46 protein-coding genes and 2 pseudogenes (1 of these 48 running past the window's edge) are annotated in these 56,594 nt (G+C 71.5%); 18 read left to right on the top strand and 30 right to left on the bottom strand.

The window, feature by feature from the left end:
* Nucleotides 1-830: the 5' portion of a hypothetical protein gene (locus ACFWWR_RS05605; protein ID WP_384302092.1), read on the bottom strand. The gene continues 598 nt to the left of window position 1, outside the view; 830 of the gene's 1,428 nt are visible here — the first part of the coding sequence; its start codon is at nt 828-830; its stop codon lies off the left edge, out of view.
* A 258-nt stretch (nt 831-1,088) separates the two neighbouring features.
* Here ACFWWR_RS05605 and ACFWWR_RS05600 point away from each other — a divergent pair, with 258 nt between their 5' ends.
* Complete coding sequence (locus ACFWWR_RS05600; protein ID WP_384302090.1) at nt 1,089-1,706, top strand: AAA family ATPase; 618 nt, start codon at nt 1,089-1,091, stop codon at nt 1,704-1,706.
* Here the strand turns inward: ACFWWR_RS05600 and ACFWWR_RS05595 are convergent.
* The 7 genes from ACFWWR_RS05595 to ACFWWR_RS05565 all read right to left on the bottom strand — a co-directional run bounded on the left by ACFWWR_RS05595 (nt 1,691) and on the right by ACFWWR_RS05565 (nt 9,775).
* Nucleotides 1,691-2,662, bottom strand: a complete 972-nt coding sequence (locus ACFWWR_RS05595; protein ID WP_383874410.1) for an N-acetylglucosamine kinase — start codon at nt 2,660-2,662, stop codon at nt 1,691-1,693. The genes ACFWWR_RS05600 and ACFWWR_RS05595 overlap by 16 nt on opposite strands.
* Nucleotides 2,653-3,918 (bottom strand): 6-phospho-beta-glucosidase, encoded by a 1,266-nt coding sequence (locus ACFWWR_RS05590; RefSeq protein ID WP_383874408.1) that lies wholly within the window; start codon nt 3,916-3,918, stop codon nt 2,653-2,655. The genes ACFWWR_RS05595 and ACFWWR_RS05590 overlap by 10 nt, the downstream gene beginning before the upstream one ends.
* A 7-nt stretch (nt 3,919-3,925) precedes the next feature.
* On the bottom strand, nt 3,926-4,819 hold the full coding sequence (locus tag ACFWWR_RS05585) for a carbohydrate ABC transporter permease (RefSeq protein WP_383874407.1): 894 nt from the start codon (nt 4,817-4,819) through the stop codon (nt 3,926-3,928).
* 2 nt (nt 4,820-4,821) lie between these two features.
* Nucleotides 4,822-5,790: a carbohydrate ABC transporter permease gene (locus ACFWWR_RS05580; RefSeq protein WP_384302087.1), complete on the bottom strand. Its 969-nt coding sequence runs from the start codon at nt 5,788-5,790 to the stop codon at nt 4,822-4,824.
* A complete protein-coding gene (locus tag ACFWWR_RS05575; protein ID WP_383874403.1) occupies nt 5,790-7,121 on the bottom strand; it encodes an ABC transporter substrate-binding protein in 1,332 nt (443 codons plus the stop codon). Before ACFWWR_RS05575 ends, ACFWWR_RS05580 begins: the two co-directional genes overlap by 1 nt.
* 81 nt (nt 7,122-7,202) lie before the next feature.
* Nucleotides 7,203-8,414, bottom strand: a complete 1,212-nt coding sequence (locus tag ACFWWR_RS05570) for an ROK family protein (RefSeq protein ID WP_383874401.1) — start codon at nt 8,412-8,414, stop codon at nt 7,203-7,205.
* A gap of 266 nt (nt 8,415-8,680) precedes the next feature.
* Nucleotides 8,681-9,775: a mechanosensitive ion channel family protein gene (locus ACFWWR_RS05565; protein WP_383874399.1), complete on the bottom strand. Its 1,095-nt coding sequence runs from the start codon at nt 9,773-9,775 to the stop codon at nt 8,681-8,683.
* Nucleotides 9,776-10,114: 339 nt separating this feature from the next.
* On the opposite strand from ACFWWR_RS05565, the gene ACFWWR_RS05560 reads away from it, so the two are divergent.
* A complete protein-coding gene (locus ACFWWR_RS05560) occupies nt 10,115-10,651 on the top strand; it encodes an HNH endonuclease (RefSeq protein WP_053750340.1) in 537 nt (178 codons plus the stop codon).
* 64 nt (nt 10,652-10,715) lie between these two features.
* On the opposite strand, the gene ACFWWR_RS05555 is transcribed toward ACFWWR_RS05560, so the two are convergent.
* The 5 genes from ACFWWR_RS05555 to ACFWWR_RS05535 are packed head-to-tail and all read right to left on the bottom strand — an operon-like array spanning nt 10,716 to nt 15,505.
* On the bottom strand, nt 10,716-11,354 hold the full coding sequence (locus ACFWWR_RS05555) for a hypothetical protein (protein WP_383874397.1): 639 nt from the start codon (nt 11,352-11,354) through the stop codon (nt 10,716-10,718).
* Nucleotides 11,351-12,679, bottom strand: coding sequence for a hypothetical protein (locus ACFWWR_RS05550; protein WP_384302085.1), 1,329 nt, complete (start codon nt 12,677-12,679; stop codon nt 11,351-11,353). The genes ACFWWR_RS05555 and ACFWWR_RS05550 overlap by 4 nt, the downstream gene beginning before the upstream one ends.
* Entirely contained in the window at nt 12,676-13,464 is a 789-nt protein-coding gene (locus tag ACFWWR_RS05545; protein WP_384302083.1) for an ABC transporter ATP-binding protein, read from the bottom strand. The genes ACFWWR_RS05550 and ACFWWR_RS05545 overlap by 4 nt, the downstream gene beginning before the upstream one ends.
* A gap of 41 nt (nt 13,465-13,505) precedes the next feature.
* Nucleotides 13,506-14,882: a zf-HC2 domain-containing protein gene (locus ACFWWR_RS05540; RefSeq protein WP_384302081.1), complete on the bottom strand. Its 1,377-nt coding sequence runs from the start codon at nt 14,880-14,882 to the stop codon at nt 13,506-13,508.
* Nucleotides 14,879-15,505, bottom strand: coding sequence for an RNA polymerase sigma factor (locus tag ACFWWR_RS05535; RefSeq protein WP_383874391.1), 627 nt, complete (start codon nt 15,503-15,505; stop codon nt 14,879-14,881). Before ACFWWR_RS05535 ends, ACFWWR_RS05540 begins: the two co-directional genes overlap by 4 nt.
* A gap of 234 nt (nt 15,506-15,739) precedes the next feature.
* Between ACFWWR_RS05535 and ACFWWR_RS05530 the strand changes: the two genes are divergently transcribed.
* From ACFWWR_RS05530 to ACFWWR_RS05520, 3 genes are all read left to right on the top strand, one after another.
* The gene (locus tag ACFWWR_RS05530) at nt 15,740-15,976 is read left to right on the top strand and encodes a hypothetical protein (RefSeq protein WP_383874389.1); all 237 of its coding nucleotides are present in this window, start codon (nt 15,740-15,742) and stop codon (nt 15,974-15,976) included.
* Nucleotides 15,977-18,064, top strand: coding sequence for a 4-alpha-glucanotransferase (gene malQ, locus ACFWWR_RS05525; RefSeq protein WP_383874387.1), 2,088 nt, complete (start codon nt 15,977-15,979; stop codon nt 18,062-18,064).
* Nucleotides 18,065-18,436: 372 nt separating this feature from the next.
* Nucleotides 18,437-18,664 carry a hypothetical protein gene (locus tag ACFWWR_RS05520; protein WP_383874530.1) on the top strand — a complete coding sequence of 76 codons (228 nt, stop codon included), beginning with the start codon at nt 18,437-18,439 and terminating at the stop codon, nt 18,662-18,664.
* A 603-nt stretch (nt 18,665-19,267) separates the two neighbouring features.
* Here the strand turns inward: ACFWWR_RS05520 and ACFWWR_RS05515 are convergent.
* A complete protein-coding gene (locus ACFWWR_RS05515; protein ID WP_383874460.1) occupies nt 19,268-19,774 on the bottom strand; it encodes a MarR family winged helix-turn-helix transcriptional regulator in 507 nt (168 codons plus the stop codon).
* Between the two features lie 110 nt (nt 19,775-19,884).
* Between ACFWWR_RS05515 and ACFWWR_RS05510 the strand changes: the two genes are divergently transcribed.
* Entirely contained in the window at nt 19,885-20,841 is a 957-nt protein-coding gene (locus ACFWWR_RS05510) for an EamA family transporter (protein WP_383874462.1), read from the top strand.
* Nucleotides 20,842-20,920: 79 nt separating this feature from the next.
* On the opposite strand, the gene pepN (ACFWWR_RS05505) is transcribed toward ACFWWR_RS05510, so the two are convergent.
* Entirely contained in the window at nt 20,921-23,497 is a 2,577-nt protein-coding gene (gene pepN / locus ACFWWR_RS05505; protein WP_383874464.1) for an aminopeptidase N, read from the bottom strand.
* A 111-nt stretch (nt 23,498-23,608) separates the two neighbouring features.
* On the opposite strand from pepN (ACFWWR_RS05505), the gene ACFWWR_RS05500 reads away from it, so the two are divergent.
* The 3 genes from ACFWWR_RS05500 (at nt 23,609) to ACFWWR_RS05490 (ending at nt 25,059) form a co-directional block, all read left to right on the top strand.
* Nucleotides 23,609-24,091 carry a DUF1203 domain-containing protein gene (locus ACFWWR_RS05500; RefSeq protein WP_384302079.1) on the top strand — a complete coding sequence of 161 codons (483 nt, stop codon included), beginning with the start codon at nt 23,609-23,611 and terminating at the stop codon, nt 24,089-24,091.
* A gap of 208 nt (nt 24,092-24,299) precedes the next feature.
* Nucleotides 24,300-24,758 carry a hypothetical protein gene (locus ACFWWR_RS05495; protein WP_384302077.1) on the top strand — a complete coding sequence of 153 codons (459 nt, stop codon included), beginning with the start codon at nt 24,300-24,302 and terminating at the stop codon, nt 24,756-24,758.
* A gap of 88 nt (nt 24,759-24,846) precedes the next feature.
* Nucleotides 24,847-25,059 (top strand): hypothetical protein, encoded by a 213-nt coding sequence (locus ACFWWR_RS05490; RefSeq protein WP_384302075.1) that lies wholly within the window; start codon nt 24,847-24,849, stop codon nt 25,057-25,059.
* On the opposite strand, the gene ACFWWR_RS05485 is transcribed toward ACFWWR_RS05490, so the two are convergent.
* The gene (locus ACFWWR_RS05485; RefSeq protein WP_383874469.1) at nt 25,049-26,065 is read right to left on the bottom strand and encodes an aspartate-semialdehyde dehydrogenase; all 1,017 of its coding nucleotides are present in this window, start codon (nt 26,063-26,065) and stop codon (nt 25,049-25,051) included. The genes ACFWWR_RS05490 and ACFWWR_RS05485 overlap by 11 nt on opposite strands.
* Before the next feature lie 358 nt (nt 26,066-26,423).
* Here ACFWWR_RS05485 and ACFWWR_RS05480 point away from each other — a divergent pair, with 358 nt between their 5' ends.
* Together ACFWWR_RS05480 and ACFWWR_RS05475 are read left to right on the top strand one after the other, a co-directional pair.
* Nucleotides 26,424-26,963: a sigma-70 family RNA polymerase sigma factor gene (locus ACFWWR_RS05480; protein WP_383874471.1), complete on the top strand. Its 540-nt coding sequence runs from the start codon at nt 26,424-26,426 to the stop codon at nt 26,961-26,963.
* Nucleotide 26,964: 1 nt separating this feature from the next.
* A complete protein-coding gene (locus tag ACFWWR_RS05475; protein WP_383874473.1) occupies nt 26,965-27,705 on the top strand; it encodes a hypothetical protein in 741 nt (246 codons plus the stop codon).
* 78 nt (nt 27,706-27,783) lie between these two features.
* Here the strand turns inward: ACFWWR_RS05475 and ACFWWR_RS05470 are convergent, their stop codons facing one another.
* On the bottom strand, nt 27,784-31,089 hold the full coding sequence (locus ACFWWR_RS05470) for a S8 family serine peptidase (RefSeq protein ID WP_383874475.1): 3,306 nt from the start codon (nt 31,087-31,089) through the stop codon (nt 27,784-27,786).
* Nucleotides 31,090-31,351: 262 nt separating this feature from the next.
* Here ACFWWR_RS05470 and ACFWWR_RS05465 point away from each other — a divergent pair, with 262 nt between their 5' ends.
* The 3 genes from ACFWWR_RS05465 (at nt 31,352) to ACFWWR_RS05455 (ending at nt 35,100) form a co-directional block, all read left to right on the top strand.
* Entirely contained in the window at nt 31,352-31,825 is a 474-nt protein-coding gene (locus ACFWWR_RS05465) for an NUDIX hydrolase (RefSeq protein WP_383874476.1), read from the top strand.
* Nucleotides 31,826-32,067: 242 nt separating this feature from the next.
* On the top strand, nt 32,068-33,831 hold the full coding sequence (locus ACFWWR_RS05460) for a TIGR03767 family metallophosphoesterase (protein ID WP_383874478.1): 1,764 nt from the start codon (nt 32,068-32,070) through the stop codon (nt 33,829-33,831).
* Between the two features lie 123 nt (nt 33,832-33,954).
* The gene (locus tag ACFWWR_RS05455) at nt 33,955-35,100 is read left to right on the top strand and encodes a serine hydrolase domain-containing protein (protein WP_383874480.1); all 1,146 of its coding nucleotides are present in this window, start codon (nt 33,955-33,957) and stop codon (nt 35,098-35,100) included.
* Nucleotides 35,101-35,195: 95 nt separating this feature from the next.
* Here ACFWWR_RS05455 and ACFWWR_RS05450 read toward each other — a convergent pair whose 3' ends face one another.
* A complete protein-coding gene (locus ACFWWR_RS05450; protein ID WP_384302073.1) occupies nt 35,196-36,263 on the bottom strand; it encodes a hypothetical protein in 1,068 nt (355 codons plus the stop codon).
* A 209-nt stretch (nt 36,264-36,472) separates the two neighbouring features.
* Nucleotides 36,473-39,052 carry an aminopeptidase N gene (gene pepN / locus ACFWWR_RS05445; protein WP_384302071.1) on the bottom strand — a complete coding sequence of 860 codons (2,580 nt, stop codon included), beginning with the start codon at nt 39,050-39,052 and terminating at the stop codon, nt 36,473-36,475.
* Nucleotides 39,053-39,185: 133 nt separating this feature from the next.
* Here pepN (ACFWWR_RS05445) and ACFWWR_RS05440 point away from each other — a divergent pair, with 133 nt between their 5' ends.
* Nucleotides 39,186-39,848, top strand: coding sequence for a DsbA family protein (locus tag ACFWWR_RS05440; RefSeq protein ID WP_383874485.1), 663 nt, complete (start codon nt 39,186-39,188; stop codon nt 39,846-39,848).
* 13 nt (nt 39,849-39,861) lie between these two features.
* Here the strand turns inward: ACFWWR_RS05440 and ACFWWR_RS05435 are convergent, their stop codons facing one another.
* The gene (locus tag ACFWWR_RS05435) at nt 39,862-40,095 is read right to left on the bottom strand and encodes a hypothetical protein (protein ID WP_383874486.1); all 234 of its coding nucleotides are present in this window, start codon (nt 40,093-40,095) and stop codon (nt 39,862-39,864) included.
* A 192-nt stretch (nt 40,096-40,287) separates the two neighbouring features.
* Here ACFWWR_RS05435 and ACFWWR_RS05430 point away from each other — a divergent pair, with 192 nt between their 5' ends.
* Nucleotides 40,288-41,067 (top strand): SAM-dependent methyltransferase, encoded by a 780-nt coding sequence (locus ACFWWR_RS05430; protein ID WP_383874488.1) that lies wholly within the window; start codon nt 40,288-40,290, stop codon nt 41,065-41,067.
* A gap of 70 nt (nt 41,068-41,137) precedes the next feature.
* On the opposite strand, the gene ACFWWR_RS05425 is transcribed toward ACFWWR_RS05430, so the two are convergent.
* From ACFWWR_RS05425 to ACFWWR_RS05395, 7 genes are all read right to left on the bottom strand, one after another.
* A complete protein-coding gene (locus tag ACFWWR_RS05425) occupies nt 41,138-42,517 on the bottom strand; it encodes an amino acid permease (RefSeq protein WP_384302069.1) in 1,380 nt (459 codons plus the stop codon).
* A 113-nt stretch (nt 42,518-42,630) separates the two neighbouring features.
* Nucleotides 42,631-43,527 carry a TauD/TfdA dioxygenase family protein gene (locus ACFWWR_RS05420; protein WP_383874492.1) on the bottom strand — a complete coding sequence of 299 codons (897 nt, stop codon included), beginning with the start codon at nt 43,525-43,527 and terminating at the stop codon, nt 42,631-42,633.
* Between the two features lie 12 nt (nt 43,528-43,539).
* Nucleotides 43,540-44,889 carry an LLM class flavin-dependent oxidoreductase gene (locus ACFWWR_RS05415; protein ID WP_384302067.1) on the bottom strand — a complete coding sequence of 450 codons (1,350 nt, stop codon included), beginning with the start codon at nt 44,887-44,889 and terminating at the stop codon, nt 43,540-43,542.
* Nucleotides 44,886-45,626 (bottom strand): ABC transporter ATP-binding protein, encoded by a 741-nt coding sequence (locus tag ACFWWR_RS05410; protein ID WP_383874495.1) that lies wholly within the window; start codon nt 45,624-45,626, stop codon nt 44,886-44,888. The genes ACFWWR_RS05415 and ACFWWR_RS05410 overlap by 4 nt, the downstream gene beginning before the upstream one ends.
* Nucleotides 45,602-46,450, bottom strand: coding sequence for an ABC transporter permease (locus ACFWWR_RS05405; RefSeq protein ID WP_384302065.1), 849 nt, complete (start codon nt 46,448-46,450; stop codon nt 45,602-45,604). Before ACFWWR_RS05405 ends, ACFWWR_RS05410 begins: the two co-directional genes overlap by 25 nt.
* A gap of 8 nt (nt 46,451-46,458) precedes the next feature.
* Complete coding sequence (locus ACFWWR_RS05400) at nt 46,459-47,523, bottom strand: ABC transporter substrate-binding protein (RefSeq protein ID WP_384302063.1); 1,065 nt, start codon at nt 47,521-47,523, stop codon at nt 46,459-46,461.
* A 220-nt stretch (nt 47,524-47,743) separates the two neighbouring features.
* On the bottom strand, nt 47,744-48,985 hold the full coding sequence (locus ACFWWR_RS05395; RefSeq protein WP_383874500.1) for an ROK family protein: 1,242 nt from the start codon (nt 48,983-48,985) through the stop codon (nt 47,744-47,746).
* A 469-nt stretch (nt 48,986-49,454) separates the two neighbouring features.
* On the opposite strand from ACFWWR_RS05395, the gene ACFWWR_RS05390 reads away from it, so the two are divergent.
* Complete coding sequence (locus ACFWWR_RS05390; RefSeq protein WP_383874502.1) at nt 49,455-50,033, top strand: biotin transporter BioY; 579 nt, start codon at nt 49,455-49,457, stop codon at nt 50,031-50,033.
* Here ACFWWR_RS05390 and ACFWWR_RS05385 read toward each other — a convergent pair.
* A pseudogene (locus tag ACFWWR_RS05385) lies at nt 50,023-51,395 on the bottom strand (FAD-binding oxidoreductase). The gene ACFWWR_RS05390 and the pseudogene ACFWWR_RS05385 overlap by 11 nt on opposite strands.
* A gap of 73 nt (nt 51,396-51,468) precedes the next feature.
* Complete coding sequence (locus tag ACFWWR_RS05380) at nt 51,469-52,191, bottom strand: LPXTG cell wall anchor domain-containing protein (protein WP_383874504.1); 723 nt, start codon at nt 52,189-52,191, stop codon at nt 51,469-51,471.
* Nucleotides 52,192-52,376: 185 nt separating this feature from the next.
* Between ACFWWR_RS05380 and ACFWWR_RS05375 the strand changes: the two are divergent.
* A pseudogene (locus ACFWWR_RS05375) lies at nt 52,377-53,189 on the top strand (serine/threonine-protein kinase); the annotation flags it as partial.
* Between the two features lie 1,751 nt (nt 53,190-54,940).
* On the opposite strand, the gene ACFWWR_RS05370 reads toward ACFWWR_RS05375, so the two are convergent.
* Nucleotides 54,941-56,380, bottom strand: coding sequence for an amino acid permease (locus ACFWWR_RS05370; RefSeq protein ID WP_384302061.1), 1,440 nt, complete (start codon nt 56,378-56,380; stop codon nt 54,941-54,943).
* Between the last annotated feature and the right edge of the window lie 214 nt (nt 56,381-56,594).

Here is a 56,594-nt window from a genome sequence, read left to right as displayed (position 1 = left end):
AGGACCACCGTGGAGGTGGCGGTGGCGGCGACCAGGCCGTGGTTCAGGACGCGGTTGGTGCGCCGGTAGCTGCGGTGCTGGGCCCCGCCGAGCGCGGCGAGCGCGAGGACGCCGAGGCCGATCGCCGCCCAGGGGTAGGGCGTGGCGTCGGAGTAGTCGGCGCGCAGGCGCTCGTTCTCCTTCTTGTACAGATCCTCGGCCGCCGGGAGCATCTGCCCCTGCATCTTCTCGTTGGCGTACCGCAGATAGGCGCCGCCGACCGGGAAGCCCTGGCGGTTGTACGTCCGCGCCCGCTCGACCAGGCCCTTGTACTCCGGCAGCAGCCGGTTCAGCTTGGTCACCGTCGCCGCGGCCGGTGAGTCGGGGTCGGAGTTGGCGGCGGCCTGGACCAGCCCCTCGGCGGCGGCGTCGATGTCCTTCTCGTACGTGTCGCGAGAGGCGGCCGTCTCCTGGCCGCCGGCCAGGAAGCCGCTGGAGGCGGCGGTGTTGGCGTCGGCGAGCGAGCGGTAGATGTCGGCCGCCGCCGAGCTGAGCGGCTGGCTCTTGTTCAGCACGTCGTCGGCGGCGGTCGACCGGTCGGCCATCTGCCAGGCGGTGACGGCACCGAACGTGACGACGAGCAGGGCCAGGACGGCGCCGATGATGCGCAGCCGGCCGGGCTCGGTGGTGGCGGCGGCCCGCAGCTGGTCGACGCCCTCCGCGAAGGCGGTACGGCGGGGCTGCTCGGGCGGGGCGGAAGGAACGGGTCGGCCCGGACTTCCGGTCCGGGCGGGGTCGCCGTGGCGCACCGACGGCACCGGCCCGCCCGGCTGCGGCGGAACCGCCGGCATCGTGGGCACACCGGAGCCCGGTGGTGGCGCCGCGCTGCTTTTCGGCGGGTGTGTCACTGTTGACCTCCCCCATGGTCATCCGTCGCGGCAAGTATCGCTGCCGGGACCGACATCCGCATCGGCCTTGGCTGGATCTTGATCGGATCGCAGCGTGGGCCTCCGGCGGTGCGACCGCTTCCCCGCACCACCCCCTGCCCATGAATACGCCGGCAGAATCGGTTCGGTTCCCTCGTGGGGCGCCCGCGTAATGTCGCCGGCATGGGTGGTGCGCGGGTGGTACTGATCGGCGGGACGTCGCACGTGGGCAAGTCGACCGCCGCCCGGGCACTGGCGGCCCGGCTCGGGTTCGCGCACGTCTCGACGGACGGCCTGGCACGGCATCCGGGACGGCCCTGGCGGACACCGGAGCGGGAGGTCCCGGCCCACGTCGCCGACCACTACTCCTCCCTCACGGTCGACGAGCTGATCGCGTCGGTTCTCGGCCACTACGAGCGGCTGTGGCCGCGGGTGGAGGAGCTGATCCGCACCAGCGCCGCCGACAGCACCCCCGGCGCGGGCCTGGTGCTCGAAGGCTCTGCCCTCTGGCCCGCCCTCGTCGCGCGGCTGGAGGCCCCGTACACGGCTGCCGTGTGGCTCACCGCGGACGAGGCCGTCCTCCGCACGCGCGTGCACGCGTCCGGTGGCCACGACCGGGCGAGTGAGAGCGAACGCCTGCTCATGGACACGTTCCTGGCGCGGACCGTCCGCTACCAGACGCTCATGGTGGAGGCGGTCGACGACCTGGGCCTGACGCGCCTCGACGTCGGCGACGGCACGCCCGTCGCCGGCCTGGTCGGCGCCCTGCTCGCGGCCGTCCGGGCTCAGGCCTCGAAGTAGGCCCGCACCCGGGCCTGCACCTCCGGGGGCGACCCCACCCGGTCCAGACCCAGCAGGGCCGCGCCCAGTACCGGACTCGCGGTCACCACCTGGGGTACGGCCTTCGGAGCGCGGGCCGCCAGCAGGTCACGTACGCCGTCGTCCAGTTGGGGATGGCGGGCGGCCAGGACACCGCCGCCCAGCAGCACCGGTGTCTCCTCCTCCAGCAGGTCGAGCCGCGTCAGTGCCACCGTCGCCATGGTCACCACCTCGTCGGCGAGGCGGTCGACGAGGCCTCGGGCCGCGGCGTCGCCGGAGGCGGCCGTGGCGAACAGGACCGGTGTCAGCTCGTGGCGGCGGGCCGGGGCGATGTGCTCCAGGTGGAGCGCCTCGACGAGGGCGTACACGGAGGGCAGGCCGAAGTGGGCCGGGAGGGTGTGGGCGAGGGCGGTGGCAGGCCCGCGGCCGTCCTCCGCGCGGGAGGCGTGCCACAGGGCCTCCTCGGCGAGGCCCCAGCCACCGCCCCAGTCCCCGGAGACGCGGCCCAGGGCGGGGAAGCGGGCGGTGCGGCCGTCGGGGCGCATGCCGACGCAGTTGATGCCGGCGCCGCAGACGACGGCCACCCCGCGCGGCTCGGTGACGCCCGCCCGCAGCACGGCGAACGTGTCGTTGCGGACCTCCGTACCCGCTCCCCACGCGCGCGCGTGCAGCGCGGCCGCCAACTGCTCCTCCTCGACGGGGAAGTCGGCGTTGGCCAGGCACGCGGAGACGTGGTCGACCGCCACGACCCCGGCGGTGGTGAACGCCCGCGTCACCGCCTCCGCCACCTTGTCCACCGCCGCCTCCACGCCCACCGCGGGCGGCCGGAACCCGCCGCCGCGGGCCGTGGCGAGGACGGTTCCGTCGGCCGCCACGACCGCGACGTCGGTCTTGCTGTTGCCCGCGTCGACGGCGAGGACACTTGCGGTCAGGCCCACGCGAGATGCTCCCGGTTGTGTGCGATCAGCTGGTCGGTCAGGGTCTCGGCGTACTCGTACTGGCCGATGAGGGGGTGAGCGAGCAGCGCCCGGAACACCCGGTCGCGGCCACCCCGCAGCGCGGCTTCCAGCGCCAGCTCCTCGTAGGCCGTCACCTGCGCCATCAGGCCCGCGTAGAGCGGGTCCACGGCCGGCACGGGCAGCGGCGTCGCGCCCTTGTGGCCGACCGCGGCCTGTACCTCGATGACGGCGTCGTCCGGGAGGAACGGCAGCGTGCCCCGGTTGTACGTGTTCACCACCTGGTAGGGGCTGCCTCCCCCGCCGAGGAGCCCGGCCGCCAGGTCGACGGCCGCCTCCGAGTAGTAGGCGCCGCCCCGCTTGGCGAGGAGTGCCGGCTTCTCGTCCAGGGCCGGATCGGCGTACATCTCCAGCAACTGCCGCTCCATGGCCGCCACTTCGGCCGCCCGGGACGGTTTGGTGCGCAGTTCCCGTACGACCTCGTCGTGCGCGTAGTAGTAGCGCAGGTAGTACGACGGGACCACGCCGAGGCGGTCCAGGAGCGGGCGGGGCAGGTGCAGGTCGGCGGCGATCGGGTCGCCGTACTCGGACAGCAGCCCGGGCAGGACGTCCTCGCCCTCCGGGCCGCCCAGGCGTACGCCGGTCTCCCAGGTGAGGTGGTTCAACCCCACGTGGTCCAGGTGGACCTCCCCGGGTGTGACGCCGAGCATCCCCGCGAACTTCCGCTGGAAGCCGATCGCCACGTTGCACAGGCCGACCGCCTTGTGGCCGGCCTCGAGCAGGGCGCGGGTCACGATCCCGACCGGGTTGGTGAAGTCGATGATCCACGCGTCGGGGTTCGTACGACGGACCCGTTCCGCGATGTCGAGGACCACCGGGACCGTGCGCAGCGCTTTGGCGAGGCCGCCCGCGCCGGTCGTCTCCTGGCCGACGCAGCCGCAGTCCAGGGGCCACGTCTCGTCCTGCTGTCGGGCGGCCTGGCCGCCGACGCGGAGTTGCAGCAGCACGGCGTCGGCGCCTTCGACGCCCGCGTCGAGGTCGGCGGTCGTCACGATCCGGCCGTCGTGGCCCTGCCGGGCGAAGATCCGCCGGGCCAGACCGCCCACCAGCTCCAGACGGTCCGCCGCCGGGTCCACGAGGACCAGTTCCTCGATGGGCAGGGTGTCCCGCAGACGGGCGAAGCCGTCGATGAGTTCGGGTGTGTAGGTCGAGCCTCCGCCGACCACGGTGAGTTTCATGTCTGGGTCAACCCTTTACTCCGGTGAGGGTGACGCCCTCGACGAACGCCTTCTGGGCGAAGAAGAAGACGAGGATCACGGGGGCCATGACCAGCACGGTCGCGGCCATGGTGAGGTTCCAGTCGGTGTGGTGGGCGCCCTTGAACGACTCCAGGCCGTAACTCAGGGTCCAGGCGCCCGGGTTCTCGGACGCGTAGATCTGCGGGCCGAAGTAGTCGTTCCACGCGTAGAAGAACTGGAAGAGGGCGACCGCGGCGATGCCCGGCCTGGCCATCGGCAGGACCACCTTCAGCAGCGTGCGCAGTTCCCCGCAGCCGTCCACCTTCGCCGCGTCCAGGTACTCGTTCGGGATGGTCGTCAGGAACTGCCGCAGCAGGAAGATGGAGAACGCGTCACCGAACGCCATCGGGATGATCAGCGGCCACAGCGTGCCCGACAGGTCCAGCTGCTTCGCCCAGAACAGGTACATCGGGATGACGACCACCTGGGGCGGCAGCATCATCATCGAGATCACCAGCATCAGGGACAGATTGCGGCCCCGGAAGCGGAACTTGGCCAGGGCGTACGCCACGGGGATCGACGACACCACGGTGAGAACGGTGCCCGCGCCCGCGTACAGCAGGGTGTTCTTCCACCAGGTCAGGAAGCCGGGCGTGTCGAAGACCTTGGCGTAGTTGCCCCACTCCCAGGTGTGCGGGACCAGATCGCGGCTGAGGGCCTGGGAGTCGCTCATCAGCGAGGTCAGGAAGACGAACACGAAGGGGAGGGTGAAGAACAGGGCCGCGGCGACGCCGAGGGAGTGGATCGCGACCCATTCCAGTGCGGACCTGCGGCGGGCCGTGCGCTCGGCGGGCGAGGTCGGGGCCTTCGACTCCACGGGCCTGTCGAGTACTTGGGTCATGGTCAGTCACCTGCCTGGATGAGACCGCCCCGGCGCCGCATCAGCAACGCGGTGAACGCCATCGACAGGGCGAAGAGCACCAGGGCCACCACACAGGCGGAGCCGTAGTCGAAGCGCTGGAAGCCGAGGTTGTAGACGAGCTGGGGGAGGGTGAGTGTCGACTTGTCCGGATAGCCGGGCTCGAACTGGGTGCCGGCGCCCTGGATCACGCCCGAGGCGACCTTTCCGGCGATGAGCGGCTGCGCGTAGTACTGCATCGCCTGGATCACACCGGTGACCACGGCGAACATCACGATCGGCGAGATGTTCGGCAGGGTGACGAACCGGAACCGCTGCCAGGCCGACGCGCCGTCCAGCTCGGCGGCCTCGTACTGCTCCCGTGGCACGTCGAGCAGCGCGGCCATGAAGATGACCATCAGGTCGCCGATGCCCCACAGGGCGAGCAGGGTGAGGGCCGGCTTGGACCACGAGGGGTCGTTGAACCAGCCGGGGGCCGGGAGGCCGATGCCTTCGAGGATCGAGTTGACCGGTCCGGTCCCGGGGTTGAGCAGGAAGGCGAAGGCCATGGTGGCCGCCACCGGCGGGGCCAGGTACGGCAGGTAGAAGAGGGTGCGGAAGACACCCGTGCCCGTCTTGATCTTCGTGATCAGGAGGCCGACGCCGAGACCGAAGGCGACCCGGAGGGTGACCATGATCAGGACTAGCCACAGGGTGTTGCGCAGGGCGGGCCAGAAGAGGGGATAGTGCTCGAAGACGTACGTCCAGTTCTTCGTCCCGCTCCACGTCGGCGGCTTGAAGCCGTCGTAGTGCATGAACGAGAAGTAGACCGTCGAGATCAGCGGGTACGCGAAGAAGACCGCGAAGCCGATCAGCCAGGGCGACATGAAGGCGAGGGTGCGAAGTGCCTGCTTCCGCTGCTTCGCTGCGAGGCCGGACGGGCGGCGCTTCGACGACAGGGTGAGCGTGCTCATCACTTGGCCTGTGCGATGTCCGTGTCGATCTGCTCTGCCGTGCTCGCAAGGCCCGCCTTGAGGTCCTTGGCCTTGCCGCTCTCGTACTCGTACCCGAAGTTCTGGATCGTCGCGAGGTACACGCCGCCGTTGACGGAGGCCGGGGACGTCGTGGAGTTCGGGTTCGCGGCGATGTCCAGGAACGTCTTGAAGCGCGGGTCGTACTTCAGGTCCGGCGACTTGAGGGCAGCCAGTGTGGACGGCACGTTGTGGATGGCGTTGGAGAAGTTCACCACCGCGTCGGTGTCCGTGGTGATGTACTTGACCAGCTCCCAGGCCGCGTTCTGCTTCTTGCTGGTGGCGGCGATTCCGGCGATGGTGCCGGTGATGTAGCCCTTGCCGTACTGGTCGGCCTGGTCGTCGGGGACCGGCAGCGGGGCCACACCGACCTCGAAGTCCGGCTTGGCGTCCAGGGCCATGCCCAGGCGCCACTCGCCGTCTAGCTGCATGGCGACCTGACCGGTCTGGAAGGGGTGCTTGGGGCCCCACTCGTCGCCGAGGGTGGAGCGGTACTTCTCCAGCCGCTTATAACCGCCGAGTTCGTCGACGAGCTTCTTCTGGAGGGTGAATCCGGCCTCGAAGGCGGGGTCCTTGGCGAGGTTCGACTTGCCGCTGGAGTCGAAGTACGTGGGGGAGAACTGCCCGAGATAGTGCTCGGTCGTGGTCTCCCAGCCGTGGTAGTTCGGCATGAAACCGAGCTGCTTGTAGCTGTCGCCGTCGTCGATCGTCAACTTCTTGGCGTCGGTCTCGAATTCGGACCAGGTCTTCGGCGGGCTGTCGATGCCCGCCTTCTCGAAGGCGGTCTTGTTGTAGTAGAGGCCGTAGGCGTCGCCCAGCAGCGGGACACTGCACCGGTTCCCGTCGAACTGGGTGTACTCGTTCATCGCCTTCGGGAAGGTCTTCTCCGGGTCGATCCCCGACTTCTCGAAGAGGGGGTTGAGATCGACCAGCGCCCCCGACGAGCAGAACTTGCCCACGTTGTTGGTGGTGAACGACGAGATCACGTCGGGCGCCTTGTCGCCGCCCGTCCGGAGCGCCTGGTTCATCTTGTCGTCGGTCATGTTGCCGACGACGTTGACGTGGATGGCGGGGTGCGCCTTCTCGAAGCCGGCGACCAGCGCCTTCACGGCCTTCACCTCGGCGGGCGCGCTCCAGGCGTGCCAGAAGTTGAGGGTCGTCTCCTTGGCGGCGTCGTCGCTCGCGTCGGAGCCGGACCGGCCGGTGCAGGCGGTGGCGAGGAGGGCCACGGAGGCGGCGGCAGCGAGCGCGACGTTTCTTGACATTCCGGGCATGACGGGGTCTCCCTAGGGCAGGGCGGGGCAAGGGTGGTGGGTGTCCGAGCGTGCGGGGCTTTTGGCGAGGGGGCTTGGAACTCAGCGCGAGGTGTCGAAGACCTCGTCGCGGGTGGCGGCGAGCGCGCTCTCCAGCGCGCCGCGCAGCACGGGGTGTTCCCGGACGTCGCCGACGACGAGCCGGGGCCGGGCCGCGGCCAGCTCCTCCAGTTCGGCCTGGACGAGGGCGCGCAGCGGTTCCCCGCCACAGGTGAGCGAGGCGCCGCTGAGGACGACGAGTTCGGGGTCGAGGACCGAGACGAGGGAGGCGAGACCGGTGGCGAGGTGCGTCGCGTACGCCTCCAGCAGCCGCCGGTGCGGACCGTCGTCGGCCTCGGCGGCGCGGGCGACGAGGGCGGCGGCGACCTCGGCGTACGGGCCCGACGGGATGTTCCGGACGCCGAGTTCGCGGGCCAGCTTGGGGATCGCCTGCGAGCCGGCCAGCTCCTGGTAGCCGCCACTGCCGGCCTTGCTGACCTGCCGGACCAGGGGGGTGCCCGGCACCGGAAGGAAGCCGACCTCGCCGGCGCCGCCGGTCCAGCCGCGGTGCAGCCGGCCGCCGAGGACCAGGGCGGCGCCGAGGCCGCCCTCGTTCCACAGCAGGACGAAGTCGGCGTGGCCGCGGGCCGCGCCGAGCCGTTGCTCGGCCACCGCCACGAGGTTCACGTCGTTCTCGTACTCGACCGGCATCAGCAGGGCGGCGGCGAGTTCGTCGAGCAGCGTGGGGGAGTGCCAGCCCGGCAGGTGGGAGGCGTAGCGCAGTCGGCCGGTGTTGGGGTCGAAGGCGCCGGGGGTGCCGATGACGAGCCGGTGCACGTCACCACGGGCGAGCCCGGCCGCCTTGACCGCGCCGTCCAGGGCGTCGGTGACCTGTCGGACGACGGGCTGTGTGGGACGCCGCCCCGGGGTCGGGAGCTCGTACGTCCCCACTGTGCGGCCGGTGATGTCGGCGACGGCGGCGCGGACGCGCTCGGGGGTGACATCGAGCCCGGCGGCGTACGCGGCGGCCGCGTTGACCTCGTACAGCTGGGCGTTGGGCCCCGGGCGGCCCTCGCTGGTGCCGGTGGCAAGGACCAGCCCGGATGCCTCCAGGCGGGCCAGGAGCTGGGACGCGGTCGGCTTCGACAGGCCGGTGAGCTTGCCGATCCGGGTGCGGGACAGCGGCCCGTGCTCCAGCAGGAGGTCCAGGGCGGCACGGTCGTTCATGGCGCGCAGGACGCGCGGGGTGCCCGGCGTACCGGCGGTTCCTGCCATGGGTCGACACCTGCCTTTCCGTCGTCCAGGTTCCCAGTGATCACGCCGGGAAGTCCATCTCGGGGTGATTGTTAGGAAGGTTTCCTGTCTGGTGGTCTGGACCATAGGACTGGCGTGAAGCAGTCGTCAAGAGACCGCCGCCGAGGCAACACAGTCGTTACCTGCCGGGGTGTCGCGGTGATGGGGCGGCTGCCGGGCGTGGCCGGAATGCGACAAGCCGAGAGGGGGCGCCCGGCAAGATCCGGGCGCCCCCTCTCGTGTGTCCCCTACTTCGCCACGCTCGGCGGCGTCAGCGGCGTAGCCGCCTGGGCCTGTGGTGACGACGTGTTGGAGTACGCCGACGGGGGCGCCATGCCCGCCGTCGGGTCGGCGTCCGGGTCCTCGGCCGCAAGGACGGCCGCGCCGCCGACGATCGGGATGTCCGCCGCGTCGAAGGCGTGCTTGATGCGCCAGCGCAGTTCGCGTTCGACGGTGAGGGCCTTGCCGGGCATCGTCTTGGCGGAGACGCGGACGACCATCGAGTCGAGCAGGACGCTGTCCAGGCCGAGGACCTCGATCGGGCCCCACAGCAGCTCGTTCCAGGGCTCTTCCTTGCTCATCTTCTCGGCGACCTCGTTCAGGGTCCGCCGCACCTTGTCGAGGTCCTCGCCCGAGCGGACGGTGACGTCGACGCCGGCCGTGGCCCAGCCCTGGGAGAGGTTGCCGATGCGCTTGACCTCGCCGTTGCGGACGTACCAGATCTCGCCGTTGTCGCCGCGCAGCTTCGTGACGCGCAGGCCCACCTCGATGACCTCGCCCGCGGCCACGCCCGCGTCGATGGTGTCGCCGACGCCGTACTGGTCCTCAAGGATCATGAAGACGCCGGACAGGAAGTCCGTCACCAGGTTCCGCGCGCCGAAACCGATCGCCACGCCCGCGACACCGGCGGACGCCAGCAGCGGGGCGAGGTTGATCTCGAAGGTGCCGAGGATCATCAGGGCCGCGGTGCCGAGGATCAGGAAACTCGCGACCGAGCGGAGCACCGAGCCGATCGCCTGGGAACGCTGGCGGCGGCGCTCCACGTTCACCAGCAGGCCGCCGAGCGGGCTGCCGTCGACCGGCACCGAGCGGTTCATCCGGTCTATCAGCTTGGTGATCGCCCGCCGCACCACGACTCTCAGGACCGCTGCAATGACCAGGATCAGCAGGACTCTCAGGCCGATCGCCAGCCAGGTGGACCAGTTCTGCTCGATCCAGCTCGCGGCGTTCGTCGCGCTCTCCTGAGCATCCTCGAGCGACGGCACCGCCGGAGTGGTCGGCGTCTCGGAGGGAGACGGCGACGGCGACGGACCGGCGGCCAGTAGGACGGCGGACAAGGACACGGCAGGTACCTCCAGTGCAGCGGTCCGCCCCTCCGGCAGCGGTCAAGGTCGTCCAGTCGTGGTTCAAGGTCACGGAAAGGTCACCGGTGGGGCAGACCCACCACACTATCGGGGCATCGTGTGTGGATCGTTGCAATGTTCGGGGGAGAGACGGCTTTCACCTGGGGATGAACAGGTGGGATGAACAACTCATGACCCTGGGGAGGAACCAGATGTGGTCGAAAACACTCCCAGCCCGTTACGGGGACATGGTGGCGCTTCCACCAGGCATGAGGGGACACTGACTACGAAATCGTCCCGGCGCGAGCCACGCGCCGCCGGCGTCCAAGGAGGCCATCCGTGCCGCATGTCCTGGTCCTGAACGCGTCGTACGAGCCCCTCGGCGTCGTACCGCTCCGCCGCGCGCTCATCCTCGTCCTCGAGAACAAGGCCGTGTGCCTCGAGGAGTCCGGCGCCTTCATGCACAGCGCGACCGTCACAGTCCCCGCACCCAGCGTGGTCCGGCTCAAGCGATTCGTCCGGGTTCCCTATCGGGGGCCCGTTCCTCTGACCCGGCGGGCGCTGTTCGCCCGTGACGGGGGCCGGTGCATGTACTGCGGTGGCGTCGCAACCAGCGTCGACCACGTCATCCCGCGCAGCCGTGGGGGCAAGCACGTCTGGGACAACGTGGTGGCCTCGTGCCGCCGCTGCAACCACGTGAAAGCCGACCGCCATCTCGTCGAGATCGGCTGGCGGCTGCGCCACAAACCCGCCCCTCCCACCGGCCTGGCCTGGCGCATCATCGGGACCGGCCACAGGGATCCGCGCTGGATGCCGTACTTGCAGCCATACGGCGCCGACGACGCCTTGGCCCGGATCGAGGGCATTTCCGCCTGACATCGATCCGGGCTTTCGCATATCCGCTGTCAGTGACGGCCCCACGTCCCGTACGTGGGGCCCTTCAGGAGCGCGCCTCCTCCGCCCGCGCCCCCCGCACGACGTACAGCGCCCCGCCCACCCCGCAGGCCACCAGCGCCGCGGCCCAGGCGCCCGCCTCCGAGCCGGGCTGCACCGGCCAGGCCCACACCGTGCTCGCGCGCCCCTGCGCACCGGCCGCCCCCAGATACACCGCGCTGACGTAGCCGAAGGCCGGCAGCCAGCTCAGCCGGGCGCCGAGCAGGGCGGCCGCGGCCGCGGTGAGGCCCGCGGAGCCGAGCGTGTTGCGGATCATCGCGGGCGGCCCGAACACGGACGCGTGCCCGAGCACCGCCACCGACAGGAGGGCCGCGGCAAGCACCGTGAGGGTCAGGAGATGTGCCAGACGCCGCCGCCACCAGGGGTGTACGGCCGTACGGTCCAGCTCGTCGGACGCGGTGTACAGGCTCGACCCGATCACCGCGGCGGCGAACAGCGGGGCCAGCGCCACGACCGGCACCCGCCGCTCCGGATCCACGTAGGCGTCCAGCCCGTGCGCCGCCCACACGGCGAGCCCGGCCGTGGCGAAGAGCACGGCGAGGGCGCGCGGGACGGTGCGCGAGCGGGCGTAGAGAAGCACTCCGGCGGCGCGCGAGCGGCCGTGGAGCACGGAGAGTTCGCTCACAGCGCCGGCACCCCGCTCGGCGTACACTCGTCCGCCGTCGCGAAGTACTCGGACAGCCAGGCGCGGCGCTCCTGCTCGTCCATCGCCTTCAGCCGGGCGCGGGCCGCGAGCCGGGCCTCGTACTCGGCGCGATCGGCCTCGCTTCTCCTGGCGAGGTCCTCGTCGAAGTATTTCTCCCTCGGTCGGGGCGCCAGATAGTGCCCGACGGCGTCGTCGATCCGCCGCAGCCGCACGTCCACCTCGTCGCACTCGACCCGGCCGTACAGCGCCGTCCCGGCCTCCCATGCATATTGCTTCGGATCGGTGAGCCGACCCCGTACGACGGCCCAGCCGATCGGCGCGAGCATCGGCGTCTCCGCCTCGTCCCGCGCCGGCCGGCCCGGCCGGTCCTCGAACCGCACCGGTAGGTTCTGTACGCCCTCCAGACGACCGGTGAGCCCGGACAGGGCGTCGCTGACCTGTGGCAGAAGCCCTGCGTAGCGGGCGTTCACACAGATCTGCGGGGTGGTGGAGGTGTCGCACACCTGACGGCGGGCGATCGGGTTCGTGTGCCACAGGCCGTCCCCGGTCTGCACCAGCAGCACGCCTGCGGCGGTCGCGGCGGCCAGCGGCAGCAGGGCGACGGAGCGATGACGGGCCGCGTACGCGAGGACCGCGGCGACCGCCAGACCGCCCGTCCACACCATCATCGCCACCGGCTGCCACCACACGGGGACCGTGGTGGTCACGCCGTCGACGACGGGCGACAGAGGGGCGAGGCCGCCGCGGCCGTCGTACGACAGGACACCGAGGAGGACGTACGCGCCCACCGCCAGCAGCGGTGCCGTCAGCCGCCAGGCCACCAGCAACCCCACGACCTGGCCGGCCACGGTGGCAGCCGCCAGCACGAACGCGTCCGTGAGCGGCACGACCAGGTACGGCGTGTCGCCCGTGGCGCAGTACCACGTGGCGAGCAGTGCGAGAACGACCGCGACCGCGTACCCGGCGACCACCCACAGCACCAGTGGCAGCGCCGACGCCAGCAGCCGGGCGAACGGCCCGCGCGCGGCCGTCGCCATCAGCTCCTCGGTACGGCGTCGGCGCTCGCGTCCGCCCTGCCAGCAGCCCGCGGCCAGGGCCATCGGGACACCCAGCAGCCCGGCCGCGGTGTGCAGCTGCTCACGGGTCTCGGCCCAGCCGCCCTGCCACTGCGTCGAGTTGACGGCCAACGTGACCGTGAGCGTCAGCAGGACGGCGGCTCCCGCCCAGGGGCCGAAGCCGCGGACGACCTCGGCGCGCAGGGGGTGCGGCGAGCTCTCCGGTCTTCCCTCCGCCACGAGGGTCATCGCGCCGTCCCCTCCAGCGTCGGGGCCGGTGCGGTGGACGCGCGGTGGGCGCGCAGGGCCGCCGTGTAGCCGCGCTCGATCGGGTTGTCGCCGGCGCCGCCCGCCGACTCGCCGAGCGCGGCCAGCGACTCGGGGGTGCCGCGGTAGGCGACCCGGCCCGCCTCGACGAGGGTGACCTCCGTGCAGGCCGCCGCCACGTCCTCCACCAGGTGCGTGGAGACGATGACGGTGGAGGAGGCGCCCAGCTCGCGCAGCAGCTCGCGGAACTCCACGCGCTGCTCCGGGTCGAGACCGGCGGTCGGCTCGTCGAGCAGCAGGACGTCGGGGTCGTTGACGATGGCCTGCGCGATGCCTACCCGGCGGACCATGCCGCCGGACAGCGTCCTGACCTTCGCGTCGACGCGGTCGGCGAGACCGACCCGGGCGACGGCCCGTTCGACGGCGGCCGGGGTCGCGGCCGCGGGCATCTCCTTCAGCCAGGCCACGTACGCGACGAACTCCCGCACGGTGAAGCCCGGGTAGTAGCCGAACTCCTGCGGCAGATAGCCCAGCCGCCGCCGCACCGCGGCCCGCCGCCGGTGGTCGCGGACGTCGTCCCCGAGCAGCTCCACCCGGCCGTCGGCCGGTACCGCGACCGTGGCGAGGACCCGGATCAGCGAGGTCTTGCCCGCCCCGTTCGGCCCGAGCAGCCCGTGCACGCCGGGGCCGAAGTCGAGGTCCACCGAGTCGAGGGCGACGGTCCTGCGGTGCCGGACGTGCAGCCCGGTCACTCGTATCGTGCTCAACGTTTCTCCAGACGTGGTTCGCGAGGAGCGCGCGGCCGTGTTCACGGTCTCTCCAGGCGGTCGTGGGCGGGACGGCGGGCGGCCAGCAGTACGGCGCACAGGACGGCCGCCGCCGCCCAGCCGCCCTGCGCCGGAGCGCCGTCGAGGCAGTACGCGAGCTGCTCGGACAGACGGGCCGTCAGTCGGCCGCCGGGCGCGACGAGCGCCGGGGCGAGGACGGCGGACAGCCAGCCGCCGCCGGTCACGGCCGTCGCCGCCCGCCAGCCGATGTGGCCGGCCAGGGTCAGCGAGGCCAGCGTCAGCGCGAGCCCCGGCAGCAGCCAGGCGGCCGCGCCCGGGGCACCCGAGGACGGCACCAGCACCCCGGCGAGGGTCAGCAGCGGCAGACTCACCGCCAGCACGGCGGCCGTCCGCGTCAGCACCAGCCGCAGCCCCGCGGACGGCGTGGACGCGGCGATCTCGTGCAGCGGATCGGCGTGCGATCCGTAGGACAGGGCGACCCCGGCCACCGGCACGACGGGCGCGATCGCCAGCAGCAGGGGCCGGGCGCCGGCGAAGTCGGCACCGTACGCGAGGGCGACCGCCCCGAACGCCACGAGCAGCACGGCCGGCAGCCAGGCACCGCGCACGGCGGGACCGGCGGCCCAGAGGACGCGGGTGAGACGGGAGCCGACGGGGAGGCCGAGGTGTCGGGGGAGCCGGAGGCGGGCCCGGGCGAAGGGGTGGGAGGGGGCCGGTGTAGCACGCGCCGGGGCCGGAGTCGCGGCCGGAGTCGCGGACGCGGGCACCGCCCCGGGGGCCCGTCCGGGCCGGGCCGCGACTGCCGCCCGACGCACGTGGGACGCCGCCTTCCCCGGTCCGCCCCCAAGGACTGGTGTGCGTGTGGGCTCGGGCCCGGCTGTGGGGGCGTGTCCGGGTCCGGTCGCGGGTACTTGCCTGGGCTGTGCCGCGGGTGCCGGTCCGGGTGCGGCTGCGGCTGTGGTCCGGGGTGCGTTGGGCGCCGTCTTCGCCGGGCTGCCCGAGGCGCCTCCCAGGGCCGGTGTGCGTGTGGGCTCGGGCCCGGCTGTGGGGGCGTGTCCGGGTCCGGTCGCGGGTACTTGCCTGGGCTGTGCCGCGGGTGCCGGTCCGGGCGCGGCTGCGGCTGTGGTCCGGGGTGCGTTGGGCGCCGTCTTCGCCGGCCGGCGCGCGGCACCCCCCGGCACCGCCTCCCGTGCGTAGGCCGGCGCCGCGCGCAGGACCGTGTCGCGTACCTCGGCGAGCACGACCCCCGCCGCCGTCTCCCGCACCGCCCGCGACACGCGGGCCGCGCATCGGCCGCAGCTCTCCAGGTGTTTCTCCAGGGACCAGGCGTCCGGTTCCGGCAGGGTGCCGTCGCCGTAGCGGGTGACCAGGTCGTCGGACGCGTGCCAGCCGGTCATGCCGGGCCTCCCATCGGTGACGGGTTCAACTGGGCGAGGGCCGCGCGCAGCTCCGCGCGGGCGCGCATCGCGCGGGATTTCACGGTGCCCTCGGGGATGCCGAGCAGCCGGGCCGTCTCGCGGGTGGTCAGCCCGTCGACGACCGTGGCGCGCAGCACCTCGCGCAGCTCGGGGGAGATCCGGTCGAGGGCGGTGCCGACGTCGCCGTACTCCAGGGCTGCCAGCACCCGGTCCTCCGCGGACGGCGCCGACGCGTACCCGGCGTGGGTCTCGCCGGTCGGCGAGTCGATCGGTGCCGTCTGCAGCCGCGAGGCCCGCTCGTGCGCCCGCCGCGCGTCGACCAGGCGCCGCGCGGCGATGGTCCACAGCCAGCCGCCGGCCTCCTCGCCGCGATGCCCGGCCGCCGACCGCCACACCGTGACGAACGTGTCCTGGAGCACCTCGCGCACGACCTCCGCGTCGGCGCAGCGCCGGGTCAGCCGGGCGTGCAGCCAGCCCGCGTGCCGGTCGTACAGCTCGGCCATCGCCGCGGAGTCCCCGGCCGCGACCGCGCGCAGGAGCGTCGCGTCGGCCTCGTCCGCCTCGTCGGAGTTTCCCTCGTCCTTCTCCCGGTGGCCCCCCATGGGGCGGAACAGTCTCACACCCCGTCTATCGACCGGCTCCGAGCGCCCGGTTCACGCGCCCCCGAAGGCATCCGGACCCCGTTGCCGTCGTGCGGCCTTTGCCCCAATCTGGAGATACGGCGCCGGAACAGAATGTGAGGAGAGGCACGTTGTACCTCTCTGTACGTCTGCCGCCGCGACTGCTGGGTAGGGCTGTGCGGGTAACCGATCGTCGCCCTCGACAAGGAGGCCCCCGTGGTCGCATCGGCATATCTTCTGCTCCCTGCCCCCTCCAAACCCGAGGCGGAGCCGTCCGCCTCATCCGACCGGCAGGACTTCCACTTCTGCGTGTTCAGCGCGGAGGGAGCCTGCGCCGACACCCCCCTCACCAGCGAACCGCCGCTGCCGGACGCCGAACCCCTCACCAGCGAGCCGCCGCTCGCCGACGCCGCCCCCCTGACCAGCGAGTCCGACGCCCACGCGGAGCCCTAGATGACAGCACCCCGGTCGGTCGAGCCGCCCACCGAGGACCTGTCCCGGCTCGCCGCGCTGCACGGCGTCGCGACCTCCTACAGCCCGTCCCCGGGCCGTACGGTCGCGGCCTCGGCCACCGCCGTCACGCGGGCCCTGGCCGCCCTCGGCGTCGACGCGGGCAGCCCCGCGGCCGTCCGGGCCGCCCTCGCCGCCCGGGAACGGCAACTGCGCGAGCGGCTGCTGCCGCCGACCGTGGCGTGCTGGAGCGGTGGCACGCCCGCCGCCCTCGACGCCCTCCCGGCCGGCACCCTCCTGCGCATCGAGACCGAGCAGGGCGAGACCCGCGCCGGCGCCGAACAACTCCCGCCCGGGGTCCACCGGTTGACCGCCACCGCCCCGGACGGCCGCACCACCCACGCCCACCTGATCGTCGCCCCGCCCCGGCTGCCCGCGCCGCCCGGCCGCTCGTACGGCCTCCTCGTCCAGCTCTACTCCCTGCTCTCGCGGCGTTCCTGGGGCATGGGCGACCTCGGCGACCTCGCCGAACTGACCGCCTGGGCCGGCCGCGCGCTCGGCGCCGGATTCGTCCAGGTCAACCCGCTGCACGCGGCCGTGCCCGGCGCCCCCACCGACCCGTCGCCCTACCGACCCTCCTCCCGCCGCTTCCCCGACCCGGTCCATCTACGGGTCGAGGACATCCCCGAGTACGCCCAGGTCACGGACCGCGAGCGGGTGCGGGCCCTGCTGGAGCGGGCGGAACGGCTGCGGGTGTCGGTGCTGGAGAAGGGCGCCCTGATCGACCGGGACGCCGTGTGGGAGCTCAAGCGGGAGGCGCTGGAACTCGTACGGGACGTGCCGCTCGGGCCGGGCCGGCGCGCCGCCTACGTCGACTACCTCGCCGAACAGGGCGAGGCCCTGGAGGACCACGCCACCTGGTGCGCCCTCGCCGAGGTGCACGGCTCCGACTGGCACCGGTGGCCGGTCGCCCTGCGCGACCCCCGCTCGGCCGAAACGGCCCGTGCCCGCGGGGAGTTGATGGACCGGGTGGATTTCCACACCCGCCTCGCCTGGCTCACCGACACCCAGCTCGGAGCCGCCCAGCGCGCGGCCCGGGAGGCGGGAATGCCGGTGGGTGTGGTCCACGACCTCGCGGTCGGGGTGCACCCCGGGGGCGCCGACGCGTGGGCACAGCAGGATCACTTCGCGTCCGGCATGTCGGTGGGCGCACCCCCGGACGCCTTCAACGCGCGCGGCCAGGACTGGGGCCTGCCGCCCTGGAGGCCGGACCGCCTGGCCGAGTCGGGCTACGCGCCCTTCCGATCCCTGTTGAGGGCCCTGTTCCGTTACGCCGGCGCCTTGCGCATCGACCACGTCATGGGCCTGTTCCGGCTGTGGTGGGTCCCGCAGGGCGAGCCGCCCACGGAGGGCACGTACGTCCGCTACGACGCCGAGGCGATGCTCGCCGTGCTGGTCCTGGAGGCCTCCCGCGCCGGGGCGCTGGTGATCGGCGAGGACCTGGGCACGGTGGAACCCGGCGTGCGCGAGACGCTGCGCGAGCGGGGCGTGCTCGGCACGTCGGTGCTGTGGTTCGAGCGCGACTGGGACGGCGACGGCCGCCCCCTGCCCCCCGACCGGTGGCGCGCCGACTGTCTGGCCACCGCCACCACCCACGACCTGCCGCCCACCGCGGCCCGCCTCACCGGCGAACACGTCGAACTCCGCGACGGCCTCGGCCTGTTGACCCGCCCCCTGGACGAGGAACGGGCGGAGGCGTCCGCGGACACGGCGGAGTGGCTCGCCCTGCTCACCCGGCTGGGCCTCCTGCAGGGGTCGGGCGGCGGCATCGACACGTCCTCGGAGGAGGCCGAGATCCAGGCCGTCCACCGCTACCTCCTCCAGACCCCGGCCCGCATGGTCGGCATCTGGCTCCCCGACACCATCGGCGACCGCCGCCCGCAGAACCTGCCGGGCACGTGGGACCAGTACCCGAACTGGCGGCTGCCGATCGCGGACACGGCGGGGCGGCCGGTGACACTGGAGGAACTGGCGGCGTCACCGAGGCTGCACGCCCTGGTGGACGTCCTCCGCCAGCCCGGGAGCGGCTGACGCCGCCGCTCCTCACACGCCGGAGGGGCTGATGTCAGCCCGTCCGGCGTTTGAGGACGAGGCCCGTTCAGGGCCGAACCGTGGGTCTGGGGGCGGCAGCCCCCCCCAGAGACGGGACGGGAAGGGGCGGCGGGGGCGCGCGCCTCACCCCTCGCCCCGGCGACGGCACGCGGCACCGCCGGGCCGCGCCCGGGCACACCCGCCCGCCGGACGGCACGCGGCACCGCCGGCCGGTGCGACCCGCCCCCCCGCCCCGGCCGAGGGCACCTCATACGCACCCCCGGACGCGCGCCGCTTTCGGACGTTCGCTACTTTGGCTCCGTGAAGAAGAACGCCCTGCGCGCCGGCGCCCTGGCTGCCGGTACGACGCTGATGATGCTGCTCATGTCGTCCCCCGCGCTCGCGCTGACCCGCGACGACGGTGACGACCCCGGCACCGGCCTGAGCGTCATCGAGACGCTGGGCCTCTTCGTGGTGGCCCCGATCGCTCTGTTCGCGGTCATCGCCGGCCTGGTGATGGTCCTGGACAAGTCCCACGAGGCCCACCGGGTGACGTCCCGCAACATCAAGACCAAGGCCAAGGCCGGCTCCAAGGCCTGATCCGCCCTCACCGTGTGCTCCTCCCAGGGCGCCGCCCGCAGCACGTACGCGCATCCGCCGTACGTGAGCGAGGCCGGCGCCCTGGGTGCGTTTCCGGCGACCCCACGTCAGGGGCCGGGCACCGTCAGACCCCGCTGCACCGTCGGCGCCGGCCAGGCCACGGCTCCTGAACCGGTCGCAGAGAACGAGCTGGATCAGGTGCTGAAGCGGGCGGGCCGTCGAGGCGGGGCCGGAGTCCCGTTGGAGACAGAGCCACCCAACTGACCGAGGACGCGGACGGCGTGACCGTCGAGGTCCGCACCGCCGCCGGAGTGACAGAGGAACTGCGCCGCGTACGTCGTCGGCGCCGACGGCATGCGCGGCGTCGTGCGGAACGCGATCGGGCTGCCCGTCCTTCGCCCCGACGGATACGTGGCCTGGACGGAACGCGATCGGGCTGCCCGCCCTTCGCCCCGACGGATACGTGGCCTGGACGGAACGCGATCGGGCTGCCCGCCCTTCGCCCCGACGGATACCTGGCCCGGGCGGCCGACAGCGCCGAGCCGGCGACGGTCGAGTCGGCCCTCGTGGCCTGGGTGGGCTGAACCCGCTCCGGGCGCGGTTCTAGGACGTCTCGGTCCCCGCCAGCAACTCCCGCAGCAGGTCGGCCAGTTGGTCGGCCTGTTCGCCGTTCAGGGCGGATTTCAGGGCCTCCGTCTGGACGGCGAGGCCCGCGCCCACCGCCTCGTCGACGAGCTTCAGCCCCTTCTCCGTCAGGGTCACCTGCAGGCCCCGGCGGTCGTGCGGGTCGGGGGAGCGGCGCAGCAGACCCGCCCGCTCCAGTTTGTCCAGGCGGCCGGTCATGCCGCCGGTGGTGAGCATCAGCGTCGCGGAGAGCTGGCGCGGGGAGAGGGTGTACGGCTCCCCGGACCGGCGCAGGGTCGCCAGGACGTCGAACTCGCCGCGGCCGATGCCGAGGGACGCGTACGCCTTCTCCGTGCGGTCGCCCATCGCGCGTGAGAGCCGGTAGATCCGGCCGAAGACCTCCATGGCGGCGGTGTCGAGGTCGGGCCGGACCGAGGTCCACTGCTCGACGATCGCGTCGACCGGGTCCTTGCGCTGTGCACTCATGCGGTGAGTATCCGCCCGGTTCAGGTCGCCCGCAAGAAAGTGGCTTGACTGTAAGTGGCTTAGCGCTAAGCTACTTTCCATCAAGCTATCTTCCGAGAAGGGTGCCGGTCATGAAGCGGCCCGCGACCGTCCTGCTCACCGCCCTGGCCCCCGTCTCCTGGGGCACCACCTACGCCGTCACCACCGAGTTCCTGCCGGCCGACCGCCCCCTGTTCACCGGCCTCATGCGCGCCCTGCCCGCCGGCCTGGTCCTGCTGGCCCTTGCCCGGGTGCTGCCGCGCGGCGCCTGGTGGGGGAAGGCGACGGTGCTCGGGGCGCTGAACATCGGGGCGTTCTTCCCGCTGCTGTTCCTGTCGGCGTACCGGATGCCGGGCGGTATGGCGGCGGTCGTCGGATCGATCGGACCGCTGTTCGTCGTGGGTCTCTCGGCGCTGCTGCTGGGGCAGCGCCCGACGGCCCGCAGCGTGATCACCGGGTTCGTCGCCGCGTCCGGGGTGAGCCTGGTCGTCCTGAAGGCCGCCGGGGCACTCGACACCGTGGGTGTGCTCGCCGCCCTCGCCTCCACCGCCTCCATGTCCGCGGGCACCGTACTGACCAAGCGGTGGGGCCGCCCGGACGGCGTCGGTCCGCTCGCGCTCACCGCCTGGCAGCTCACCGCGGGCGGCCTGCTCATCGCCCCGCTCGCCCTTCTCGTCGAAGGCGCCCCGCCCGCACTGGACGGCCGGGCGCTCGGGGGCTACCTCTACCTGGCGCTGGCGAACACGGCGGTCGCGTACTGGCTCTGGTTCCGCGGCATCGGCAGGCTCACCGCCACCCAGGTCACCTTCCTCGGCCCGCTGTCGCCACTGACCGCCGCGGTGGTCGGCTGGGCGGCCCTCGGGCAGGCGCTCACGCCGCTACAGCTGGCGGGCATGACGCTGGCGTTCGGGGCGACGGTCGCGGGGCAGCTCGGGCAGCGCACGGACAGCAGGCCCGCACCGCCCGCCCGGTCGTTCAGTCTGCCCGCAGAGGCTGCTCGAAAGGACTCGATGGACCTGACAGGTCAGGGCCCGGCCCTGCGACGGTAGAGGCGAGCTGTTCGGCTGCGGCCCGCGAAAGGGGGCGCCCGGTTCACACCGGACGCCCCCGTCGTCGTCGGGACAGCGGCTACTGCTCGGCCGCCGCGTCCGCCGCCTGAGCCTTCAGGGCGCGCTCCACACCCGCGCGGGACTCCGAGACGAGCCTGCGCAGGGACGCGTTGGGCTCCGCCGAGGCAAGCCACTCGTCCGTCTTGCGCAGCGTCTCCTCGGAGACCTGGATCGTCGGGTAGAGGCCGACCGCGATCTGCTGGGCCATCTCGTGCGAACGGGACTCCCAGATGTCCTTGAGCACCTCGAAGTACTTGTCCGTGTAGGGGGCCAGCAGCTCGCGCTGACCCGTCTGGACGAAGCCGCCGATGACGGCCTCCTGCACGGCGTTCGGGAGCTTGTCGGAATCGATGACCGACGCCCACGCCTCCGCCTTGGCCTCCGGCGTCGGGCGGGCGGCCCGGGCGGTGGCCGCGTGGCGCTCGCCGGCGGCCGTCTTGTCGCGCTCGTACTCGCCCGCGATCTCCGCCTCGTCGAAGCGGCCCACCGCGGCCAGCCGCTGCACCAGCGCCCAGCGCAGCTCCGTGTCGACGGCCAGGCCCTCGATCGTCTGCGTGCCCTCCAGGAGGGCGTCGAGGAGGTCCAGCTGCTCCGGCGTGCGGGCGGTCGCGGCGAACGCGCGCGCCCACGCCAGCTGGTGGTCGCTGCCCGGCGCCGCCGCGCGCAGGTGCGCGAGCGTGGCGTCCGTCCAGCGGGTCAGCAGGGCCTCGCGGGCGGCCGGGTCGGCGTACAGCTCGATCGCCAGCTTCACCTGGCGGTGCAGCGACTGCACCACGCCGATGTCCGACTCCTTGCCGATGCCCGACAGGACCAGGGACAGGTAGTCGCGGGTCGGGAGCTCGGCGTCCCGGGTCATGTCCCACGCCGACGCCCAGCACAGCGCGCGGGGGAGGGACGACTCGAAGTCGCCGAGGTGCTCGGTGACGAAGGCGAGCGACTGCTCGTCGAGGCGGACCTTCGCGTACGACAGGTCGTCGTCGTTCAGGAGGATCACCGCGGGCCGGCGCTTGCCCACCAGCTGCGGTACGGCGGTCAGTTCGCCGTCGACGTCCAGCTCGACGCGCTCGTCGCGCACCAGCTTGCCGCTGTCCTCGTCGAGGTCGTACAGGCCGACCGCGATGCGGTGCGGGCGCAGCGTCGGCTCGCCCTTCGCGCCGGCGGGCAGCGCGGGGGCCTCCTGGCGGATCGCGAAGGACGTGACGACACCGTTCGCGTCCGTCTCGATCTGCGGGCGCAGGATGTTGATGCCGGCGGTCTGGAGCCACTTCTCCGACCAGGTCCCGAGGTCACGGCCGGAGGTCTCCTCCAGCGCGCCGAGCAGGTCGGACAGGCGGGTGTTGCCGAACGCGTGCCGCTTGAAGTACGCCTGCACGCCCGCGAAGAACTCGTCCATGCCGACGTACGCGACGAGCTGCTTCAGTACGGACGCGCCCTTGGCGTACGTGATGCCGTCGAAGTTGACGAGCACGTCGTCCAGGTCGCGGATCTCGGCCATGATCGGGTGCGTGGAGGGCAGCTGGTCCTGCCGGTAGGCCCACGTCTTCATGGAGTTGGCGAAGGTGGTCCAGGAGTGCGGCCACCGGCTGTCCGGCGCGTGCGCCTGGCAGGCGATGGAGGTGTACGTGGCGAACGACTCGTTCAGCCACAGGTCGTTCCACCACTCCATGGTGACCAGGTCGCCGAACCACATGTGGGCCAGCTCGTGCAGGATCGTCTCGGCGCGCGTCTCGTACGCCGCGTCCGTCACCTTCGACCGGAAGACGTACTGGTCGCGGATGGTCACCGCGCCCGCGTTCTCCATCGCGCCCGCGTTGAACTCCGGCACGAACAGCTGGTCGTACTTCTTGAAGGGGTACGCGTAGTCGAACTTCTCCTGGAACCAGTCGAAGCCCTGCCGGGTCACCTCGAAGATGGCGTCCGAGTCGAGGTGCTCGGCCAGCGAGGGACGGCAGTAGATGCCGAGCGGGACGGTCTGTCCGTCCTTCTCGTACACACTGTGCACCGAGTGGTACGGGCCGACGATCAGCGCGGTGATGTACGACGAGATGCGCGGCGTCGGCTCGAAGATCCAGACGCTGTCCTTCGGCTCCGGGGTGGGCGAGTTGGAGACGACCGTCCAACCCTCCGGCGCCTTCACGGTGAACTGGAAGGTGGCCTTGAGGTCCGGCTGCTCGAAGCTCGCGAACACCCTGCGCGCGTCCGGCACCTCGAACTGGGTATAGAGGTAGGCCTGGTTGTCGACGGGATCGACGAACCGGTGCAGGCCCTCACCGGTGTTGGTGTACGCGCAGTCGGCGACGACCCGGAGGATGTTGCGGCCCTCCAGCAGTCCCGGCAGCGCGATCCGCGAGTCCGCGAAGAGCTCTCCGGGGTCGAGTTGGTCGCCGTTGAGGGTGACCTCGTGGACGGCCGGCGCGACCAGGTCGATGAAGGACTCCGTGCCGCCCTCCGCGACATCGAAGCGCACCGTGGTCACGGACCTGTAGGTACCGCCCTCCTGCGCGCCGGAGAGGTCGAGATCGATCTCGTACGAGTCAACGGTGAGCAGCTTCGCCCGCTGCTGCGCCTCTTCGCGAGTCAGGTTTGTGCCAGGCACGCGGTCATCTCCTCGTTATGTGTGGGTTGCGCCATCCTTCCACGGGCCTGCACGGAACGCGATGTCCGTTTCCCGCCGGTGGGCAGGGTGGATGCGCGTGAGTCTGGGGACATGACGACGTACACCGCACGACCCGTCTCTCCGGTGGTCCTGAAGGAGCTGCGCTCTGCTGACGACCGGGGACGCGAGATGGTTCCCATGACCGACCACGAGGGAGGCGCCCCGCTCCGCTGCTGCCTGCGCCGCAGCGAGCCGGGGGAGCGGATCGCCCTGGTCTCGTACGCCCCGCTGCGCCGCTGGGCGGCGGAGACGGGGACCGATCCGGGGGCGTACGACGAACAGGGCCCCGTCTTCATCCATGCGGAGCAGTGCGCGGGACCGGACGGGGACAACCTCCCCTTCACCAATGCCCACCGCACGGTCCGCCGGTACTCGGCCGAGGGGCACATCCTGGGCGGGCGACTGGCGGAGCACCCCGACGACTTCGAGGCGGCCTTCGCGGAAGCGTTCGACGACCCGGCCGTGGCGCTCGTCCACGTCCGGGCCGTCGAATACGGATGCTTCCTCTACGAGGTGCACCAAGACGCCGGATGATCGCCCGTCCTCTGAGGGCGTGTGACACGAGGGTGCAGGGTTTCGTGGGCGGCGTGAAGAATTGGTCGATGCCGCAGTAACCCTGTTCGGTGAGGCCGGTGTTCGTTTGATGTATGGGTGAGCAAGGATCCAATGGGCTGAGGTGACGTGCGCCGACGAACCGCGATCTGGCGTACGGCTGCTCGCCGCATGCCAAGAGGAGTGCTCGGTGGTTGCTGAGGCATGGACCCACGGGACCGCCCGGATCCTGACCGGTGCGGTCGTCCGCTCCGTCGGCAGGGCCGTGGACATGGGCGTCGTCGAGTTCGACGGCCCTCATGGCGAGACGGTCATGGCTCATGTGCAGTGTCCGTTCCGGATCGTGCACGACGGGAAGATCGTCCTGGGGTCAGCTGACATGCGGTACCCGCAGAAGGGTGCGGGAGCGCGGGCCTTCGACGAATTCCGCACGGTCTTCGACGCTCGTGCCACCACGCTCAACGGAATCCTCGGACAGCTGCGGCCCTCCGTGGAGGGCGTGACCGTGGATGACGCGGGTGAACTCATCGTGAGCTGGGCGCCCGCCTTCCGGCTGGTGGCGTTCCCCGACTGCTCCGGCGCCATGGAGGCATGGCGGGTCTTCGTCCGCGGTGGTGCGCATCACGGGTTTCCGCCGAATACCGTCTGACGCGAGGTCGGCCACACGGCTCGGTCCCTGCTCCGACCACCCCGGAGCGGGTGCCGAGCCGTAGGCATGAGGCAGGTCGGGCCGCGGTGTGCAGGAGCACATCGCGCACGAGGTGCAGTGCGAGCGAGTACGCGCGCTCGCTCCCGAGCGGCTGCTGCGGCCGATCGGTTCCGTGCCTCGGCAACGCACGACCGAGATCGACGCGGCGCTGCGGCGGCATCTGGCTCTCCGAGCACGCGAAGGGGCGCCCACCGGCATCGGTGGGCGCCCCTGCTTCGTACGAAGAGGCGTCAGCCCTTGAGCTCGGCCGCCACCAGCTCCGCGATCTGTACCGCGTTCAGCGCGGCACCCTTGCGGAGGTTGTCGTTGGAGACGAAGAACGCCAGGCCGTTGTCGACCGTCTCGTCCCGGCGGATGCGGCCGACGAACGACGGGTCCTGGCCGGCCGCCTGGAGGGGGGTCGGGACCTCGGTGACCGCGACGCCGGGGGCGCCGCCCAGGAGCTCCTTGGCGCGCTCCACGGTGAGGGGGCGGGCGAAGCGGGCGTTGACCTGGAGGGAGTGGCCCGTGAAGACGGGGACGCGGACGCAGGTGCCGGAGACCTTGAGCTCGGGGATCTCCAGGATCTTGCGGGACTCGTGGCGGAGCTTCTGCTCCTCGTCGGTCTCGTTCAGGCCGTCGTCGACGATGGAGCCCGCCAGCGGGAGAACGTTGTACGCGATCGGGGCGACGTACTTGTTCGGCGCGGGGAACTCGGCCGCCGAGCCGTCGTGCGTCAGCTTCGGCGCGTCCTCGCCGACCTTCTTGACCTGCTCGAACAGCTCGTCCACGCCGGCCAGGCCGGAACCGGAGACCGCCTGGTAGGTGGCGACGACCAGCGCTTCGAGGCCCGCCTCGGCGTGCAGCGGCTTCAGGACCGGCATCGCGGCCATCGTCGTGCAGTTCGGGTTGGCGATGATGCCCTTGGGGCGGTTGGCGATCGCGTGCGGGTTCACCTCGGACACCACGAGCGGTACGTCCGGGTCGCGACGCCACGCGGAGGAGTTGTCGATCACTACCGCGCCCTGCGAGGCGACCTTCTCGGCCAGCGCCTTGGAGGTCGAGCCGCCCGCGGAGAACAGCACGATGTCCAGCCCGGTGAAGTCGGCGGTCGTCGCGTCCTCCACCGTCACGCCGTCCAGGACCGTCCCCGCGGAACGGGCCGAGGCGAACAGGCGCAGCTCGGTCACGGGGAAGTTCCGCTCCGTGAGGATCCTGCGCATGACCGTGCCGACCTGACCGGTGGCTCCGACGATTCCGACCCTCACGACGACTCCTTCTGCGTGCTCTCTGCGTGACGTACATGTGCCTGCTGCATGGCTGAGGTGTTTCCATCATGCGGTCAGTCCCGGTCCGCGTGTCCACTTCTTTGAGCGGCGTGCCCGAGGAATGGGACGCGTCGGGTCTGGGGTCCGGCCGCGGTTCTCCACGCCCGACCCCGCTGAGCTGCAGAAATTCGTCCGGCAGCGTCCCCGCACCGCAAGCTGTGCTGCCCCACCCCTGCCCGCCGTGCCCCGCAGCACGCGAAGGTGTGACGTACGCCTCTGCGGTACGCCGCGAAAAGGGGTCGAACGTTTCGGCCCCCGGCGGCGTCATAGAGGAAACGCGGCGAGAAGAGGGGGCGCTGTGCTGCGCAGAAAGGGCCGCCGTGGTCAGGGGGACGGCACGCACGACGTGCTGGACGACCCGCTGGACCCTGCTCAGGAACGCCGGGTGCGGGCGGTGCTCGCGCTCGGCGGTGTACCGCAGGCGGACCTGCCGGACGGGGTGCAGCAGGTCCGCCTGCGGTTGCTGGAACGCGCGGCGCGGGGGGACGAGGCGCCGCGTGACCTGTCCGCGTGGGCGGCGGTCGTCGCCTCCAACCTGGCCATGGACTGGCACCGGGCCAAGCGCCGCCAGGAACGCGTCGGGGAACGCCTGGCCTCCCTGCGCCAGGCCGACCAGACCTCCGGCGAGGACACCAGCCTGCTCTCCCTCGCCGTCGCCCAGGGACTGGACGAGCTGCCCGACGCCCAGCGTCAGGTCCTCGTCCTGCGGTTCTACGCCGACCTCCCGGTGCGCGGGATCGCCGAGGAGCTCGGCATCCCCGAGGGCACGGTGAAGAGCCGGCTGCACACGGCGGTACGGGCCCTGCGCGCCCGCCTGCACGAGGACGAGGTGGTGTGACGTGACCGCCGAACACGACGGACGGGCCGGCATGGACGCTCTGATGGCCGCCCTGACCGACGAGCCGCTGTCCGACGCCGCCCGCGCGGATGCCGCCTTCATGGCCGAACACCGTTCCGCCGAGGCCGATCTCGCACTGCTGCGCGAGCAGTTGGGCATCATCGGACGGACACTCGCCGACCCCCCCACGCCCACCGAGGCTCCCGTGCCCGTTCCCGTACGGCGGTCCCGCCCCCGGCGCCGTACGACGCTCAACCTCGCTTTCGGCGGCCTCGCGGTGGCGTGCGCCGCGGCTCTGCTGTCGGGCATGGCGTGGCTGCTGGCGCAGGCCGGGGGCGGCATGGACGCCGGGGCGAGCAGTGACAGCGCGGCCTCCAAGGAGGATTCCGACGCCGGCTCCGTCTTCGGCGGCCCGCACTACTTCGCCTGCTCCCGCCTGATCGCCGAGGGCAGGGCCACGAGCGTGGAGCGGCTCCCCGGTACCGAGTCCTTCCGCGTCACCATCGACGTGACGCGCTACTACAAGCCGGAGAAGCCGGGCGCGGACGACAAGAAGGAGCTCACCTACGTGATCGACGGGAACGTCGTCCCCGGTCTCCGCGAGGGCGACCAGGTGCTCTTCGCCGTCCCGAACGGCGAGCGCCAACCCGAGTACTGGCTCGTCGGCGAGAAGCAGATCGCCCGCGACCGGGCCCGGCTCACCGTCTCGGCGGCCGAGTCGCGCGGGCTGCCCTGCGCATGACGAAGGGCGGGCGCCCGCCGGTACTCCGACGAACGCCCGCCCTGACAGCCGAGACGACTACGGCGTGAGCCGCACCGACTACGGCGTCACCTTCTCGATCTTCACGCTGCCGGCGCCCGCGACCGTGCCGCGCGCGTTGACCAGCTGGACCTGTCCGAAGAACTCACGGCCCTCCGGGGCGGCCGCGGCGGCGGTGACGCTGCCGGAGACCGTGGTGGAGTCGCCCGTGCCGAGCTTCACCGGCGTCGAGCCGTCGACGCTGACACTGCCGAGGGCGGCGGAGAAGAACACGTCCTGGTAGTCGTACGCGGTGGTGCCGGCCGGGATCGCGTAGCCGATGACCTCGATGGTGTAGGTGCCGGCGGCCGGGTCGGCCACGGACACGGACTCCTCCGAGTCACCGTCGGCCGAGCTGCCCGCCTCCTTGCCCGCCGCGTCGTACACGACGAGGTCGAGGTCGGCGGCGGCGTCGGAGACGTTGCCGATGGCGACGTCAAGGGACTTGGCGCCCGCGGGCACCGTGACCGTGGTGGTGTGCGTCTCGCCCTCGGCGATCGTCGGGCGGGCCGACTTGGCCGATCCGAGCGGACCGCCGGCCAGCTTGCCGTCGACGGCGGCGAGGTTGTTCGTCACCTTCCAGGAGGCGACGGCCGGGGTGCCGACCTTGGCCTCGGGCACGGTCACGGTCTCCGGGTCGAAGACCGCGCCGAGGACGGCGACGTCCAGCTTGTACGGGTTGTCGAGCAGCGGCGACGTACGGCGCGACTCGACCTCGATCTCCCAGACACCCGCCACCGGGTCGGCGTACGAACGCACGTCGGGCCTGCAGCCGTTGCCGTCGAGGTAGTTGTTGTAGCAGTTCGGGGTGCTGGTGGTGTCGACCGGGACGCCGTACGGGTGGATGGCGATGAACCGGGTCTGGCTCTTGTCCTTCAGCCCGCCGATCGCGACCTCCAGCGACTTGGCGCCCGCGGGCACGGTCACGAAGTAGGACCGGGTGCTGTTGCGCTGGACCGTGTTCGACGCCGAGTAGGTGTGCGCGAGCGGCGCGGAGACCACGACCGTCGTCATGACCAGCTTGTCGGTGCCCTCGGTCTTCGGGTCGTCGACCTCGAGGATCGCGCTCTTGAGACCCGCGGAGCCCGGCGCGGCCTGGACCTTGACGGTCACCGGCTGGTTGAGCGGCAGCTTCACCTCGTCGGAGCCGACGATCTTGAAGGTGCCGGCCGTGTTGTTCTCGAAGTGCAGCTCGTGGCGGATCGCCTTGTCGGCGCCGGACGTACGGGTGATCGTGACGTCGTACGTCTTCTTCTGGCCGGCCTTGAGGCCGCCCTCACGGTCGTACAGACCCGAGCCGAAGCCCGGGGTCTTCAGGAACTGGTCGATCGCGGTGTCGACCGGGGCCTTGACCGTGTAGTCGTGCGCGGTGGCGCCGTCGAGGATCGAGTCCCAGGCGTCCGGGATGTTGATGAGTCCTGCCCCCTCCTCGTACGCCTGCACCCCACTGATGTGGTCGGCGGTCGAGGTGAGCGCGGTGCGCAGGGTGGCGGGGGTGAGGGCGATCTTCTTCGCCTTGGCGGCGCTCAGCAGCAGCGCGGACGCGCCCGCGGCCTGCGGGGACGCCATCGAGGTGCCCTGGAGCATGCCGTAGCCGGCCGGCAGGGCGTAGCCCGCCTCGGCGATCGGGGCGCCCGGCAGCCAGGTCTGGATGGTGTTGACGGCGGCACCCGGGGCGACCAGGGTCGGCGTGAAGCCGCCTTCCTCACGCGGACCGCGCGAGGAGAACGGCATCATGGCGTACTTCTTCTCCACGACCGAGCCGTAGTTGGCGGCCCAGGTCTTCTTGGAGATGGACGCGCCGACCGAGATGACCTTGTCGGCCAGGCCGGGGTCGCCGATCGTGTTGGCGCCGGGGCCGGAGTTGCCGGCCGAGATCACCAGCTGGACGCCGTAGGTGTCGATGAGGCGCGTGTACAGCTCGGCGCGCGCGTTGTTGCCGTCGTTGAGCGCCGGCAGGCCGCCGATCGACATGTTGACGATGTCGACGCCGCGGTTGACGACCAGGTCGATCATGCCCTCGGTGAGCGCGACGTTCGTGCAGCTCGGGCCGAACAGGCAGGCACGGGACGAGACGATCTTCGCGCCCGGCGCGGCACCGTTCATCTCGCCGCCGAACAGGCCGTTCGCGGCGGTGATACCGGCCACGTGGGTGCCGTGCTCGCTGGAGATCATGCCCATGTTGACGTAGTCGGCCTTGGCGCCGGAGGCGTTGTAGACGACGTCCTTGCGGATCTCGACGACGAACGGGATGCGCTCGGCGACCTCGGTCGCCGGGTTGTCCGTGCCGAAGTAGCCGATCTGGTAGCCGTCCTTGTACGGCTTCATCGGCTGCTCGTCGGCGAAGTCGTGGTCGTCGTCGAGGTCGACGCGGACCGTGCCGGCCGCGGCGTCGTACAGCACGCCCCAGGCGTCGGTGGTGTCGCCGTCGCGGTTGACGTCGCCCAGCTGGTCGCCGCCCGCGGTCACGGACTCGTAGAAGTAGTTGAACTTGTACGAGCCGGCCGGCGCGGTGAACGCCTCGGCGGCACCGCCGGCGGGGGTCGCGGAGAACGCCGGGCCGGCCACCGGGGCGAGCATCCGGCGCCACGAGCCGTCGCCGTCGGCGACCGGGTCGGTCGACGTCACCCAGTCGACGATCTTCCGCTCACCGGTGGTGGTCTTCTGCAGTGCAGGGTGGGAGAGGTCCACACCCGAGTCGAGGACGCCGATGGTGACACCCCGGCCGTCCGCCTTCGGGTGGTCGTCCACGAAGTCGACGGCGCCCGTCTCGAAGGACGGGTTGTACGGGTTCTCGGCGGGGGTGTTCTTGTTCGGCGCCGAGTAGGCGGCCGAGCCCTTGCCCGCGGCGCCCTTGGCGGTGTCCGCGCTCGGGGTCGGGTCGTCCAGCGGGATGTCCTGCCGCAGGTCGATGCCGTGCACCGAGGACAGCTTGGCGGCGGCGGCGATGGCCGCGTCCGCCTTGCCGGTGGGGACCGTCGCGCGGACGTAGCCGAGCTTGTCGAAGGTCCGGCCGACCAGGCCGCCCTGGACCGAGTCGAGCTGCTCGGCGACCTTCTCGGTCTGCCCGGGCGCGGTCGCGACCATCATCGTGACGGTCTTGTCGCCGTCGGCCTTGGCCTCGGCGAGGAGGTCGGCGTCGTCGGAGCCGAGCTTGTCGTGCGCGGACTTCACGCCCGGGTCGGCCGCGACGGGAGCCTCGGCGTCGGCGAGGGCCATGGGTATCGGCCCCGCCGCGGAGAGCGCGGCCACCAGACCGGCGGCCACGGCTATCCGGGCCACGCGTCTCGCGCCGGATATCGGTTCGAGCTGGGGGGTGAGGGTCATCGGCATCCCTTGTAGGTAAAGGAACGAGCGGGTGGCGACCGGGACGGATCGGTCCTGGTCGCGATCGTCCGGAATGCGATCCCGGACGATCGCACAGCTTTACGCATGGGAAGGATGTTTAGGGAGAGTTGACCGAATCGATATGGGCGCATGGGGAAAACCCCCGATGTCATTTGGGGAGATGGGCGATGAATGGGGGCAAGTCCCCCAAGGGGTGTACTTCTGGGGGTAAGTGCTTGTCGTCCCTGGGTAACGTCCCTCGATGCGAAGGAAGTTGAGGGTGGCGGCCTACGCCATATGTGTCCGTGACGGACAACTCCTGCTCTCCCGCTCCCCGGCACCGGACGGCGGCCCGCCCGAGTGGGTCCTGCCCGGCGGCGGCATGGAACACGGCGAGGACCCCCACGACACCGTCCTGCGGGAGGTGACCGAGGAGACCGGATACCGCATCGAGGTCACCGGCCTGCTCGGCGTGGACTCGTCCCGCCGGGTCCTCCCCGGCCGCTTCGGCCGGAGCGTCGACCACCACGGCGTCCGGCTCCTCTACGGGGCCCGGATCACCGGCGGTGAACTCCGCTACGAGATCGGCGGCTCCACCGACATGGCGGCCTGGCACGACCTGGACGCCGTACCGGGCCTGAACCGGGTGCGGCTGGTCGACATCGGAGTCGCATGGTGGCTGGAGCGGCAGGAGAGGGTGACCGGACAGATCGCCACGGGCAGCCCCGAGGAATAGGTTCACTACCCCGCGAGATGAACGCTGAGTGACCCGCTCCCGGCCGCCCGGGAGCGGGTCATGGACGCGCAGGGTAGTCCAAGATCCACGTACGGTGATCGGCGTTGCGCGTTGCGGCCTCGTTCACGCGCAGGTCATCCCCAGTGCCAACGATCCGGAGTGAGCGGGAAGTTCGCGTCAGCGCCTGGCAGCGATCACCCGCGACCACTGCCGACGCAGTTCGCACTCGGGGAGATCGCGCCATGTCGCGCACACGCTCTGTCGCCAGCTCCACGCTGGGGGTCAACCGCCGTACCGTCCTCGCCGCCACCGCGGCCGCGACCGTTTCCGCGGGCGTCGGCTACGCCCTGCGGCCCACCGACAGCCGGGCCGCCACCAACGCCGCCGGCACCGCCGCCGAAGGGGCGCCCATCGCCCAGTCCCGCAGGGCACCCGCGGCGCCCCTCGCGCCGTACACCCGCGGCACCACGCTCGCCTCCGTCGCCGCCCCGCGGACGAGCTCCGGCTACCGGCGCCTCGGCGACGGGCCCGGCTGGAAGCGGCGGCTGCGGACCGAGCTCGCCGCGCCGAAGTCCGGCCGGGCCGGGCGCCGGACCACCCTCGCCGCGTTCGTGCAGCTCACCGACCTGCACCTGATCGACGCCCAGCACCCCATGCGCCTCGAGTACCTGCGCTCCGCGGACGTCCACGCCTGGCGGCCGCACGAGGCGCTGACCGTGCACGGCGCGGTCTCGCTCGTGGAGCGGGTCAACGCGCTGCGGGGCGCCCCCGTCACCGGCGCCCCGCTGCACTTCGCGATGACGACCGGCGACAACACGGACAACAATGCGAGGACCGAGCTGGAGTGGTTCCTGACCGTCATGAGCGGCGGCCGGATCACCCCGAACTCCGGTGACCCGCGCCGCTACGAGGGCGTCCAGAACAGCGGCCTCAAGCAGTACTGGCAGCCCGACACGAGCGTGCGCGACACCGACAAGCAGCTCGGCTTCCCCCAGCTGGAGGGCTTCCTGGCCGCCGCCGTACGGGAGTTGAACAGCCCCGGCCTCAACCTGCCCTGGTACTCCACCGTCGGCAACCACGACTCCCTGCCGCTCGGCTGCTACGGACACGGCGACTCCTGGCTCGCCGAGTACGCCATCGGCGGCAAGAAGCTGATGAGCCTGTCCGTGTCCGAGGCGAAGAAGCTCCAGGACGCCATCAAGAACGCCAAGGACCCCAAGGGGACCGCGTTCCGCGACTTCCTCAAGGCGCACACCCGTGACATGCGCTCGGTCACGCCGGACGAGAAGCGCGCCCCCTACACGGCCACCGACTACCTCAAGGCCCACCTCGACCCGGCCTACCGCGGAGTCGGCCCGGTCGGCCACGGCTACTCCTCCGCCAACGTCGACGCGGGCACCCAGTACTACAGCTTCCGCATCGCCGACGACGTCATCGGCATCAGCCTCGACACCACCGACGCGGGCGGCCACTACAACGGCTCCATCGGGACGGCCCAGCTGAAGTGGCTGGACAAGACACTGCGCGACAACAAGGACGCGTACGCGGTCGTCTTCAGCCACCACACCAGCACGTCGATGACCAACACCCGCCCCGACCCGGCCCGTCCCGGCGAGCGGCGGCACACCGGCCAGGAGGTCGTCGCCCTCCTCGGCAGTCACGCCAACGTCCTCGCGTGGGTGAACGGGCACATCCACCGCAACGACATCACCCCGCACTCCGCCCCCGACGGCCGCTCCTTCTGGGAGATCTCCACCGCCTCCCACGTCGACTACCCCCAGCTGGCCCGCGTCATCGAGCTGGTGGACAACAAGGACGGCACCCTCTCCCTCTTCACCACCTGCATCGAGTCCACCGCCCCCCACCGCACCGACTTCACCGACCTCTCCCAGACCGGCCTGGCCGCCCTCTACCGCGAGCTCTCCTACAACGCGCCGGGCGCCCGGACGGACCTGGCCGGGGAGTCGAAGGACCGGAACACGGAGCTGGTGCTGAACAAGGGCTGAAACCGGCTCAACCGCCCAGGCCGGCCTCAACCTCGGCGTATCCCGCCGGGTCTGTCCCCCCGACACCGCTCGACGAAGCGACGAAGCGACGGCGAGCGGAACGACGACAACGGGGAGAGAGACATGATCGTTCGGACGACCCTGGTGGCGGCGACGGCAGTGGCCCTCACGGCAGCCCTGGCAGCCCCCGCGATCGCCGCGGCACCCGCCGGCACCGGTGGTCGGCACGACGCGACCCGCGAGGCGATCGAGGCCGCGGTGACCGACGGCGTGCCCGGCGTGACGGCCACGGCGAAGGACGTGCACGGAACCTGGTCGGCGACCGCGGGCGTGGGCAACCTCAAGACGCAGAAGCCGCGTTCCCCGCACGACCACTACCGGGTGGGCAGCATCACCAAGACCTTCGTCGCCACGGTGCTGCTCCAACTGGAGGCGGAGGGAGAGCTGTCGCTGGACGACAAGGTGGACACGTGGCTGCCGGGCCTGGTCCACGGCAACGGCCACGACGGCCGCCAGATCACGATCCGCCAGCTCCTCAACCACACCAGCGGCATCTTCAACTACACGGACGACGAAGAGCTGATCCGGACGTACTTCCTCAAGGACGGCTTCTTCAAGCACCGCTACGACCAGAAGGCGCCCGAGGACTTGGTCGCGCTCGCCATGGCCCACAAGCCGAACTTCGCGCCGGGCACGTCCTGGAGCTACTCCAACACCAACTACACCCTGGCCGCGCTGGTGATCGAGAGCGTCACCGGCCGCCCGTACGGGGCGGAGGTCCGCGAGCGCATCACCGAGCCCTTGCGCCTGCGCGCCACCTCGGTGCCCGGCACGCGTCCCACCCTCCCGCAGCCCAGCAGCCGCGCCTACGGCAAGCTGGCCGAGACGACGACCGGCCCGACGTACGACGTCACCGAACTGAACCCCTCCCTGGCCTACGGCTCCGGCGACATGATCTCCGACTCGACCGACCTGAACCGCTTCTACGCGGCCCTGCTGCGCGGCCGCCTGCTCCCCGCCGAGCAGCTGAAGGCCATGAAGACCACGGTGCGGGCAGAGGGCATCCCGAACGCCCGCTACGGCCTCGGCCTCATCGACCGCGAGCTCAGCTGCGGCGTCCACGTCTGGGGCCACGGCGGCGGCATCCACGGCTCGTCGTCGGAGGCGACGACCACCGCGAACGGCCGCCACGCCCTCGCCTTCAACTTCAACGGGGACTGGTCGGGGGACAGCGATGCGGTGGTGGAGGCGGAGTACTGCGGCAAGTAGCCGCAGGTGACCGTCGGCAACACCTGAGGAGGGGCCGCCGGGTGCAGCCCCGTCGGCCCCTCCTCTCCCCTCCTGGTGTTGCCCCCGGCCGGTCGCTACCGCGGCAGCACCACGACATACGCGGCCGGGTCGCGGTCGCCGGATGCCATCAGGGCGGTGCGGACCACCGCGGCCTGCTGCTCCCTGGCGTCGCGCAGCTTCCTCGGGGTGATGTGGACGACCGTGATGCCGAGCCGTTCCAGGTGCTCACGCTTGCGGGCGTATTCGGACCAGAGGGCGTCGTCGTCCTGGCGATGGCCCTGGCGGGGGGCGCGGGTGTCCAGTTCCACCGCCACCGCCTGCTCGGGCCAGTACGCGTCCAGGCCGCCGAGGTGAGGGCCGCCGGGCAGACGCAGGTCCACGTTCCAGACCGGGTCGGGAAGGCCGTACTCCCGCACCATCCTGTACAGGCGGTCCTCCGCGATCGCCTGGCCCTCCGCGAGGAGGGAGTCCACGGCGTCCACCACGTGCGGGCGGCTCAGCAGCTTGGCGTTGTTCAACTCCCGTACCACCGAAGCCGGTTCGCAGTGGCCACCGCGCACCGCCTCGGTCAGCAGCCGGCATACGGCGTCCGCGTCCGTCAGTTCGGTCACCGCGTCGGCGAGGGCGCGCGGGACCGGCGCGACCGGCAGACCGGTGACCTGTTCCGGGGCGGGCAGGGAAGCCGTACGGACGATGCGGGCGCAGCCCGTCGAGCGCAGTCGGCGCAGGCGCGGGACGAGGACGTCGATGCGGTCCAGGGCCGTCAGCGGCGGCGTGGCGGAGAAGCCGTGCAGCGTCAGCGCCGCCAGGCCGGTGATCATCGCGTCCGGGTACACCTGCCGGTGCGGTTCCGCCGCCCCCGGCTGGGCCGGGACGCCCACCACTCGTTCCTTCGCCGCGTACATCAGCACCGCGTGCAGCCGCTCCTCGCTGGTCGGCGGGCCGGGGTGGAGCAGGAAGACGCCGGGGAGCGGTTGCTGCCAGGGACCGCCGGGGCGGCACTGCTCGGTCGCCTCGCCCGGTGTGACGCCGTGCGAGCGGAGCTGAGCTGCCGTCAGGACGCGGCGGTGCACCTCGGAGAGATGGCGCAGCGGGCGGGGGGAGAGCGGCGGGACCGGCGGCAGCGGGGTGTTGTGGTTCATGGCGTGCAGATTCCCGCGATCCGCCGGGCTCTTAACCGCTGTTACACGCTCGTCGACAAATCCGGACAAGGCAGAACTAAAGGACGGATGTTCGGATGCCGAGCAGACAGGGAAAACCCCTGGTCCATTCGGGTGGGACCAGGGGTTACGGCTCCTCTTGCCCGAATTCCGTAACGGTCACGGAATGCCCCGTCGCGGGCCGGAGATCGTCAGCCCGCCGCTTTCGCGTCGCACGCCTGTCCGCGCAGCCCCCGCGCCAGGTCGTCCCGCGCCTCCAGCACCAGCCTTCGCAGCGCCGGTGCCGCGTCCTCGTGGGCCGCCAGCCACGCGTCCGTCGCGTCCAGGGTCTGCCGCGAGTGCTGGAGGGCCGGGAACAGACCCTCGACCACGTGCATGGCGATCTGGATGGAGCGCTCCGACCACACCCGCTCGATCGCCGCGAAGTACTTCTCGGCGTACGGCGCGAGCAGCTCCCGCTGGGACGGCTGGGCGAAGCCCGCGATGGTCGCCTCGACCAGGGCGTTCGAGAGGGCGTCGGACTCCACGAGCTGCGCCCACGCCTGCGCCTTGACCGCCGCCGACGGTCGGGCGGCGAGGCAGCGGACCTGGTGGCGCTTGCCGGACGCCGTGTTGTCGCGGACCAGTTCGGCGGCCAGCACCCTCTCGTCCGCGAACCCGTGCGCGGCCAGCGGCTGCAGGAACGCCCAGCGCAGCTCCTGGTCGACCTCCAGCCCGTCGATCCGGGCCGTGCCGTCGAGCAGGCCGCGCAGCAGCCCCATGTCGTCCGCGCCGGACGCCACCGTCGCGAAGAACCGCGCCCACGCCAGCTGGTGCTGGCTGCCCGCCTCCGCGGACCGCAGTTCCCGCAGCGCGCCCTCCGCGAGCAGCCGGCCGCCCGTCTCCCGCCAGTTCGGCGCCACGTAGTTGACCAGCGCCGAGTTGGCCCACGCGTGCAGCATCTGCAGGACGCCGATGCCGGACTCGCGGCCCGCGAAGCGCAGCACCAGCTCCACGAAGTCCCGCGCCGGCAGCAGCGCGTCCCGCGTCATGTTCCACAGCGCCGACCAGCACAGGGCCCGGGCGAGCGGATCGGTGATGTCCCCCAGGTGACCCTTCAGGGTCTCCAGCGAGGTCTCGTCGAAGCGGATCTTGCAGTACGTCAGGTCGTCGTCGTTGACCAGGACCAGGTCGGGTGCCTCGGAACCGGCCAGGTCCGTCACGACCGTGCGCGGGCCCTCGACGTCCACTTCGGCGCGGGCGTACCGCTCCGGCGCCCCGGACGCGGAACGCCGGTACAGGCCCACCGCCACCCGGTGCGGGCGCAGCTCGGGGTGCGACTCCGCCGCCTCCTGCAGCACCGCCAGCTCGTCCACCCGGCCGTCCGGGGCCAGCAGCACCTGCGGGGTCAGCGAGTTGACCCCGGCCGTCTGCAGCCACGCCCGCGACCACGCGCCCATGTCCCGGCCGCTGGTCTCCGCCAGGACCGACAGCAGGTCCACGAGGCGCGTGTTGCCGTACGCGTGCCGCTTGAAGTAGCGCCGTGCGCCTTCGAGGAACGCGTCCTGCCCGACGTACGCCACCAGCTGCTTCAGCACCGACGCGCCCTTGGCGTACGTGATGCCGTCGAAGTTCAGCTTGGCGTCCTGGAGGTCACGGATGTCGGCCGTGACGGGGTGGGTGGAGGGAAGCTGGTCGGCGCGGTAGGCCCAGGCCTTGCGGCGGTTGGCGAAGGTGATCCAGCCGTCCTTGAAGCGGGTCGCGCCGACCAGGGCGAAGGCGCCCATGAAGTCGGCGAAGGACTCCTTGAGCCACAGGTCGTCCCACCACTCCATGGTGACGAGGTCGCCGAACCACATGTGCGCCATCTCGTGCAGGATGACGTTCGCCCGGCCCTCGTAGGACGTCTGCGTGACCTTGCCGCGGAAGATGAACTCCTCGCGGAAGGTCACCAGACCCGGGTTCTCCATCGCGCCGAGGTTGTACTCGGGGACGAACGCCTGGTCGTACTTCCCGAAGGGGTACGGGTAGTCGAAGTGGTCGTGGAAGAAGTCCAGGCCCTGTTTGGTGACGAGGAAGACGTCGTCGGCGTCGAAGTAGGGGGCCAGGCCCTTGCGGCACATGGCGCCGAGGGGGATCTCCAGGCTCGTGCCGTCGTCCAGGACCCGGGAGTACGCGTCCGTGACGTAGTGGTAGGGGCCCGCCACCACGCACGTGATGTACGTCGAGATCGGCTTGGTCTCCGCGAACCGCCAGACGCCGTCGGTGAGTTCGCCGACGCCGTTGCTCCAGACCGTCCACTCCTCGGGTGCCCGGACCTCGAAGCGGAACGGCGCCTTGAGGTCCGGCTGCTCGAAGTTCGCGAAGACGCGGCGGGAGTCGGCCGGCTCGTACTGGGTGTAGAGGTAGACCTCGCCGTCCTCCGGGTCGACGAAGCGGTGCAGGCCCTCACCGGTCCGGGAGTACGCGCACTGCGCGTCGACGACCAGCTCGTTCTCGGCGGCCAGGTCCTCCAGGGCGATCCGGGAGCCGTCGAAGACCTCGCCCGGGTCGAGGTCCTTGCCGTTGAGGGAGACGGCGGTCACGCTCGGCGCGATCAGGTCCGCGAAGCTCGACGCGCCGGGCTCGCCGCAACGGAAGCGGATCGTGGTCACGGACCGGAAGGTCCGCGGTCCGTCCACGGTCTCGTCGCCGACGGCGGAGCGGACGTCGAGGGAGACGTCGTAGCCGTCCACGGAGAGCAGGGCGGCCCGTTCCCGGGCCTCGTCGCGGGACAGATTCTCACCGGGCAAGGCGGCACTCCCTCGAGTGGTGTTCAGTATGCGGACAGCCTGATCCTGCCATGGGACGCGGCGCCGGGCAGCAGGGAATGGGCGAGGACGGGTCACTGTTGCAGCTCGGAAAGACCCCTTGTAGAGGAGACCCATGTCCGAGACCGCGAGCACCTCCGGCAAGACCCCCGTCGACTTCTGGTTCGACCCGCTGTGCCCCTGGGCCTGGATGACCTCCCGCTGGGTCCTGGAGGTGGAGAAGGTCCGCGACATCGAGGTGCGGTGGCACATCATGAGCCTCGCGGTGCTGAACGAGGACAGGATCGACGAACTCCCCGAGGAGTACCGGGAGATGCTCGCGACCAAGGCGTGGAAGCCGGTGCGGGTGGCGACCGCCGCCTGGCAGAAGCACGGCGCCGACGTCCTCGGCCCCCTCTACACCGCCCTCGGCACCCGCTTCCACAACCAGGGCGAGGGCCCGACCGAAGAGGCGATCGCGGCCGCCCTGGCGGACGTGGGCCTGCCCGCCGACCTGATCGAGTACGCCGACCAGAAGGACTTCGAGTTCGACGCCGAGCTGCGCGCCTCCCACAAGGAGGGCATCGACAAGGTCGGTCAGGAGGTCGGCACCCCGGTGATCGCCGTCCCCGGTCCCGACGGCGAGCAGATCGCCTTCTTCGGCCCGGTCGTGACCCCGGCGCCCAAGGGCGAGGAGGCCGCCAGGCTGTGGGACGGGACGCTCGCCGTGGCCTCGATCCCCGGTTTCTACGAGATCAAGCGCACCCGCACCAAGGGCCCGGACTTCAGCAACCTGTAAGCCCTCTCGGAACTCACTCCGGCTCGGGCATCTTCTCCGGCGGGTGGAGCGGCTTGGCGTTCCACCGGTGGCGGATGTTGCGGCAGTCCCGTTCGTCGCTGACGCAGATCCAGTAGTCCTCCACGTACGTGCGGGGCTTCAGCTGCTTCAGCGTGCGGATGACCTGCCGCTCCCGGTCGTCCTGCGGCTGCCGGTGCGGCTGGTAGGTGCCGCAGGTGTGGCAGGGGAGCATCTTCTCTTTGGGCATTCCGCCAGGATCGCCCGGAACCTTGCATTTCGACAGCCTCGTGAGCCGCGTGTTCACGGGGCTCGCCGTTCTCTCCGCCGATCGGCATCCAGGTGCCCCCGACCGTCGTGGCCCATGAAACCCGACGGTTTTCCCGCACTTCTCTCACTCAAAGTGCCGTGCGAACAGGACGTGCCGTAGCACCATGGGCACATGACGGAGATTGACACGTCGGTGCCGCATTCGGCCCGGATCTGGAACTACTGGCTCGGCGGCAAGGACAACTACCCGGTGGACGAGATGGCGGGTGACGCCTACACCGCCGTCTTCCCCGGCATCGTCACCATCGCCCGCAGCAGCCGTGCCTTTCTCGGCCGCAGCATCCGGTACCTGGTGCAGGAGGCGGGCGTACGCCAATTCCTCGACGTCGGCACCGGTCTGCCCACCGTCGACAACACCCACGAGGTCGCCCAGCGCCTCGCCCCAGAGTCGAAGATCGTCTACGTCGACAACGACCCGTTGGTCCTCGCCCACGCCCGCGCCCTGCTCACGTCCACGCCCGAGGGCGCGACGGCGTACGAGGACATCAGCCTCTTCGAGCCGGAGCAGATCCTGCGCGCCGCCGCGAAGACCCTCGACCCGGACCGGCCCACCGCGCTGATCCTCAGCGGCATCCTCGGCCATGTCGCCGACTACGACGGGGCGCGCACCATCGTCCGCCGCCTCATGGAGGGCCTCCCCTCCGGCAGCCACCTCTCCGTCAACGACGGCTCCCGGGGCACCGACCCCGTCTACGAGCAGGCCCAGGACGCCTACAACGAGACCGGCGCGGTCCCCTACTTCCTGCGCCCCGTCGACCAGATCGCCGCCTTCTTCGACGGCCTGGAACTGGTCGACCCGGGCGTGGTGTCGGTGCCCCTCTGGCGCCCCGAGCCCGGCACGGACCGGCCGCAGCCGATCGGCCAGCACGGGGGGCTGGGGCGCAAGCCCTGAGCACCGCCCGCCGACGAGGAAGAAGCCCCCACGTGTCCCACGTGAGGGCCTTCCGCCGGAGGAGGGGGCGTCAGCTCTTGGCGCGCGTCTTCTGCCACGCGTAACCGACGGCTGCCAGGAACGCCGTCATCCCGCCGGTCGAGTACAACTGCACCCGCGTGTCCGGCTCCCGTGCCATCAGGACGAAGATCGTCGCCATGCCGGCCAGCGCCACCCAGGTCAGCACGGGGAACGCCCACATCCGTACCGCGAGCTTCTCCGGCGTCTCCCGTTCCAGGCGGCTGCGGAGCCGGAGCTGCGAGACCGCGATGAAGATCCAGACGACGAGGATGACCGCGCCGATCATGTTGAGGAGCCACGGGAAGACGTCGTCGGGGCGCCAGTGGCTCAGGAGCACGCAGACGAAGCCGAAGACGCAGGACGCGAGGACCGCGACGCGGGGCACCCCGCCCGAGACCCGGCCGAGCATCCTGGGTCCCTGGCCGCGCTCGACCAGGGAGTAGGCGATGCGCGAGGAGCCGTAGATGTTGGCGTTCATCGCGGACAGGAGGGCCACGAGGACGACCACGTTCATCAGTTGGCCGGCGCCGGGGATGCCGAGCTCGTCGAGCGTGGCCACGTACGGGCCCTTCTCCACGACCGCCTTCGCGTCCCAGGGGACGAGGGTGACGATGACCGCCATCGAGCCGACGTAGAAGAGCGCGATGCGCCACATCGCCGTACGGACCGCGCTCGCCACACCGCGGACCGGGTCCTGCGACTCGGCCGCCGCGATGGTGACGGTCTCCAGACCGCCGTACGCGAAGACGGACGCGAGCAGGCCGATGACCAGGCCCTCGCCGCCGTTCGGGAGGAAGTCGCTCAGGTGGGACGTGCCCGGCGCGTCCGTGTCCGGGAGGACGCCCGCGATCGCCAGGACACCGAGGACCAGGAACAGGGTGATCGCGCCGACCTTCAGGGCCGCGAACCAGAACTCGAACTCGCCGAAGTTCTTCACCGCGGCGAGGTTCGCGCCGCAGAAGAGCAGCATGAACAGCGCCACCCAGGCCCACTCCGGCGTGCCCGGCAGCCAGCCCGTCACGATCTTCGCCGCGCCGATGCCCTCCAGGCCCACGGCCGTGCAGAGCAGGACCCAGAAGGACCAGCCGGCGGCGAAGCCGGCCCAGGGGCCGATCGCGCGCTCGGCGTGCGCGGAGAAGGAACCGGAGGACGGGTAGGCGGCCGACATCTCGCCGAGCATCCGCATGACCAGCATCACGAGGACGCCGGAGAGGGCGTACGCGATGACGATCGACGGGCCGGCGGCGGCGATTCCGGCGCCGGAGCCGACGAACAGGCCGGCGCCGATGACCCCGCCGAGGGCGATCATCGACAGGTGGCGCTGCTTGAGGCCGTGGGACAGGGAGGCGTCCTCCGCCGTGGGGGGCGTCTGCGTGGTGGTGCGGGGCATGGGCGCGGCTCGTCCAATGCGTGAGATGGGCAAAACGCCCAACAGTCTGAGCGGCCTCTCCGGTCGGGAGGAGGGACCGCCCAGCATGCGGACGTCCGCGCCACGCAGCGTGGTTACGCCGCCACGGAGGTGTAGTGCGAGGCGTCCCCCTCGATCACGTAGCTCTCCTTGCCCTCCACGCCCACCGGCACGTCACCGGCGACGGTCACCCGGTGCAGGCGCCGGGGCAGGCCGTCGTAGTTGTCGATGGCGTAGTGCTGGGTGATGCGGTTGTCGAAGAGGACGAGCTGGTTCTCCGACCAGCGGTGGCGCAGGACGTTCTCCGGGCGGGTGACGTACGCCTGGAGCAGGTCGAGGATCTTGCGGGACTCGCCGACCGACAGGCCCACCAGACGCTGCGCGAACCCGCCGATGAACAGGCCGCGTTCCCCGGTCAGCGGATGGACACGGACGACCGGGTGGGCCGTGCGGTACTTGATCGACGTGAACTGTGCGCGCGCGGCGGCCTGCGCCTCGTCGACGGTCTCCTCCGGCACCGCGTAGTCGTAGTCGTTGGTGTGCTCCGCCCACAGGGTGTCGGCCAGCAGCCGCAGCGGCTGCGGCAGATCGCGGTAGGCGGCGGCCGAGTTCGCGATCAGGGTCTCGCCGCCGTACGGCGGGATCGTGATGCTGCGCAGTGTGCTCGCCTGCGGCGGGTTGAGGACGAAGGTGACGTCCGTGTGCCAGTTGTTGGCCGCGCGGCCCCGCTCGCTGTCGACGGGCAGGACGTTCGGTACGCCCTCGACGGACGGCACGGTCGGGTGGGCGGTGGTGATGTCCCCGAAGTGCCGGACGAAGGCCTGCTGGCCCGCGTCGTCGAGGTTCACGTCGTCGAAGACCAGGGCCTTGTGGATGTTCAGCGCGTCGCGGAGCGCGACGACCGTCTCCTCGGCGAGGGGCCCCGCGAGGTCGACGCCGGAGACGCGGGCGCCGATGTTCGCCGTGACCTTGCGGATCTCGAAGTCGGACATGTGCGGGTCCTTTCAGACGAGGGCGGTTTCCTGAACAGTGCTGAGGTACTGGTTGGCGGGGCGCGGGAGGCCGTATCGCTCCCGCAGGGTCCGGCGCGGCCCGTATTCCGTGCGGAGCAGGCCGCGGGTGCGCAGGATCGGGACGACGTGGTCGACGAAGGTGTCGAGGCCGGAGGGCAGGACCGCGGGCATGATGTTGAAGCCGTCGGCGGCGCCGTGCGTGAACCACGTCTCGATGGCGTCGGCGACCTGCTCGGGCGTGCCCGCGAAGGTGAGGTGCCCGCGGCCGCCGCCGAGCCGCCCGACCAGCTGCCGCACGGTGAGGCGTTCGCGCCGGCCGAGCTCGACGATGAGGGTGTAGCGGCTCTTGGCGCCCTCGATGGCGCTTTCCGGCGGCAGGTCGGCGGGGAGCTGTGCGTCCAACTCCAGCGTCCCCGGCTCCAGTTGCAGCAGGCTCTCCAGCCGGGCCACTCCGTGCGTGTACACGATGTGCTCTTCGAGGAGCTGCTCCTTGGCACGGGCCTCCGCCTCCGTCGACCCGATCACCGGGACGATGCCGGGCAGCACCTTGATGTGGCCGGGGTCGCGGCCGGCGGCGGCCGTACGGGACTTGAGGTCGGCGTAGAAGGCCTGCGCGTCCTCGATGGTCTGCTGGGCGGTGAACACGGCCTCCGCGTACCGCGCCGCGAAGCGTTTGCCGTCCTCGCTCGACCCCGCCTGCACGAGCAGCGGGTAGCCCTGCGGGGTGCGCGGCACGTTGAGGGCACCCTCGACGCTGAAGTACGTCCCCTGGTGCCGGGGCGGATGGATCTTCGTGTCGTCGCCCCAGACACCGGCCGCCTTGTCGGCGGTGATCGCGTCGTCCTCCCAGCTGTCCCAGAGCTTCAGCGCCACGTCGAGGAACTCGGCGGCGCGGGCGTACCGCTCCGCGTGGGCGGGCTCGGCGGGGAGACCGAAGTTGCGGGCGGCCTCGGCACCGGCCGTGGTGACGATGTTCCAGCCCGCCCGGCCGCCGCTGACGATGTCGAGCGAGGCGAACCTGCGGGCCAGGTTGTAGGGGGAGTTGTAGGAGGTGGAGGCGGTGGCGATCAGGCCGATGTGCTCGGTGGCCGTCGCCAGCGCGGTCAGCAGGGTGAGCGGCTCCAGTGCGCCGGCGGGCCGCTGTTCCACGCTTCCCCACAGCTGCGGTCCGTCGGCGAGGAACAGCGAGTCGAAGGTGCCGCGTTCGGCGATCCGGGCGAGGTGGACGTAGTGGGCGAGGTCCACGTGCGCGTACGGGTCGCTCTCCGGCAGCCGCCACGACGCCTCGTGGTGGCCGGTGTTCATCAGGAACGCGTTCAGGTGGAGCTGTCTGGTGGTCACTGGTGGTCCTCCGTCACGCCGAGCGCGGCCAGCAGCCGCTCCCGGTACTCGCCGAGCAGCGGATCGCGGTACGAGCGCGGATGCGGGCGGTCGATGGTCAGGTCGAGGCCGATACGGCCCTGGTCGAGGACGAGGACCCGGTCGGCGAGCACGATCGCCTCGTCCACATCGTGGGTGACGAGCAGCACGGAGGGCCGGTGGCGTTCCCACAGCTCCCTCAGCAGGACGTGCATCCGGATCCGGGTGAGCGCGTCCAGGGCGCCGAATGGCTCGTCGGCCAGCAGGAGTTCCGGCTCGCGGACCAGGGAGCGGGCCAGGGCGGCGCGCTGGGCCTCGCCACCGGACAGCTCGTTCGGCCAGGCCCGTTCGCGGCCCTTCAGGCCCACCTCGGCGAGGGCCTCGCGGCCCTTGCGGTCCGCCTCCTTGCCGTCGAGGCCGAGCAGGACGTTGTCGAGGACGCGCTGCCAGGGCAGCAGCCGGGAGTCCTGGAAGACGACCGACACCCGTTCCGGCGCGGTCAGCCGGCCACTGCCCACGACCTCGTGGTCGAGGCCGGCGACCGCCCGCAGCAGGGTGCTCTTGCCGGAGCCGCTGTGCCCGAGCAGGGCGGTGAACTGTCCGGCGGGGAGGTCGAGGTCGATGCCGTCGAGGACCGTACGCCCGTCGAAGGACCGGGTGAGCCCCCTGAGCTGTACGGCCGGGCGGGTGGTCGTCAGCTGCTCAGCGTGCGGCGCCATGACAGCACCCTCCGTTCGATCAGACGGACCGCGCTGTCGGAGATCAGGCCGAAGATGCCGTAGACGACCAGGCCGACGAGGATGACGTCCGTCTGGCCGTAGTTCTGGGCCTGGAACATCATGTAGCCGAGTCCGCTGGTGGCGTTGATCTGCTCCAGCACGACCAGACCCAGCCAGGAGCCGGTCACCCCGAGCCGCAGCCCGACGAAGAAGCCGGGCAGGGCGCCGGGGATGACGATCCGCCGGATGAAGGCGTACCGCGACAGGCCCTGCACCTCGGCGAGTTCGACGTACCGGTGGTCGATGCCGGACAGCGCGGAGTGCGTGTTCAGGTAGATCGGGATGTAGACGACGATCGCGATGATCGCCACCTTGAAGGTCTCGCCGATGCCCAGCCAGAGGATGAACAGCGGGATCAGGCCGAGCGTCGGGATCGCCCGGTTGAGCTGCACGGACCCGTCGATCAGGGCCTCGCCGGTCCGGCTGAGCCCGGCGGCCAGGGCAAGGGCGATGCCCGCGGTCAGGCCGATCGCGAAGCCCGATCCGGCGCGTTGCAGCGAGGTCAGGATGTCGTTGGGCAGTGTGCCGTCGGTCCACAGGTGGACGCCCGTCTCCAGCACCGTCCAGGGCGCCGGGATCGCACCCGGGTCGAGCTGTCCGGCGGCGGAGGCGGCGGCCCACAGGGCGAGGATGAGGGCGGGGCCGAGGAGGCGGGTGGCCGGCAGCCGTCGGCCGGGGGAGAGGCGGCGGCGCCTGCGGACCTGGGGACTGTCCTCGGCAGCGGTGAGGGGCGCGGTCGCGGTCGCGGTGGTGGTCGTGGTCACGGTGGCGCTCACCTCCGGTACTCCGCCGGTACGGACTTCGCCGCGATGGCCTCGAACCGCCGGTCGAAGAGCGAGGCGACCTTGAACCCCTTCACGAAGCCGCCCTCCGCCAGCAGATCGGCGGTCTCCTGCTCCCACTTCACGGCCTCGTCCCAACTGGGCGGGAACAGCGGCTTGTTGGCGAGCTCGGTGATCGACCGTGCCTGCGCGAGGCTCAGGTTCTGCGTCTTGACGTAGAACTCCTCGTTCCAGACGTCCGGGTGCTCGTACTGCCACACCTGGCCCTTCGCCCAGTACGGGATGTACGCGGCGACCGCGGCGGCCTTCGCGGAGTCGGACAGCACGGAGGTCGGCGCCCACAGCAGGTTGAGCAGGTCCACGACGTCCGTCGTGATGGCGCGGGCGCCCTTGGACTCGTACTGCTGGAGATAGGCGGGCGCCTGCTGGTTGGCGAGCGGCGCGATGTCGACCTGGCCGGACTGCAGTGCCGTGAGGAACTGGTTGCTGGTCAGCGGCACGAGCTGCACGTCGTCGTACGCCAGCCCGGCCTTCTTCAACGCCCGCAGGAGTACGACGCCTTGGGCCTGTCCCTGCGAGAAGGCGAGCTTCTTTCCCTTGAAGCCCTCGACCGAGCGGATGTCGCTGCCGGGCTTGGTGGCGAAGAGGTAGTTCGGCTTTCGGGTGATGTTGATCGCGACGATTTTCGCGTCGTAGCCCTGGAACTGCGCCTGGATCGGCGGAATTCCCGCATTGTTCGCGACGTCCAGGGATCCGGAGCGGAAGGCGTTGATGACATCGGGTCCGGCGCCGATGTTCGCCCAACTGCTCACCTTGAACGGAAGGTCGCCGAAATCGGCGAGCTTGAACTGGAGTTGCTGGACGTTCTGGTACGAGGCGATCTTCAGGCTGGTGCCGGCGGGGACCGTCTTCGCCAGCGGCTCGGAGACGGAAGCCTTCGAGGCCGCGGCGCTGCCGCTCGCGCAGCCGCTGAGGCCGGCGGCAGCGGCGGAGACGCCGAGCAGAGAGGTGAGAAAGAGCCGTCGGTCGATTCCGGGCAGGGGTGGGGAAGGCATGGGAGGTCTCCGTAAGCCGAGAGGTGAAGCGAGAAGCGAGAGGGAATGCGCGCGATTCCGGGCAAGGGAATTCCCGAGGCCCGACAGGGGAATGCACGCAGGAAGAGAGGAGGGCGCGCGCTTCAAGCGCGGCAACGCGTCAGCAACAGAGGGTGCGACAGCTCATGATGAGGATGTTCCTTCCCTCGGACCGGCCCTGTCAACATTCCGCGTTTCTGAATTAATTCCGCTCTGGTGAGGCGCCCAGCGGATCCCGGTAGAGCACGTCCAGAGCCACGGATCCACCCGCCACGGCCAGCACGGAATCCCCGAAACTCGTCGGCGCCACGGCCGCCGCCCGCTCCGCCCCGACCTCGTCGCGCAGCGCGGAAAGGCAGTCCGCGCGACGCAGGACGCCGATCTCGGTGACGACGACGGTCTCCGGATTGAGCACGTCGAGCAGCAGCCCGACCGCCCGCCCGACCCGACGCGCCCGGTCCACCAGGAGCCGTACGGCGGTCGGGTCGCCGTCGTCCGCCGCGGCGACCACGCGCATCGGGTTCACGCCGTCGGTGACACCGGCCTCACGCGCCCGCCGGCACAGCGTGCGCTCGCTCAACTCGGCCTGCAGGCAGCCGGTGCGCCCGCACTCGCAGACCTCCGTGCCGCCCGGCACCGGCAGATGCGCGATGGCGCCCGCCTGGCTGCGCGGCCCGTGGTGCACCTCGTCGTGGGTGGCGAACGCCGCGTCGACCACGTTGCCGACGAACAGGTGCAGCACGCTTCCGCTGCCGCGCGCCCGCCCGAACAACCGCTCCGCGTTGACCAAGGCCCGCGCATGCCCGTCCACGTGGACCGGCAGCCCGGTGTGTGCGCCGACGACATCCCGCACCGGCACATCCCGCCAGCCCAGCAGCGGATGCGCGACCACGGTCCCGGAGTCCCGGTCCACCCAGCCGCCGGCCGCCACACCGACACCCAGCGCTCGGCAGCCCGGAACGCCGGCCAGCAGCGCCCGCAGCCCGTCGGCGGCCCGCGCCAGTACCTGCGCGGGCTCGACAGCCCCGGCCGTGTGCTTCAACTGCCGCTCGGCCACCACCCGGCCGCGCAGATCCAGCAGCGCGACCGTGGTGTAGGGCACGGCCACATGGACCGAGCCCACGACGAACCGGGAGTCGTCCAGGTCGACGGGCACATGGGGGCGGCCCACACCCTTGGACTGCCGGGGCACGGCGGCCTCACGGATCAGACCGAGCCGCGCGAACCGGGCGCAGTAGTCGGTCACCGACGCCGGAGACAGCCCGGTCAGCCGGGCGATGGTGCTGCGTGCGACCGGCCCGTGCTCCAGCACGGAGCGCAGCACGACGCTGGCACTGGTCCGGCGCCGGTCGGGATCGGCGGCACGCGGGAACGAAGGGACCGGAGACGTGGACGGGGGAGAAGAAGAGGGGGCGGGAGGGTGTGCGGCCGCGGTGCGGGGCATGGGGATCATCCTCGGGAACAGGTCCGACAGTGCGCCGACTCATGGGTCGAGGCGCACCGGATCCGCTCCGTCCGCCCCGGCCTACCGGCGGCGACAGACGGCCGTGCCCACGCGTCGCAGGTCGACGTGGCGACGCGACGAGAAGTTCCGGGCCTGAGCAACCATGCGCCCGAAGCTAGCAAACCGGTGCCGCGCTGCCCAGACGGCGACCGACGGGCGAGACGGCGGGTGTCCACGCCGTGCCTCTCATTGGCGGGACCCGACAGATCCCGTCTCCCGCCCCTTCGTATCCCACACCACGTCACCTCAGTGACCGGCATCACCTCGTGGCCGGTGTAACCCGCATTCTTTGTCCGGAGCCCACCAAGCCCGCGTCCGCCCCTTTGTCGAGCGCTGACGGTGATCGGCCCGAGGGCGCTGGGATAGCGTCACGGTGTCCCCCGTGCCCACACCATCTCGCGGAGTCCCCATGAGCACCGCTGCCGCCGTCCCCGCCCGCCCGGGGCAGGTCCTCGCCGACCTGCTCCCCGCCTCCCGTGTCCGGGACGTGGCCCTCGTGGTCGGCGGCGCCGCGCTCACCGGGCTGGCCGCCCAGATCGCGGTGCCCGTGCCGGGCTCCCCGGTGCCGGTGACCGGTCAGACCTTCGCCGCGCTGCTGGTCGGCACGACGCTCGGCGCGAGCCGCGGCCTCTCCGCGCTCGTCCTGTACGCGCTGGCCGGTCTCGCCGGTGTGCCGTGGTTCGCGGGCGGCACCTCCGGGGTCTCCGTCTCCTTCGGCTACATCCTCGGCATGATCCTCGCGTCCGCCGCCGTCGGCGCCCTGGCCCGCCGCGGCGCCGACCGCTCCATGCTCCGCATGGCGGGCACGATGCTGGTGGGCGAGGCGCTCATCTACGCCGTCGGCGTCCCGTACCTCGCCTACGCGGCCGACCTCTCGGTGTCCGCCGCGATCGCGGCCGGCCTGACCCCGTTCCTGATCGGCGACGCCGTGAAGGCGGCCCTGGCGATGGGCCTGCTGCCCTCCGCCTGGAAGCTCGTCAAGCGCTGATCTGGCCAGCTGTCCTGAAGAGGTTCGCCGGGTCGTACTGCGACTTCACCCCGGCGAGCCTCTTCTGCGTTTCCGCGTCGTACAACCCTTCGGTCCGATCGCCCGCCCCGAACGCGAAGTTGGCCGCCCGTCCGAGCGTGACGGGCGCGAGCAGGGCGAAGGCGGGGTCCAGGATCCGGCGGGCTTCCTCGCGATCGCCCATGGCCAACAACCGCACCAGGAAACGCCCTTCGCGATACGGCACCGAGTTCGGCGCGGGCCGCGCCGGCGCCCCGCCCAGATGATTGACCTGGACGACACACATGGCGCCCGCGTCCGGCCCGGTGCGCGCGAGCAGTCCGGCGGCCCTGTCGAGGTCCAGCTCGCTCAGCACCGCGCTGTCCCCGTAGTACGCGTGCGGGAAGTCGGGGTCGCTGTGGATGGTGTGGCTCTCGGCGTACGGCATCTCGCGCAGCGAGTCGGCGAGCACCGGCCCGGTCTCCCGCAGCGGGGCGGCGAGGCGGTCACCGTCGGCGCCGGTGTACGCGACCCGCACCGAGACGACGTACCGCCCCCGCAGCCGCACAGGCAACGCCGGCAGGTCCGGATACGGCACGGCCGCGAAGGACGACGTCAGCCCGTCGGGCACGGTCCGCGTCCACGCCTCGTACGCCCGCAGCACGACCTCCGGATCGACCTCGCGGCCGTCGAAGGCGAGCGAGCCGCCGTAGAGGGTGCGGACGGGGACGAGGCCGATCTCCAGTTCCGTGACGACGCCGAGGCCGAGGACGGATCCGCCGCCGAGCAGCGCCCAGTACAGGTCGGGGTCCACGTCGCGGGTCACGTGCCGTGGTTCGCCGTCGGCGGTCACGACGTCGAGTGCCCGCACATGATCGGCCGCGTAGCCGAACTCGCGGGCCAGGATGCCCAGTCCGCCGCCCAGGGTGAAGGAGACGGCGCCGACGGACGGCGCGGATCCTCCCCCACTGCTTAACGCGTGGGAGGTGCCCCCATTCACGGCGCGAGTCCGTACGGCTCGGCGGCCGCGACGACCTCGCCCCAGCGGACGCCCGCCTGGAGGCGGGCCGTGCGGGCCCCCGGGTCGATGTGGACGGCGCCCATGCGTGTGGTCGTGACGAGGAGCCAGCCCTCCGAGGTGCCGGGCAGCCCGTGCCCGGTGGCCTGCATGCCGACCGGCAGGTCCCGGTCCGCCGCGTACCGCACGGCGGTGACCACGTCGCCGGCGGAGCGGGCGGCGACCACGAGGGCGGGCCGCCGGGCGAACCCGGTCTGGAAACCGGCGATTTCGGCGTCGTAGCCGGGATCACCGGGGCGGAGGACGAGCAGGTCGGAGGTGTCGATGGGCTGGTTCGGGAAGCTCATGCGGCCGATGATGGAGGCATAACCTGACAGGTGCCGTCAGGTTATGCCTCCCGTGTTTTTCTTGCTTCCGGCGTCAGATCTCCTGCTGCCCCGGCCGCCGCTGCGACCACCACAGCCCGGCCGCACCGGCGGCCATCAGCGCCGTGCCCGCCGCCCCCAGCGGCAGGACGTCACGCTCGAAACCGGTCTTCGGCAGCTCGTCGCCGCCCGGACCGACCGGCTTGTTGTCGGTGCCGAGCAGCAGCGGGGTGGCCGGGGCGTTCGGCGACGGGTTCGCCGTACCGAACGGAACCGGTCCCTGCTGCCAGAACGTCTTCTTTCCGTCGCTGGTCTGCACCGGCAGACAGATCTTTCCGGTCTTGCCGAGATCGAATGTCGCGTCCACGGCGTACGACTTCGACTGACCGGCCGCGAGATTGTCGACTGGGCAGGCGAAACCACTGTTCGAGCCCTCCGGCAGATCCTTTTCGTCAATCGGCGAGCAACCTTGAACGTCCTTGACCGAAAGGCCGTCGAAACCGACGACCAAAAGCCTGATCTTTCCGCTGTCCTTGGTCCCCTCGTTCTTCACCGTGGCGGTGATGTCCGTTTCTTGCGAGCTGTTGTCCACCGAGATCTTCTCGGGCAGCAGCGTGGTCAGCTTCACGCCTGCCGGCGCCTCGTCAACGGCCTTTCCCCCCTTGCTGCTCCCGGGTCCCTGGTCATCCGCAACGGCGGTTCCGGAAAGGATCATCACGGCCGAGAAAGATGCCGTGACCAGCGATGCCGCGATGGTCGTTGCACGACGAGAACTCATGTTCGTCCCCCTTGGCTGCGCCTGAATTCGCAGTACTTGAAGAGGTACCACAAGATTTCTCCGCACTATGCTGGTACGGCGTGAAGTGTGACCATTGTGTTCCAGTCGGGAACGTCCGGAAGCATTGAGGGGGGTGCAGCGGATTGTTGGGGAATGCGAGGAGCGGCGGAGTTCCCGGGCTCCTGGTGACGGGGCGCTATCGCCTGGTCGAGAGTATCGGCCAGGGGGGAATGGGGCGGGTGTGGCGAGCCGCCGACGAAATACTCGACCGGCAGGTCGCCGTCAAGGAGATGCGCATAGACGGCCTCGACGCCGAGGACGCCCGCACCCGCCGCGAACGCACCCTGCGCGAGGCCAGGGCCACCGCCCGGATCGACCACCCCAACGTGGTGCGCGTGTACGACGTTGTGGACGAGGGCGAACGCCTGTGGATCGTCATGGAGTTGGTCGCCGGCCGCTCTCTCGAACGCGTCATGGCGGAGGAGGGCCCGCTCGGCCCGCGCGAGACCGCGCGGCTCGGGCTCGGCCTGGTGCAGGCGCTCCGCCAGGTGCACGACCGGGGCGTCCTGCACCGGGACATCAAACCGGGCAACGTCCTGGTGGAGAACGGCGCTCGGCGGATCGTGCTCACGGACTTCGGCATCGCCGCGATCCAGGACGCCAAGGCGCTCACCATGGTCGGCATGCTGGTCGGCTCGCCCGACTACATGGCCCCCGAGCGGATCTCCGGCCGCCCCCAGGGCCCGCCGTCCGACGTGTGGTCCCTCGGCGCGACACTGTGCGCGGCCATGGGCGGCCGCTCCCCCTTCTCCCGCGACACCACACTGGCGACCCTGCACGCGGTCCTGTACGAGGAGCCCGAACTCCCGGCGACGGTTGGCCCGTTGCGGGACATCCTGGCGGCCCTGCTGGAGAAGGACCCGACGGTCCGCCCCGGGCTTGCGGAGCTGGAGGCGTCCCTACGGCCACTCGCGTATCCGGCACCGCCGACGACACCGACTGTCCCGGTGGGCGGGGGAGAGGGGGTCGCCGCTTATCAGGAGGCGACGCCGGAAGCGGAGTCGGCCGAGGGGCCGTCCGTTGAGGGACGGTCGGTTGAGGGACGGTGGTTCGAGGGGAGTCCGGTCGAGGGCCGGCCGGTCGAGCGGCGGCTGGTCGAGGGCCGACCGGCCGAGGGACGGGATGAGGAGCGGGAAGCAGAGCCCGGGCCGGCGGCCGAACCGGAGGGGCCGGACATCCAGGACGCGACGCCACTCCTCCCGTCGGCAGCCGGGGAGTCGCCGACGCCCCCGTTCGTGAACACCCGGCACCTGCGCACGATGCGCGACCCCAGGACTCCGGCACCGATGCCGGGGCCCGAGCACGCACGGACGCCGGGGGTCGCACCCGTACCGACGTCCGGGGGCGCGCCCGTGTCCGGGGGCACCCCCGTATTTGCGCCCGCGTCGGGGTCCGGGTCCGCGCCCGCGTCGGGGTCCGGGTCCGCGCCCGCGTCGGGGTCCGGGTCCGTACCCGCGTCGGGGTCCGGGTCCGCGCCCGGGTCCGGGTCCGCGTCGGGGTCCGCGCCCGCGCCCGCGTCCGGGTCCGGGTCCGCGTCGGGGTCCGCGCCCGCGCCCGCGTCCGGGTCCGCGCCCTCATCGGCGTCCGCGTCCGGGTCCGGGTCCGCGCCCACATCCGGCCCCGAACCCGCCCCCGCTCCCCAACCCGCCCCTACTCCCCAACCCCCCAGCGCCTCCACCGAGGCCGCGTCGGGACTGCGCTCGGAGACGCGCTCCGAGACTCCGTCCGGCAACTCCGCGGGCACCGCACCAGCCGGAGCAACCCCGCCAACCGCTTCCGCGGGAGCATCCGCACCCGCTTCCGCGGAAGCATCCGCACCAGTTGCGCCCGCCCAGCCCCGCGGGATCAGCGCCGCGCCCACCGTCACCGGCGTCTCGCTCGCCCGCGCCCAGGCGGAGACCGAACGCCGTGCCGCGCCCGCCCCGGTCCCGCTTCCCATGCCGCCCGGCGAACTGCCCGGCCCCGCCGTTCCGGCGGATCCTCGGCGGCGCGGGCGGCGTGCGGGACGCCGCACGGGTCTCGTCGCCGCCGTCGGCGTGGTCATCGCGGGCGCGGTCGTCGCGATCGTCCTCGCGTCGGCCAACGGCTCACCGGACGACAACCGGGCGGGAGGGGCACCGTCGGCCTCCTCCGCGCAGTCCCCGTCCACCACGCCGAGCGACAGCCCTTCGCCCACGGTCGAGGGCACGTCGAGGCCGCAGAGCCTGCCGCCGGGCGCGCACCGGGAGGCGGGCGGGTTCGCGTGGGCGACGCCGGTCGGCTGGCGGCGGGACATCAAGACGGGCGCCGAGGTGCACTACACGTCCCCGGACGGCAAACAGGAGCTCGCCGCCAAGTCCTCCCTCGCCCGCGGCGACCTGATGGAGACCTGGCGGACCTCGGAACAGAACGCCCACCAGGGCAAGGACTACCGGAAGATCCGCTTGGAGGAGACGACGTTCCGCGGCAACCCGGCGGTCGTCTGGGAGTACACCTTCACCCTGGAGGGCGTCCCCTGGCACGCCCGGCTGCTGGGCTTCAACGAGGACGGAAAGTCGTACCAGATCAACACCTGGTACCAGCCGGACATCGAGACGCAGGCCCTCGGGACGTACGACAAGGTCAAGGACAGCTTCACCGTGCTGTGAGAGACGACGGAGGGGCCCGTACGCCGTAAGGCGCGGGCCCCTCCGTCGTTCACGGGCTGCGATCAGACCTTCGTGACCGCGCGCTCGCCCTTCACCTTCTCCTTCACGAGGGCGATGACGATCACGCCCGCCGCGACCAGCAGCGACAGCACCACGGTCTCGCGGCCGTCGTGCTCGGTGTCGGTCAGCATGTAGCCGAGGACGAACACGATGAGCGCGGCCGTGGCCCAGGTGAGGTACGGGTACAGCCACATCTTCACGACGAGCTTCTCCGGCGCCTCGGCCTGGATGATCTTCCGCATCCGCAGCTGCGAGAAGCAGATCACCAGCCAGACGAACAGGGCAACCGCACCCGAGGAGTTGACCAGGAAGAGGAAGATCTTGTCCGGGGAGAGGTAGTTGAAGAAGACGGCGACGAAGCCGAACACGACCGACGCGAGGATCGCCGCCATCGGCACGCCCCGGCCGTTGACCCGAGCGAACGCCTTCGGTGCGTCACCGCGTCGGCCGAGCGAGAAGGCCATGCGGGAGGCCGTGTAGAGCCCGGAGTTGAGACAGGAAAGGACCGACGTCAGCACGATGAAGTTCATGATCTGACCGGCGTGCGCTATGCCGAGGGAGTCGAGGGCGGCGACGTAGGAGCCGTCGTCCTGGATGGACTTGGCGTCCCACGGCAGCAGCGTCACGACGACGAAGATCGAGCCGAGGTAGAAGACGCCGATCCGCCAGATGATGCTGTTGGTCGACTTGGTCACGGCCCGCTGCGGGTCCTCGGACTCGCCGGCCGCCAGGGTCGCGATCTCGCTGCCCATGAAGGAGAAGACGACGAGCAGCACACCGGTGAGGATGGCTCCGGGCCCGTTGGGCAGGAAGCCGCCGTGGTCGGTGAGGTTGCCGAGCCCGGCCTGGTCGCTGTCGACGCCCGGCAGCACGCCGAAGACGGCGAGCCCGCCGATGACGATGAACGCACCGATCGCCACGACCTTGATCCCGGCGAACCAGAACTCGAACTCGCCGTAGGACCCCACGGACACCAGGTTGGTGGCGGTGAGCACCACCATCACGATGAGGGCCCACCCCCACTGCGGTACGGCGGGAATCCACCCTTCGAGAATCTTCGCTCCGGCGGTGGCCTCCACCGCGAGGACGACCACCCAGAAGAACCAGTACAGCCAGCCGATGGAGAACCCGGCCCACGGCCCGAGCGCCCGGTCGGCGTGCGCGGAGAACGAACCCGAGGTCGGGTTGGCGGCGGACATCTCGCCGAGCATCCGCATCACCAGCACCACGAGCGTGCCGACGAGCGCGTATGACAGGAGGATGCCGGGGCCCGCGGTGGCGATGCCGGAGCTGGATCCGACGAAGAGTCCGGCCCCGATGACACCGCCGATGGCGATCATCGAGAGATGCCGGTTCTTGAGTCCTGCCTGGAGGTCGCCGCCGGGTTCGCCGGGGGCGCCGGGGTCGTGACCAGCCTTGGGAAGGGTCGGCTGCGAGGTCATAGGAGGGGGATTCCTTTGCGCCGGGTGAGCTCTTCCCGCACGGGGGTGGTGCGGGTTCCCGTACGAGCGGCGTACGAGTCGGTCCAGTGAATCGGAGGCAAAGGGATTGGTGAACCTTTGATTCCGGATCGTTACTTGAGCTTTTCCTGAGGTTCTGTAGTGTTGCCCACAGTTTTCGGGATCGGCCCCCCGGGCTGCTGCCCGGAAACGCCCG

The organism is Streptomyces sp. NPDC058678 (genome assembly GCF_042714835.1).
GTDB lineage: Bacteria > Actinomycetota > Actinomycetes > Streptomycetales > Streptomycetaceae > Streptomyces.
The sequence above is the reverse complement of the archived record's forward strand: the minus strand, read 5'-3'. Positions and strand labels throughout refer to the sequence as shown.

What these genes read in the sequence shown, in the direction of transcription:
- ACFWWR_RS05590 (WP_383874408.1), bottom strand. Translation starts at nt 3,918, where the DNA reads ATGAAACTCACCGTGGTCGGCGGAGGCTCGACCTACACACCCGAACTC.
- malQ (WP_383874387.1), top strand. Translation starts at nt 15,977, where the DNA reads ATGACAGCACCCCGGTCGGTCGAGCCGCCCACCGAGGACCTGTCCCGG.
- ACFWWR_RS05450 (WP_384302073.1), bottom strand. Translation starts at nt 36,263, where the DNA reads ATGAACCACAACACCCCGCTGCCGCCGGTCCCGCCGCTCTCCCCCCGC.
- ACFWWR_RS05510 (WP_383874462.1), top strand. Translation starts at nt 19,885, where the DNA reads ATGAAGCGGCCCGCGACCGTCCTGCTCACCGCCCTGGCCCCCGTCTCC.
- ACFWWR_RS05430 (WP_383874488.1), top strand. Translation starts at nt 40,288, where the DNA reads ATGACGGAGATTGACACGTCGGTGCCGCATTCGGCCCGGATCTGGAAC.
- ACFWWR_RS05600 (WP_384302090.1), top strand. Translation starts at nt 1,089, where the DNA reads ATGGGTGGTGCGCGGGTGGTACTGATCGGCGGGACGTCGCACGTGGGC.
- ACFWWR_RS05410 (WP_383874495.1), bottom strand. Translation starts at nt 45,626, where the DNA reads ATGGCGCCGCACGCTGAGCAGCTGACGACCACCCGCCCGGCCGTACAG.
- ACFWWR_RS05370 (WP_384302061.1), bottom strand. Translation starts at nt 56,380, where the DNA reads ATGACCTCGCAGCCGACCCTTCCCAAGGCTGGTCACGACCCCGGCGCC.
- ACFWWR_RS05425 (WP_384302069.1), bottom strand. Translation starts at nt 42,517, where the DNA reads ATGCCCCGCACCACCACGCAGACGCCCCCCACGGCGGAGGACGCCTCC.
- ACFWWR_RS05580 (WP_384302087.1), bottom strand. Translation starts at nt 5,790, where the DNA reads ATGAGCACGCTCACCCTGTCGTCGAAGCGCCGCCCGTCCGGCCTCGCA.
- ACFWWR_RS05575 (WP_383874403.1), bottom strand. Translation starts at nt 7,121, where the DNA reads ATGCCCGGAATGTCAAGAAACGTCGCGCTCGCTGCCGCCGCCTCCGTG.
- ACFWWR_RS05420 (WP_383874492.1), bottom strand. Translation starts at nt 43,527, where the DNA reads ATGTCCGACTTCGAGATCCGCAAGGTCACGGCGAACATCGGCGCCCGC.
- ACFWWR_RS05585 (WP_383874407.1), bottom strand. Translation starts at nt 4,819, where the DNA reads ATGACCCAAGTACTCGACAGGCCCGTGGAGTCGAAGGCCCCGACCTCG.
- ACFWWR_RS05520 (WP_383874530.1), top strand. Translation starts at nt 18,437, where the DNA reads ATGATGCTGCTCATGTCGTCCCCCGCGCTCGCGCTGACCCGCGACGAC.
- ACFWWR_RS05455 (WP_383874480.1), top strand. Translation starts at nt 33,955, where the DNA reads ATGATCGTTCGGACGACCCTGGTGGCGGCGACGGCAGTGGCCCTCACG.
- ACFWWR_RS05465 (WP_383874476.1), top strand. Translation starts at nt 31,352, where the DNA reads ATGCGAAGGAAGTTGAGGGTGGCGGCCTACGCCATATGTGTCCGTGAC.
- ACFWWR_RS05515 (WP_383874460.1), bottom strand. Translation starts at nt 19,774, where the DNA reads ATGAGTGCACAGCGCAAGGACCCGGTCGACGCGATCGTCGAGCAGTGG.
- ACFWWR_RS05435 (WP_383874486.1), bottom strand. Translation starts at nt 40,095, where the DNA reads ATGCCCAAAGAGAAGATGCTCCCCTGCCACACCTGCGGCACCTACCAG.
- ACFWWR_RS05380 (WP_383874504.1), bottom strand. Translation starts at nt 52,191, where the DNA reads ATGAGTTCTCGTCGTGCAACGACCATCGCGGCATCGCTGGTCACGGCA.
- ACFWWR_RS05390 (WP_383874502.1), top strand. Translation starts at nt 49,455, where the DNA reads ATGAGCACCGCTGCCGCCGTCCCCGCCCGCCCGGGGCAGGTCCTCGCC.
- ACFWWR_RS05440 (WP_383874485.1), top strand. Translation starts at nt 39,186, where the DNA reads ATGTCCGAGACCGCGAGCACCTCCGGCAAGACCCCCGTCGACTTCTGG.
- ACFWWR_RS05570 (WP_383874401.1), bottom strand. Translation starts at nt 8,414, where the DNA reads ATGGCAGGAACCGCCGGTACGCCGGGCACCCCGCGCGTCCTGCGCGCC.
- ACFWWR_RS05470 (WP_383874475.1), bottom strand. Translation starts at nt 31,089, where the DNA reads ATGACCCTCACCCCCCAGCTCGAACCGATATCCGGCGCGAGACGCGTG.
- ACFWWR_RS05460 (WP_383874478.1), top strand. Translation starts at nt 32,068, where the DNA reads ATGTCGCGCACACGCTCTGTCGCCAGCTCCACGCTGGGGGTCAACCGC.
- ACFWWR_RS05500 (WP_384302079.1), top strand. Translation starts at nt 23,609, where the DNA reads ATGACGACGTACACCGCACGACCCGTCTCTCCGGTGGTCCTGAAGGAG.
- ACFWWR_RS05400 (WP_384302063.1), bottom strand. Translation starts at nt 47,523, where the DNA reads ATGCCTTCCCCACCCCTGCCCGGAATCGACCGACGGCTCTTTCTCACC.
- ACFWWR_RS05535 (WP_383874391.1), bottom strand. Translation starts at nt 15,505, where the DNA reads ATGGGGGGCCACCGGGAGAAGGACGAGGGAAACTCCGACGAGGCGGAC.
- ACFWWR_RS05395 (WP_383874500.1), bottom strand. Translation starts at nt 48,985, where the DNA reads ATGCCCCGCACCGCGGCCGCACACCCTCCCGCCCCCTCTTCTTCTCCC.
- ACFWWR_RS05540 (WP_384302081.1), bottom strand. Translation starts at nt 14,882, where the DNA reads ATGACCGGCTGGCACGCGTCCGACGACCTGGTCACCCGCTACGGCGAC.
- ACFWWR_RS05550 (WP_384302085.1), bottom strand. Translation starts at nt 12,679, where the DNA reads ATGACCCTCGTGGCGGAGGGAAGACCGGAGAGCTCGCCGCACCCCCTG.